Annotated in this window: 57 protein-coding genes, 1 riboswitch and 1 other annotated feature (2 of these 59 running past the window's edge); of the genes, 22 read left to right on the top strand and 35 right to left on the bottom strand. The window is 44.7% G+C overall.

Annotation, left to right across the window (positions count from 1 at the left end; translation table 11 throughout):
• The 6 genes in view from sapA to F0231_RS07430 are tightly spaced (at most 8 nt apart) and all read left to right on the top strand, a layout consistent with a single transcriptional unit that may run on beyond the window.
• Window positions 1–586, top strand: partial view of an ABC transporter substrate-binding protein SapA gene (sapA, locus tag F0231_RS07455; protein WP_171759089.1) — the 3' portion only. It extends 1,034 nt beyond the left edge of the window; 586 of the gene's 1,620 nt are visible here — the last part of the coding sequence; its start codon lies beyond the left edge, outside the window; its stop codon occupies window positions 584–586.
• Window positions 586–1,548 (top strand): ABC transporter permease subunit, encoded by a 963-nt coding sequence (locus tag F0231_RS07450; protein ID WP_171759088.1) that lies wholly within the window; start codon window positions 586–588, stop codon window positions 1,546–1,548. The genes sapA and F0231_RS07450 overlap by 1 nt, the downstream gene beginning before the upstream one ends.
• Entirely contained in the window at window positions 1,535–2,422 is an 888-nt protein-coding gene (gene sapC, locus F0231_RS07445; protein ID WP_171759087.1) for a putrescine export ABC transporter permease SapC, read from the top strand. The genes F0231_RS07450 and sapC overlap by 14 nt, the downstream gene beginning before the upstream one ends.
• Window positions 2,422–3,435 carry an oligopeptide/dipeptide ABC transporter ATP-binding protein gene (locus F0231_RS07440; protein ID WP_171759086.1) on the top strand — a complete coding sequence of 338 codons (1,014 nt, stop codon included), beginning with the start codon at window positions 2,422–2,424 and terminating at the stop codon, window positions 3,433–3,435. Before sapC ends, F0231_RS07440 begins: the two co-directional genes overlap by 1 nt.
• Window positions 3,432–4,217: an ATP-binding cassette domain-containing protein gene (locus F0231_RS07435; RefSeq protein WP_171759085.1), complete on the top strand. Its 786-nt coding sequence runs from the start codon at window positions 3,432–3,434 to the stop codon at window positions 4,215–4,217. Before F0231_RS07440 ends, F0231_RS07435 begins: the two co-directional genes overlap by 4 nt.
• Window positions 4,218–4,225: 8 nt before the next feature.
• On the top strand, window positions 4,226–5,014 hold the full coding sequence (locus F0231_RS07430) for a DUF2927 domain-containing protein (protein WP_171759084.1): 789 nt from the start codon (window positions 4,226–4,228) through the stop codon (window positions 5,012–5,014).
• A gap of 4 nt (window positions 5,015–5,018) precedes the next feature.
• Here the strand turns inward: F0231_RS07430 and F0231_RS07425 are convergent, their stop codons facing one another.
• Both F0231_RS07425 and F0231_RS07420 read right to left on the bottom strand, forming a co-directional pair.
• Complete coding sequence (locus F0231_RS07425) at window positions 5,019–5,396, bottom strand: DUF2750 domain-containing protein (RefSeq protein ID WP_171759083.1); 378 nt, start codon at window positions 5,394–5,396, stop codon at window positions 5,019–5,021.
• Between the two features lie 69 nt (window positions 5,397–5,465).
• Window positions 5,466–6,371 (bottom strand): manganese-dependent inorganic pyrophosphatase, encoded by a 906-nt coding sequence (locus F0231_RS07420; protein ID WP_171759082.1) that lies wholly within the window; start codon window positions 6,369–6,371, stop codon window positions 5,466–5,468.
• A 374-nt stretch (window positions 6,372–6,745) separates the two neighbouring features.
• Between F0231_RS07420 and F0231_RS07415 the strand changes: the two genes are divergently transcribed.
• On the top strand, window positions 6,746–7,951 hold the full coding sequence (locus F0231_RS07415; RefSeq protein ID WP_171759081.1) for a putative manganese transporter: 1,206 nt from the start codon (window positions 6,746–6,748) through the stop codon (window positions 7,949–7,951).
• Between the two features lie 96 nt (window positions 7,952–8,047).
• On the opposite strand, the gene hisIE is transcribed toward F0231_RS07415, so the two are convergent.
• From hisIE to F0231_RS07370, 9 genes are all read right to left on the bottom strand, one after another.
• Window positions 8,048–8,683, bottom strand: a complete 636-nt coding sequence (hisIE, locus tag F0231_RS07410; protein WP_171759080.1) for a bifunctional phosphoribosyl-AMP cyclohydrolase/phosphoribosyl-ATP diphosphatase HisIE — start codon at window positions 8,681–8,683, stop codon at window positions 8,048–8,050.
• On the bottom strand, window positions 8,680–9,453 hold the full coding sequence (gene hisF / locus F0231_RS07405; protein ID WP_171759079.1) for an imidazole glycerol phosphate synthase subunit HisF: 774 nt from the start codon (window positions 9,451–9,453) through the stop codon (window positions 8,680–8,682). Before hisF ends, hisIE begins: the two co-directional genes overlap by 4 nt.
• Window positions 9,435–10,172, bottom strand: coding sequence for a 1-(5-phosphoribosyl)-5-[(5-phosphoribosylamino)methylideneamino]imidazole-4-carboxamide isomerase (hisA, locus tag F0231_RS07400; protein ID WP_171759078.1), 738 nt, complete (start codon window positions 10,170–10,172; stop codon window positions 9,435–9,437). Before hisA ends, hisF begins: the two co-directional genes overlap by 19 nt.
• A gap of 42 nt (window positions 10,173–10,214) precedes the next feature.
• Window positions 10,215–10,829 carry an imidazole glycerol phosphate synthase subunit HisH gene (gene hisH / locus F0231_RS07395; RefSeq protein ID WP_171759077.1) on the bottom strand — a complete coding sequence of 205 codons (615 nt, stop codon included), beginning with the start codon at window positions 10,827–10,829 and terminating at the stop codon, window positions 10,215–10,217.
• An 18-nt stretch (window positions 10,830–10,847) separates the two neighbouring features.
• Window positions 10,848–11,921, bottom strand: a complete 1,074-nt coding sequence (gene hisB, locus F0231_RS07390) for a bifunctional histidinol-phosphatase/imidazoleglycerol-phosphate dehydratase HisB (protein ID WP_171759076.1) — start codon at window positions 11,919–11,921, stop codon at window positions 10,848–10,850.
• Between the two features lie 57 nt (window positions 11,922–11,978).
• Window positions 11,979–13,019: a histidinol-phosphate transaminase gene (hisC, locus tag F0231_RS07385; RefSeq protein WP_171759075.1), complete on the bottom strand. Its 1,041-nt coding sequence runs from the start codon at window positions 13,017–13,019 to the stop codon at window positions 11,979–11,981.
• Between the two features lie 11 nt (window positions 13,020–13,030).
• Window positions 13,031–14,329: a histidinol dehydrogenase gene (gene hisD / locus F0231_RS07380; protein ID WP_171759074.1), complete on the bottom strand. Its 1,299-nt coding sequence runs from the start codon at window positions 14,327–14,329 to the stop codon at window positions 13,031–13,033.
• Window positions 14,330–14,334: 5 nt separating this feature from the next.
• Complete coding sequence (gene hisG, locus F0231_RS07375) at window positions 14,335–15,231, bottom strand: ATP phosphoribosyltransferase (RefSeq protein ID WP_171759073.1); 897 nt, start codon at window positions 15,229–15,231, stop codon at window positions 14,335–14,337.
• Window positions 15,232–15,284: 53 nt separating this feature from the next.
• Window positions 15,285–15,422: a sequence feature (His leader region), on the bottom strand.
• 175 nt (window positions 15,423–15,597) lie between these two features.
• Complete coding sequence (locus tag F0231_RS07370; RefSeq protein ID WP_171759072.1) at window positions 15,598–17,199, bottom strand: Na+/H+ antiporter NhaC family protein; 1,602 nt, start codon at window positions 17,197–17,199, stop codon at window positions 15,598–15,600.
• 113 nt (window positions 17,200–17,312) lie between these two features.
• A riboswitch (Lysine riboswitch) is annotated at window positions 17,313–17,494 on the bottom strand.
• Window positions 17,495–18,065: 571 nt separating this feature from the next.
• Between F0231_RS07370 and F0231_RS07365 the strand changes: the two genes are divergently transcribed.
• Window positions 18,066–18,473 carry an H-NS family nucleoid-associated regulatory protein gene (locus tag F0231_RS07365; protein ID WP_171759071.1) on the top strand — a complete coding sequence of 136 codons (408 nt, stop codon included), beginning with the start codon at window positions 18,066–18,068 and terminating at the stop codon, window positions 18,471–18,473.
• A gap of 100 nt (window positions 18,474–18,573) precedes the next feature.
• On the opposite strand, the gene F0231_RS07360 is transcribed toward F0231_RS07365, so the two are convergent.
• Both F0231_RS07360 and F0231_RS07355 read right to left on the bottom strand, forming a co-directional pair.
• Window positions 18,574–19,878, bottom strand: coding sequence for an inosine/guanosine kinase (locus tag F0231_RS07360; RefSeq protein WP_171759070.1), 1,305 nt, complete (start codon window positions 19,876–19,878; stop codon window positions 18,574–18,576).
• 186 nt (window positions 19,879–20,064) lie between these two features.
• Window positions 20,065–20,334 carry a hypothetical protein gene (locus F0231_RS07355; protein WP_171759069.1) on the bottom strand — a complete coding sequence of 90 codons (270 nt, stop codon included), beginning with the start codon at window positions 20,332–20,334 and terminating at the stop codon, window positions 20,065–20,067.
• A 173-nt stretch (window positions 20,335–20,507) separates the two neighbouring features.
• Here F0231_RS07355 and mnmA point away from each other — a divergent pair, with 173 nt between their 5' ends.
• From mnmA to purB, 3 genes are all read left to right on the top strand, one after another.
• The gene (gene mnmA, locus F0231_RS07350; RefSeq protein WP_171759068.1) at window positions 20,508–21,644 is read left to right on the top strand and encodes a tRNA 2-thiouridine(34) synthase MnmA; all 1,137 of its coding nucleotides are present in this window, start codon (window positions 20,508–20,510) and stop codon (window positions 21,642–21,644) included.
• Window positions 21,645–21,668: 24 nt separating this feature from the next.
• Entirely contained in the window at window positions 21,669–22,289 is a 621-nt protein-coding gene (gene hflD / locus F0231_RS07345) for a high frequency lysogenization protein HflD (RefSeq protein ID WP_171759067.1), read from the top strand.
• A 148-nt stretch (window positions 22,290–22,437) separates the two neighbouring features.
• Window positions 22,438–23,808, top strand: a complete 1,371-nt coding sequence (purB, locus tag F0231_RS07340; RefSeq protein WP_171759066.1) for an adenylosuccinate lyase — start codon at window positions 22,438–22,440, stop codon at window positions 23,806–23,808.
• A gap of 67 nt (window positions 23,809–23,875) precedes the next feature.
• On the opposite strand, the gene F0231_RS07335 is transcribed toward purB, so the two are convergent.
• The 9 genes from F0231_RS07335 to htpX form a co-directional block, all read right to left on the bottom strand.
• Entirely contained in the window at window positions 23,876–24,409 is a 534-nt protein-coding gene (locus F0231_RS07335) for a DUF3833 domain-containing protein (protein WP_171759065.1), read from the bottom strand.
• Window positions 24,406–24,945: a chalcone isomerase family protein gene (locus tag F0231_RS07330; RefSeq protein ID WP_171759064.1), complete on the bottom strand. Its 540-nt coding sequence runs from the start codon at window positions 24,943–24,945 to the stop codon at window positions 24,406–24,408. Before F0231_RS07330 ends, F0231_RS07335 begins: the two co-directional genes overlap by 4 nt.
• Entirely contained in the window at window positions 24,902–25,420 is a 519-nt protein-coding gene (locus F0231_RS07325; protein WP_171759063.1) for a DUF2878 family protein, read from the bottom strand. The genes F0231_RS07330 and F0231_RS07325 overlap by 44 nt, the downstream gene beginning before the upstream one ends.
• Before the next feature lie 12 nt (window positions 25,421–25,432).
• Window positions 25,433–26,683: a cyclopropane-fatty-acyl-phospholipid synthase family protein gene (locus F0231_RS07320; RefSeq protein ID WP_171759062.1), complete on the bottom strand. Its 1,251-nt coding sequence runs from the start codon at window positions 26,681–26,683 to the stop codon at window positions 25,433–25,435.
• Between the two features lie 15 nt (window positions 26,684–26,698).
• Window positions 26,699–27,466 carry a DUF1365 domain-containing protein gene (locus F0231_RS07315; RefSeq protein WP_171759061.1) on the bottom strand — a complete coding sequence of 256 codons (768 nt, stop codon included), beginning with the start codon at window positions 27,464–27,466 and terminating at the stop codon, window positions 26,699–26,701.
• Window positions 27,466–28,746, bottom strand: coding sequence for an NAD(P)/FAD-dependent oxidoreductase (locus F0231_RS07310; protein WP_171759060.1), 1,281 nt, complete (start codon window positions 28,744–28,746; stop codon window positions 27,466–27,468). Before F0231_RS07310 ends, F0231_RS07315 begins: the two co-directional genes overlap by 1 nt.
• 10 nt (window positions 28,747–28,756) lie before the next feature.
• Window positions 28,757–29,485 (bottom strand): SDR family oxidoreductase, encoded by a 729-nt coding sequence (locus F0231_RS07305; protein ID WP_171759059.1) that lies wholly within the window; start codon window positions 29,483–29,485, stop codon window positions 28,757–28,759.
• Window positions 29,482–29,901 (bottom strand): nuclear transport factor 2 family protein, encoded by a 420-nt coding sequence (locus F0231_RS07300; protein ID WP_171759058.1) that lies wholly within the window; start codon window positions 29,899–29,901, stop codon window positions 29,482–29,484. The genes F0231_RS07305 and F0231_RS07300 overlap by 4 nt, the downstream gene beginning before the upstream one ends.
• Window positions 29,902–30,087: 186 nt before the next feature.
• Window positions 30,088–30,951, bottom strand: coding sequence for a protease HtpX (gene htpX, locus F0231_RS07295; protein ID WP_171759057.1), 864 nt, complete (start codon window positions 30,949–30,951; stop codon window positions 30,088–30,090).
• A gap of 303 nt (window positions 30,952–31,254) precedes the next feature.
• On the opposite strand from htpX, the gene F0231_RS07290 reads away from it, so the two are divergent.
• Entirely contained in the window at window positions 31,255–31,422 is a 168-nt protein-coding gene (locus F0231_RS07290; RefSeq protein ID WP_171759056.1) for a hypothetical protein, read from the top strand.
• A gap of 62 nt (window positions 31,423–31,484) precedes the next feature.
• Here F0231_RS07290 and bioD read toward each other — a convergent pair whose 3' ends face one another.
• The 4 genes from bioD to bioB are packed head-to-tail and all read right to left on the bottom strand — an operon-like array spanning window position 31,485 to window position 35,155.
• Window positions 31,485–32,171: a dethiobiotin synthase gene (bioD, locus tag F0231_RS07285; RefSeq protein ID WP_171759055.1), complete on the bottom strand. Its 687-nt coding sequence runs from the start codon at window positions 32,169–32,171 to the stop codon at window positions 31,485–31,487.
• On the bottom strand, window positions 32,168–32,971 hold the full coding sequence (gene bioC, locus F0231_RS07280) for a malonyl-ACP O-methyltransferase BioC (RefSeq protein ID WP_171759054.1): 804 nt from the start codon (window positions 32,969–32,971) through the stop codon (window positions 32,168–32,170). Before bioC ends, bioD begins: the two co-directional genes overlap by 4 nt.
• Window positions 32,971–34,116, bottom strand: coding sequence for an 8-amino-7-oxononanoate synthase (gene bioF, locus F0231_RS07275; RefSeq protein WP_171759053.1), 1,146 nt, complete (start codon window positions 34,114–34,116; stop codon window positions 32,971–32,973). Before bioF ends, bioC begins: the two co-directional genes overlap by 1 nt.
• Window positions 34,103–35,155 (bottom strand): biotin synthase BioB, encoded by a 1,053-nt coding sequence (gene bioB / locus F0231_RS07270; protein WP_171759052.1) that lies wholly within the window; start codon window positions 35,153–35,155, stop codon window positions 34,103–34,105. Before bioB ends, bioF begins: the two co-directional genes overlap by 14 nt.
• Before the next feature lie 132 nt (window positions 35,156–35,287).
• On the opposite strand from bioB, the gene bioA reads away from it, so the two are divergent.
• Window positions 35,288–36,565, top strand: coding sequence for an adenosylmethionine--8-amino-7-oxononanoate transaminase (gene bioA, locus F0231_RS07265; RefSeq protein ID WP_171759051.1), 1,278 nt, complete (start codon window positions 35,288–35,290; stop codon window positions 36,563–36,565).
• A gap of 68 nt (window positions 36,566–36,633) precedes the next feature.
• On the opposite strand, the gene F0231_RS07260 is transcribed toward bioA, so the two are convergent.
• Together F0231_RS07260 and F0231_RS07255 are read right to left on the bottom strand one after the other, a co-directional pair.
• Window positions 36,634–37,281, bottom strand: a complete 648-nt coding sequence (locus tag F0231_RS07260) for a DUF2057 domain-containing protein (RefSeq protein WP_171759050.1) — start codon at window positions 37,279–37,281, stop codon at window positions 36,634–36,636.
• A 75-nt stretch (window positions 37,282–37,356) separates the two neighbouring features.
• Complete coding sequence (locus tag F0231_RS07255; RefSeq protein WP_171759049.1) at window positions 37,357–38,376, bottom strand: porin; 1,020 nt, start codon at window positions 38,374–38,376, stop codon at window positions 37,357–37,359.
• A 519-nt stretch (window positions 38,377–38,895) separates the two neighbouring features.
• Between F0231_RS07255 and dinG the strand changes: the two genes are divergently transcribed.
• The 5 genes from dinG to F0231_RS07230 are packed head-to-tail and all read left to right on the top strand — an operon-like array spanning window position 38,896 to window position 43,625.
• A complete protein-coding gene (gene dinG, locus F0231_RS07250; protein ID WP_171759048.1) occupies window positions 38,896–40,968 on the top strand; it encodes an ATP-dependent DNA helicase DinG in 2,073 nt (690 codons plus the stop codon).
• A 31-nt stretch (window positions 40,969–40,999) separates the two neighbouring features.
• Window positions 41,000–41,779, top strand: a complete 780-nt coding sequence (locus tag F0231_RS07245; protein WP_171759047.1) for a TSUP family transporter — start codon at window positions 41,000–41,002, stop codon at window positions 41,777–41,779.
• 6 nt (window positions 41,780–41,785) lie between these two features.
• A complete protein-coding gene (locus tag F0231_RS07240; RefSeq protein WP_171759046.1) occupies window positions 41,786–42,334 on the top strand; it encodes a primosomal replication protein in 549 nt (182 codons plus the stop codon).
• On the top strand, window positions 42,334–42,504 hold the full coding sequence (gene rsmS / locus F0231_RS07235) for a pleiotropic regulatory protein RsmS (protein ID WP_171759045.1): 171 nt from the start codon (window positions 42,334–42,336) through the stop codon (window positions 42,502–42,504). Before F0231_RS07240 ends, rsmS begins: the two co-directional genes overlap by 1 nt.
• Complete coding sequence (locus F0231_RS07230; protein WP_171759044.1) at window positions 42,492–43,625, top strand: cupin domain-containing protein; 1,134 nt, start codon at window positions 42,492–42,494, stop codon at window positions 43,623–43,625. Before rsmS ends, F0231_RS07230 begins: the two co-directional genes overlap by 13 nt.
• Window positions 43,626–43,705: 80 nt before the next feature.
• On the opposite strand, the gene F0231_RS07225 is transcribed toward F0231_RS07230, so the two are convergent.
• Window positions 43,706–45,823 carry a methyl-accepting chemotaxis protein gene (locus F0231_RS07225; RefSeq protein WP_171759043.1) on the bottom strand — a complete coding sequence of 706 codons (2,118 nt, stop codon included), beginning with the start codon at window positions 45,821–45,823 and terminating at the stop codon, window positions 43,706–43,708.
• A gap of 204 nt (window positions 45,824–46,027) precedes the next feature.
• Here F0231_RS07225 and xthA point away from each other — a divergent pair, with 204 nt between their 5' ends.
• A complete protein-coding gene (gene xthA, locus F0231_RS07220) occupies window positions 46,028–46,834 on the top strand; it encodes an exodeoxyribonuclease III (protein ID WP_171759042.1) in 807 nt (268 codons plus the stop codon).
• 192 nt (window positions 46,835–47,026) lie between these two features.
• On the opposite strand, the gene fabV is transcribed toward xthA, so the two are convergent.
• The 6 genes from fabV to F0231_RS07190 form a co-directional block, all read right to left on the bottom strand.
• A complete protein-coding gene (fabV, locus tag F0231_RS07215; protein WP_171759041.1) occupies window positions 47,027–48,229 on the bottom strand; it encodes an enoyl-ACP reductase FabV in 1,203 nt (400 codons plus the stop codon).
• Between the two features lie 194 nt (window positions 48,230–48,423).
• Window positions 48,424–50,715 carry an acyl-CoA dehydrogenase gene (locus tag F0231_RS07210; protein ID WP_171759040.1) on the bottom strand — a complete coding sequence of 764 codons (2,292 nt, stop codon included), beginning with the start codon at window positions 50,713–50,715 and terminating at the stop codon, window positions 48,424–48,426.
• Between the two features lie 78 nt (window positions 50,716–50,793).
• The gene (locus tag F0231_RS07205; protein ID WP_171759039.1) at window positions 50,794–51,420 is read right to left on the bottom strand and encodes a TetR/AcrR family transcriptional regulator; all 627 of its coding nucleotides are present in this window, start codon (window positions 51,418–51,420) and stop codon (window positions 50,794–50,796) included.
• A 377-nt stretch (window positions 51,421–51,797) separates the two neighbouring features.
• On the bottom strand, window positions 51,798–52,193 hold the full coding sequence (locus F0231_RS07200; RefSeq protein ID WP_171759038.1) for a GtrA family protein: 396 nt from the start codon (window positions 52,191–52,193) through the stop codon (window positions 51,798–51,800).
• Window positions 52,190–53,611 carry a phospholipid carrier-dependent glycosyltransferase gene (locus F0231_RS07195; protein WP_171759037.1) on the bottom strand — a complete coding sequence of 474 codons (1,422 nt, stop codon included), beginning with the start codon at window positions 53,609–53,611 and terminating at the stop codon, window positions 52,190–52,192. Before F0231_RS07195 ends, F0231_RS07200 begins: the two co-directional genes overlap by 4 nt.
• Entirely contained in the window at window positions 53,608–54,612 is a 1,005-nt protein-coding gene (locus tag F0231_RS07190) for a glycosyltransferase family 2 protein (RefSeq protein WP_171759036.1), read from the bottom strand. The genes F0231_RS07195 and F0231_RS07190 overlap by 4 nt, the downstream gene beginning before the upstream one ends.
• Window positions 54,613–54,766: 154 nt before the next feature.
• Between F0231_RS07190 and F0231_RS07185 the strand changes: the two genes are divergently transcribed.
• The 3 genes in view from F0231_RS07185 to F0231_RS07175 are tightly spaced (at most 57 nt apart) and all read left to right on the top strand, a layout consistent with a single transcriptional unit that may run on beyond the window.
• Window positions 54,767–55,441 carry a response regulator transcription factor gene (locus tag F0231_RS07185; protein WP_171759035.1) on the top strand — a complete coding sequence of 225 codons (675 nt, stop codon included), beginning with the start codon at window positions 54,767–54,769 and terminating at the stop codon, window positions 55,439–55,441.
• Complete coding sequence (locus F0231_RS07180; RefSeq protein WP_171759034.1) at window positions 55,441–56,712, top strand: HAMP domain-containing sensor histidine kinase; 1,272 nt, start codon at window positions 55,441–55,443, stop codon at window positions 56,710–56,712. Before F0231_RS07185 ends, F0231_RS07180 begins: the two co-directional genes overlap by 1 nt.
• A 57-nt stretch (window positions 56,713–56,769) precedes the next feature.
• On the top strand, window positions 56,770–57,671 hold the 5' portion of the coding sequence (locus F0231_RS07175) for a 1-aminocyclopropane-1-carboxylate deaminase/D-cysteine desulfhydrase (RefSeq protein ID WP_171759033.1). 1 nt of this gene lie beyond the right edge of the window; only the first 902 of its 903 coding nucleotides appear in the window; it begins with the start codon at window positions 56,770–56,772; only part of the stop codon is in view: it crosses the right edge, with 2 bases visible at window positions 57,670–57,671.

The following is a 57,671-nucleotide window of genomic DNA, read 5'->3' as shown; positions in this document are numbered from 1 at the left end:
TTGGGCGTATCATAAAGACGCTGTTCAGATTCGTTATGACCGTAACTACGCAATTGCCTTATTGCGTGACGCTGGTTACAGCAAGGGTTTGGAATTGACCATGTCAGTACCTTTGGAGCCTCGAGCCTTTAATCCAAGTCCTCGGAAAACCGCCGAGTTGATACAAGCAAACCTTGCAGATGTCGGCATTACACTGAAGTTGGTAACCGACGATCGATTCGTACGTTCCAATTTAAATGACGACACCAATATCGACTTGTACCTAACAGGTTGGATTGCTAACACGGGCGACCCGGACAACTTTTTGCGACCACTACTCTCATGTGGGTCTGAACGTGCGGGGCTTAACGTTTCAAGTTGGTGTAACCCTGACTTCGACTTTTTGCTCGACCTAGCGCTAGAAGTTGATAAACCACGCTATCGCCTTAACTTGTACAAGCAAGCGCAAAACATTCTTAATGAAGAGTTTCCTGTGATTCCACTTAACCATGGCATGCAGTTGCAAGCCCATGACGTCTCTTTAAAAGGGTTCAAAGTCAGTCCATTTAATGCGCAACCATTTGACGCTGTAGAGAGGGTGAACTAATGCTACTTTACACAGTGAGACGCCTGAATCTTTTCATTATTACTCTGCTCATTCTCACCATGGTGGGCTTTAGTATTTTACGCTTAGAACCAAACTCACCTTGGGTAATACAGGAGTTCTGGAGCGGTTGGTTAGACTATTTAGGTGAGCTTATGCAGCTCAATTTTGGCGTTACGAGTGCTGGAATTCCCATTATTGACGAGCTAAGAGTCGTATTCCCAGCAACATTAGAGTTGTGTTTAATTGCCTTTGTGATTTCTCTGTTGATTGGTATTCCACTTGGTACCATCGCAGGCATGAAACAAGGCAAATGGATTGATACCGCGATCTCTTTTACTTCAATGTCAGGGTATTCAGCACCGCTGTTTTGGATTGCACTGTTGATGATTATGATCTTCTCACTGCATTTCGAAATTTTCCCGGTCGCGGGGCGCTACGATTTACTGTATCAAATTGACCACATAACCGGTTTTGCGTTAATCGATGCCTTTTTCGCTGACGGCGCATATCGAGCTCACGCCCTTCAAAGCGTGATTGAGCACCTTATTCTGCCGTGTTTGGTTCTTGCTCTCGCACCGACAACTCAGGTCGTTGGCTTAATGCGTACTTCAGTGGCTGAAGTCATGGGACAAAACTACATTCGAGCAGCGCGTATCAAAGGTTTATCGACTCATGAAATCGTTACCCAACATGTCCTGCGTAACGCGATCCCCCCTATCATTCCGAAGATTGGTGTCCAGCTTTCAAGTATGTTGACCCTTGCGATTATTACTGAGTCCATTTTTAACTGGCCTGGTATTGGTCGCTGGCTGCTTGATGCGCTTTCAAACCAAGACTACGTTGCTATTCAAGCGGGTGTAATCGTAGTTGCGACCTTGGTTCTCACGGCAAATATTCTATCGGATTTGATCGGCGCAATGATCAACCCATTGGTAAGGAAAGAGTGGTATGCTCACCGATAACGTCTACCAAGAAGAACGCATTCCTACTCAACTAGAGCGATTCTGGCGCAGTTATCGCGCGAATAATCTAGCCATGTTCGGACTTTGGTGTTTAGCGCTAATCATTGTGATTACGCTTGTTTCACCATGGCTTACGCCTCATGACCCACAAGCACAAACTGGTGAACTCCTTATTCCACCTTCGTGGAACCCAGCGGGTACCGTTGAGTACTTTTTAGGCACTGATGACCTAGGTCGAGACATTCTTTCGCGTCTTATTGAAGGCTCTCAACTCACCTTTGGCGCAGCAGTGATCATCACAGCGATTGCGGCTATCGTCGGCTGCTTTATTGGTGTTCTAGCCGGTATGACGAAAGGTTTACTTTCAAGTACGCTAAACCACCTACTTGATACGGTCATGTCTATCCCGTCCCTACTGCTTGCGATCATATTTGTCGCCTTTTTAGGCTTCGGTGAGTTCAACATTTTACTCGCGATCTGTCTGGCTCTGATCCCTCGCTTCATTCGCTCGGTCTACATTGCTGTGCACACAGAGGTCGAAAAAGACTACATCATGGCGGCTCGACTCGATGGCGCAAATGACTTTTACCTTCTGTGGAATTCAATATTGCCCAATATTTTGGTCGTTATCGCTTCAGAAGTTACCCTCGCCCTCTCCATTGCTATTCTAGATATTACGGCGTTAGGCTTTTTAGGTTTGGGAGCGCAAGCACCAAGTACAGAATGGGGCGCAATTCTAGGTGACTCCGTTGAGCTTATTTACTTAGCACCTTGGACAGTAACCCTGCCAGGTCTAGCCATTATGTTTACGGTTATTGTCATCAACCTTGTAGGTGAAGGTGTACGTCAAGCTCTGAATGCGGGGATTGAATAATGCCATTACTCGATATTCGACATTTAACGATTGAGATTGAAACTCCGCAAGGGTTAATGAAAGCTGTCGATCGTATGAGCTTGACTCTGAACGAAGGTGAGATTCGTGGTTTAGTAGGCGAATCAGGTTCTGGTAAGAGCTTGGTGGCTAAAGCGATTGTTGGCGTTTGTAAAGAGAACTGGAAAGTCACTGCAGACCGCATGCGACTGGGTAATGTCGATTTACTTCAGCTCACACCAAAAGAGCGTCGACGTGTTATTGCGCGTGATATTGCCATGATCTTTCAGGAGCCTTCAACCTGTTTAGATCCATCGGAAGAAGTCGGTCGTCAGTTGATTGAAGCCATCCCATCTCGCTCATTTGAGGGGAAATGGTGGGAGCGCTTCAAATGGCGGAAAAAGCAAGCTGTCACCCTACTTCACAAAGTCGGTATTAAAGACCACCACCGTGTGATGCACAGTTATCCTTATGAGTTAACTGACGGGGAATGTCAAAAGATCATGATCGCAATGGCGATCGCGGCCAAGCCAAAGTTGTTGATCGCAGATGAACCAACCAACGATCTTGACCCTATCACGCAATCACAGATCTTGCGTTTGCTCAGCCGAATGAACCAACTTCATAACACGTCGATCATGTTGATCGGCCACGATTTGACGACCATTACACAATGGGCAACTCGTATCACCGTTATGTACTGCGGTCAGTCAGTTGAGTCTGCTGATACTAAAAAACTGTTAGATAAACCTAAGCATCCTTACACGGTCGCGCTACTGAAAGCGATGCCTGATTTCAATGACTGGATCCCTCATAAAGAGAAACTTCAGTCATTACCAGGAACGATTCCACCGCTTCAGCACTTACCAATTGGTTGTCGATTGGGCCCTCGTTGCCCTTATGCTCAGCGCCAATGTGTAGAGATTCCGATGACACGTCGTATCAAAAATCACAAGTTCGCTTGTCACTTCCCATTGAATCACACGCCAAAAGAGCGGGAGAAGAAAAAAGCATGAGTGCATTACTTGAAGTCAGCGACCTATCTAAGTCGTTTGTGACGCGTTCAGGCCTTTTCCGTAAAAAGGTTCAGGAGGCGGTGAAACCCGTTAGCTTCAGCTTAGAAGCAGGACAAACGATTGGGTTTATTGGCCAAAATGGGTCAGGAAAGTCGACGTTGGCTAGAATGCTAGCGGGTGTGGTAGAACCGTCATCTGGCGAGATTCGCGTGAATGGCGAGCTTCTGGAACATAAAGACTATTCGACTCGCTGTAAGCTGATTCGAATGATTTTCCAAGATCCAAACACCTCTTTAAATCCAAGGATCCAAATTGGTCGTATTTTGGAAGGTCCACTTAAGCGAAATACCAACATGCCTCCAGAGGCACGAATAAAGCGCGTTAAAGAGACGCTTCTACGAGTTGGGTTGTTACCTGAGCACGCTTATTTCTATCCGCAAATGTTAGCTACGGGTCAAAAACAGCGTGTCTGCCTTGCTAGAGCGTTGATTCTGCAACCTTCAGTTATTGTCGCAGACGAAGCACTAAACGGCTTAGACATGGCTATGCGCTCGCAAATCATCAACCTATTTCTCGAGCTTCAAGAAGAGATGGGCGTCTCCTTTATCTATGTGTCTCAGCATATTGGCGTAGTGAAACACATCACAGATAAAGTCATGGTGATGCACGAGGGGAACGTAGTAGAAGCGGGGGAAACTCATCAGATACTCACTTGCCCTGCTCACCCTATCACACAACGTTTAGTCGAGAGCCACTTCAACAAAGCGACTTGTTTTAAATAGGATTCGTTATGCTAAGGATAGCATCAACAATATTGGCGTTTTCTGTACTGACTTTCTCTTTTGGTGGGTTTGCTTACACCACTCAGCAAACGTGGCTTGATCCCCAATTTGTCTCAACAGCGTTCATCAATGTCGCACTGCGTAACGAGTATTCCGAGGGCAAAAAGCCTCTGATGAAATGGCGTCAGCCCATCAAAATTTGGGTTCAACATCGGGTTGATGATAAAGAACTCCATGACTCATTAACCAATGCTCACCTCAACCATTTGAGCCAGATTACTGGCCACCCAATCGAGCGAGTATCAACTCGAGAACAAGCCAATATCATCTGGGTCTACACTCGTGAATCATTGTGGCGGGAAGACATAGAACGCGAGATGGGAACATCCTCTCTGAAGAATATTAAAGGGGCGATTTGTAAAGCAGGTTTTAGGAAAAATCGTGACAGTTCAATTCACTCTGCCGCTATTATTATTCCGGTCGACCAGGCAAGAGAACAAGGTAAGTTGCTGGCCTGCATTGTCGAAGAGATTACCCAAGTACTCGGCTTACCTAACGATTCTGACAGCGCCTATCCGTCAATTTTTAACGACAATACTCCCGAGGATCTTCTTTCCCCACTTGATGTTGTTTTACTTAAACTGCTTTACGAGCCAGAACTTAAAGTCGGAATGACGGAGTCACAGGTTAAACCTATAGTGAAAAAGCTTTTGGTGCAGTATAAAAAAAACGGCACGCTTAACGGTGCCGTTTCTGTCGCCAAAAGTGGTGAGCTATTTATTCTAGTGGGTTACTAGAGCGTTACTTAGCGCGTTTTTTCAGTTCGAATTCAAACTCGTCAGGATAAAGAACCACACCCTCTTCATTGTCATTTGGGAAAACAACCACTGACAGCTCATCGTCTTCTAAACCGTGTGTCCAACGACTAAACCACTTCGCTGTTGAAATGGATTCTGGTTTACAGTGTTCCCACTCACCTGTTGCCCATTGAGCTGCAAACTCTTCATGAGGCCAAACTGGTACACAATCCTCATCTTCAGTGTTGAGCATCACACAGCCATGTTCATCGGTTAGAATCCACACCTTACGATGGTTAGCAATCTCTTTGATACAGTAGTTAAAACGCTCATCTGGGCGCATTTTATTGACAGTTTCTAGCTGCTCTTTCGAAAGTGACATAGTATCTCTCCAAAAATAAAACGCCCACGGCATGGCCATGGGCGTTTAGAATCTACATTCGCTTAGAAATTAAACTAGCTCAGTTTGTAGCCAAGGCCAGCCTTGCTTCTTACGGCTTAGTGTGTTTTCCATCATTAGCACGCCATCTTTCTCGTGCTTAACTAGCTTCTCAGCCCACTCACCTTTGAACAGTAGACGAGTTTGAGCAGTAGTGATATCTGTTAGCATTACAGCGGCAAATGCTAGACCGTCTTTCTCACAACGAGTTTCTAGGTCTGCTTCTAGCGCTTCAATCATGCCATCAACTTGCTCAAGAGTCGCAAGCTCAACCTGACCAACAACAACATCACGGCCGTTGAATGGGTAACCTTTTAGGTCTTTCTCAACAAGTTCAGCTGCTGATAGGCCTTCGATGTTTGTTTTCGCAATCAGAAGATCTTTAATGAATGCGTCAACGTCTGCTACATCTGCAATTGCTGCTAGCTCTTCAACCGCATCTTTATCTTTCTGAGTACAAGTTGGAGACGCGAAACCTACTGTGTCAGATAGGATAGCTGACATCATTAGCTTAGCGATTTGTGGAGTGATTGCATGACCTTCAATCTTGAACATGTTGAACAGTACTGTGTTAGTACAACCAACAGGCCAGATCCACGCTTCCATTGGGTTCACTGTCATCACATCACCTAGACGGTGGTGGTCAACGATACCTAGGATTTCTGCTTCAGCCACATCATCAGGTGCTTGAGCTAGATCTGAGTAGTCTACTAGCCAGATTTTCTCGCCAGCCACTGAAGTACGTAGTTCAGGAACTTCTGCACCCGCAACTTCAAGAATGTGTTGAGTTTCACGGTTAATATCACCTTGGCGAATTGGCATAGCTTCAACGCCACGAGCTTTTAGTAGCTCAGTTGCTACTAGTGCACTACAGATACTATCGCTATCAGGGTTCTTGTGACCTACAACTAGAATCATCTTTTTTCCTATCTGACTATATTTCTTCCCAACTAGGGACCATTACTCACAAACCCGACATTTTACCTGTTTTTGGCAATTTGTCATCGGCTCGAAAAAGAATATTTACGCATAAGGCATGACAAAAGCCACTTCGTATGCTGGCCTACTTTTAAGTTTAGCACCTAAAGCGCCAAATCAACGAGCTGTAGCGGCATTAAGCACTGACTTATTCATCTTGTTATCCGTACTGTATTTTCATGTCGCTTCTCACAATCTTTGGCTGTTTTGCACGCTCGGTAGGAGACTTTGTGCAGATTCTCCAAATATTTTATTGCAAATAATTCTCATTAACATATAGTTGATAATAATTCGCATTAACACATTGTCGGCTTATGAATTCTCTAAGACTTTCTTTTTCCGTACCAAGTTGGCTATCACTGAATCAATTTCGTCCGGTATATAAACGCCTAATATTGCCAGTGACACTTCTTGCTTTAGTCGCATCGGACGTGACGCGCGACGTTACGGTCAATACGCTTTCCGATGCTTTCTGGGCAGTATCAAGCTATGTCGCTTTTACTTTAGCGATCTACCACTACCTTTCGGTGTTCATCAATCGAGAAAGCAAAATCGTCAATTTGTACAACTCGTCTCGAGATCATCAAGTGTTTTTCGCGGCTTTGCTTGGCGCACTTCCTGGGTGTGGAGGCGCTATTATTGTCACGACTCAATTTGTTAGTGGACGAGTCGGGTTCGGTGCCATCGTTGCCGTTCTTACTTCTACAATGGGCGACGCCGCCTTCTTGCTGTTAGCCAGTCAGCCAGACTTAGGGCTTGCTGTAGTAGCGCTTGGAGTGTTTGTCGGTGCAATGTCAGGCTGGGTCGTCAATGCGATTCATAAAGACGATTTCCTTCGCCCAGAAATGAGCGCTTTGACAGAACGATTCAGTTGCCAAAACGACGATTCGAGTAGTTTTGAAAAGAAAGCGATTAACCTCCAAGGTGCTTTCTGGAAATGGTTACTCGTACCTGCAACCATCATTGCTGCTCTGGGTTCATTTCAAGTCGACATTAACGCCCTGCTTCATCTACCGGATATGAGTATTGAGTGGCTTGGCGCGACGCTTATCATTGTCAGTATGTTGCTGTGGTCTGTTACTAAAGAGATCAAAGATTACGAATCGACAGTTTCTGAAGACAAAAAGCAGATTTCATCTCATCCAATTCAAAAAGCAGCGCAAGATACCAACTTTGTTACCGCTTGGGTTATCCTCGCCTTTATGGCTTTCGAACTGATTACTTTCTTCGGACAGATCGATTTAGCAACGACATTGTCTGGATGGGGTGTTTGGATGCCACTTATGGGCGTTGCTATTGGCTTGCTTCCTGGCTGTGGACCACAAATTTTGGTAACGAGCCTCTATATTTCGGGCGCAGTACCATTGTCAGCCCAGCTAGCTAATGCCATTTCTAATGATGGTGACGCACTATTCCCTGCGATTGCGCTTGCACCAAAAGCGGCACTTGTCGCTACCATCTATTCAGCTATTCCCGCGTTTATTGTGGGCTACGGCTACTACTTCCTATTTGAATTATAACGCTAACAACCTTGGCTAAGTCACATACAATAAGATTGGTATGACACAAAAAAGCGCCCTCGTTTGAGGGCGCTTATTTATGCTAAGTGAAACGTATTATTTGTGACGCTCTTTCAGTTTATTCACCACATCATTCATCGACAAACCTTGGTCCTGAAGAAGTACCATTAGGTGATAAATGAGGTCTGCTGATTCACATACTAGCTCCGCCTTATCACCCGACGTCGCCGCAAGCGCGACTTCAACGCCTTCTTCGCCCACTTTCTGCGAAATACGCTTGGTGCCACGTGAATATAGATGTGCAGTGTAAGAAGATTCTGGATCGGCGTCCTTGCGGGCAGCCAGTAGTTGCTCAAGTTGATGAAGCCACACCATTTGGCTCTCTTCCTGTGGGTCAACATCCCAACATGTCGTGTTACCTAGGTGACAAGTTGGGCCAATAGGATTTACTTTCACTAACAACGTATCGTTATCACAGTCCAACTGCATATTCACGAGTCGAAGCACGTTGCCTGAGGTTTCACCCTTAGTCCAAAGACGCTCTTTAGTGCGTGAGAAGAAGGTCACCTGTTCCGTGTCAGCCGTTTTCTTCAGCGCATCTTGGTTCATGTAACCCATCATTAGCACTTGGCTTGATTGGAAGTCTTGAACAATTGCAGGAACAAGGCCATCGACCTTCTCCCAGTTTATTTTTTCAATCAGAGTGTTTACTTCTGCGGTGGCAAAACTCATACACGCACCTCTACACCTTGTTGTTTTAGATATTGTTTCAGTTCACCGATGTTGATGACTTGCTTGTGGAACACCGAAGCAGCAAGTGCACCATCTACGTTTGTTTGCTTGTAAGCGTCAGCAAAGTGTTCCATAGCTCCCGCACCGCCTGAAGCAATCAATGGCACGTTACACACTTCTCGAACCATATTGAGCTGCTCTAGGTCGTAACCGTTACGCACACCATCTTGATTCATCATGTTAAGTACGATTTCACCAGCACCGCGCTTTTGCACTTCTTGCACCCAATCTTTGGTTTCCCATTGAGTAGCTTTAGTACGCGCTTCATCACCAGTGAACTGGTAAACCTGATATTTGCCTGTTTCTTTGTCGTAGTATGAATCGATACCGACAACAATGCACTGAACGCCAAATTTATCTGCAAGCTCAGTGATCAGCTCTGGATTGGCCAGTGCTGGAGAGTTGATGGATACCTTATCAGCACCGAACTCTAGAATTCGCGCTGCATCTTCTGCTGACTTGATGCCACCAGCGACACAAAAAGGAATGTCGATAACTTCTGCTACGCGCTGTACCCAGCTTTTATCAACCACACGACCATCACTTGAAGCCGTAATATCGTAGAAAACCAGCTCATCTGCGCCTTCTTCAGCATAACGCTGTGCTAAAGGGACGATGTCACCGATGATTTCATGGTTACGGAACTGGACACCTTTCACCACCTGACCATCGCGTACGTCCAAGCAAGGGATTATTCGCTTTGCCAACATTCAAATGCCTCCTCTGCTGTGAACTTACCATCAAGTAGCGCACGACCAACAATCACACCTGACACGCCAGTACCTTTCAGTGCTTCAATATCCCCTAGAGAGCCAATACCACCGGAAGACTGGAATTGAACCTGAGGATATTGCTTACATAGGTCAACGTACAACTCTACATTTGATCCTTCTAACGTACCATCGCGTGAAATGTCGGTACAAAGCACGTGCTTTAGACCAACGGTTAGGTAATCATCAATCAAGGCTTCGATGGTTACGCCTGAATCTTCTTGCCAGCCAGAAATCGCGACTTTACGCGTACCGCTTTCATCGATATTGATGTCCAGTGCTAAAACGATTTTTTCTGCACCGTATTTTTCCATCCAACCTTTAACAAGCTCTGGTTGTTTTACAGCGGTGGAACCTACAACCACGCGTTGTGCGCCTGCTTCTAGTAGATCGACAACGTCTTGCTCAGATCGAACACCGCCACCAATCTGAATGTTTGCTGGTGTACTAGCCAGAAGCTTGGCAATCAGATCTAACTGACGTGCCGTCGTGTCTTTTGCACCTGTTAAGTCGACAAGGTGCAGCCAACCAGCGCCTGCTTGGTGATACAGATTAAACTGCTCAGCTGGATCAACTTTGTACTCGGTTACTTGTCCGTAGTCACCTTGATAAAGGCGAACTACCTGACCTTCAATTAAATCTAGTGCTGGAATAATCACTTCGTTATGTCCTTATCCTTAGGATCTATTTGCCCTAGCGAACTACAGTTCTAGGAAATTCTGAATCAGTTTTGAGCCTGCTTTTGAAGAGCGCTCTGGGTGGAATTGCACGCCATAGTAGTTGCCACTTTGCACAGCTGCTGTGAATGGCTTGCCGTACTCACATTCTGCGATGGTGTAACCGCCTACTGGCATACCAAAGCTATGTACAAAGTAGAAATACTCACCTTCTTCAATCTCTTTAAACAGTGGGTGTTCAGGCTTAGCTTTCACCGTATTCCAACCCATGTGTGGAAGCGGAAGTTCACCGGTTTCTAGCAGTTTCACTTCGCCCTCACAAAGGCCTAGACATTCAACAAGCTCATCGGCTTTTTGGCCTTTCTCTTGAGATACTTTGCCCAGTAATTGCATACCAAGACAGATACCAAGCAGCGGTTTTTCAACCTTCTTCACCAGCTCAATCAAATCTCGTTCAGCAAGGTTCTTCATCGCCTCGCTTGCAGTTCCAACCCCTGGCAGGAATAGCTTATCTGCGCTAAGAACAACTTCAGGCTCTTTAGAGATAGTGACTGGGTAACCAAGACGTTCAATCGCGAACTTTACCGATGAAACGTTGGCACACCCTGTATCAATAATGACGACTTTTTGATCTTTCATTATCTAATCCTTTCGCTGTTACAGCGTTCCTTTGCTACTTGGCAGTTCATTACCTTCAACCTTGATTGCTTGACGCATAGTACGGCCAAAGGCTTTAAATAGGCTTTCGATGATGTGGTGGTCGTTGTTACCCGCTGAAGATAGGTGCAGCGTGCAAGCTAGTGTGTCTGTCAATGAGCGGAAGAAGTGAACCACCATCTCAGTCGACAGGTCACCCACTTGTTCACGGCTGAACTCAGCATCAAACTTCAGATAAGGGCGGCCAGAAAGGTCTAATGCACACTGTGCTAGACACTCATCCATAGGCAGGCTGAAACCAAATCGACCAATTCCACGTTTGTCGCCTAATGCTTCTTTCAGAGCAGAACCAAGAGCAAGGGCTGTATCTTCGATGGTGTGGTGATCGTCAATATGTAGGTCGCCTTCAACGTTACATACGATCTGGAAGCCACCGTGCGTTGCGATTTGATCAAGCATGTGGTCAAAGAAACCGAGGCCAGTAGAAATTTGGTTCCCGCCTTGCTCATCAAGATTCACGCGAACTTTGATGTCGGTCTCTTTGGTAGTGCGAACCACTTCTGAAACTCGAGCTTTCACCGTTAGATCTTTAAGGATCTGCTTCCACCCCATGGTTTCAGGGTTGTATTGAATGCCTTGAATTGCCATGTTCTCTGCCAGTTGAAGATCGGTGATACGGTCACCAATCACGACAGAATTTTGGAAGTCTACTTTACCAGCTTGAAGGTACTCTTTCACCATGCCTAACTTTGGTTTACGGCATGAACAGTTGTCTTCTTCAAAGTGCGGGCAGATTAGAACATCGTCAAACTTAACGCCTTGCGATTCGAAGATCTCCATCATCATATTGTGTGGAGCATCAAACTCATCTTGAGGGTAGCTATCTGTGCCAAGACCATCTTGGTTAGTCACCATAACCAAACGGTAACCCGAGTCTTGCAGTGACAGCAAGCTTGGAATAACAAATGGTTCTAACTTGAGTTTATCTAAACGGTCTACTTGAAAATCAACCGGCGGCTCAACAATCAGAGTGCCATCACGGTCAATAAATAGGATTTTTTGTTGCTTGCTCACTCGAACTTCCTTATTTCAAAATAGGTAGCTCCTGCAAAGGGCAAGAGCTAAAAATGGTTAGTTGTAGTAATTTCTAATAAAGCCAAGTGTTTTTTCACACTCATCTCGGCTACCAATACTAATGCGAACACAGTTTTCGATAGGCGAATTACGAAGAATAATTCCGTTGTCCCACGCGGCTTTAAACAGTGCGTCACCGTCAGGGAATTTGACCAGTAGGTAATTGCCCCACCCCTCAAAAATCTCAAGGCCTGGGATCATAGTTAAACCTACCTGTAAATAGGCACGGTTAGCGTTAAGATCGAGAACCTGATATTTCGCACGAGCCAAGCCTGCTTCAGATAACGCCTGAGTAGCAATATCCGCGACAGGAATAGGCACTGGATACGGTGCAATCACTTTAAGCAGCACATTGATTAGCTCTTCATTGCCCAGCGTGAACCCGCAACGAAGACCAGCTAACGCAAAAGCTTTTGAAAGCGTGCGTAAGATTGCTAAGTTTGAGTACTGTTCAAGAAGATCTTTCGTCGATGCTTCTGGACAGAAATCGATATACGCTTCATCCATTACGACGATTGCGCGGTCTTTGGTCATCTCTAGCAGTGAGATGATGTCCTCACGATTAACTAGATTACCTGTTGGATTGTTTGGGCTACATACAAAAATAACTTTAACTGTATCTAAGTTCGCTTCAATCCCATCAAGGTCAAGCTGCCAATCGGCTGTTAGAGGAACCGTTTTACGCTCAACTCCAATTGTTTCAGCACTGATTGAATACATGCCGTATGTTGGTGGACAGTAAAGGATTGAATCTTCCCCTGGCTCACAAAAGGCACGGATCAGAAGCTCAATTCCTTCATCAGCACCACGTGATGTCAGGGTCTGCTCTGGCTTCACTCCAGCATAGGCAGCATAAGCTTCGATAAGCTCTTTTGGCTGACATTCGCTATAACGATTTAAACGAGAAAAATCCGTTTTATATTCGTTGTCGAATGGCGATTCGTTAGCATTGAGCCAAACATCCCCACTACCGCCAATACGTCGAGCAGAAAGGTAAGGCGTCAATTGTTGGACTTGTTTACGTGCTAGCTTTTCCATCTCAACTTTCCTTATGCGTTTTTCGCTGCAAGCTTTTCTACTCGAATCGTTACCGCGCGCTTGTGTGCATCTAGACCTTCCGCTTCAGCCATCGTCACTACAGTTGGTGCTAGGGTTTGTAAACCTTCTGCACTCAGCTCTTGAACTGTCATACGCTTAGAAAAATCCGCTAAGCCGAGGCTTGAGTATGTACGCGTATAGCCGTAGGTAGGCAGAACGTGGTTAGTCCCTGACGCGTAATCACCCGCTGACTCTGGTGACCAATCACCCAAGAAGATAGAACCAGCGTTGTCTAACAGAGGTAGAAGCTCACGTGGGTTCTTAGTCTGCACGATCAAGTGTTCTGGACCGTAATAGTTTGAGATTGATACCGCTTGAGTTAGCGATTCTGAAATAATGATCAAACTAGATGCTAAGGCCTTTTCTGCAATGTCAGCACGAGAAAGTTTTTTAAGCTGCTTTTGGACTGCATCCGTCACTTGGTCGGCAATCACTGGTGATGGTGTCACAAGAACAACTTGAGAATCAGGGCCGTGTTCCGCTTGGCTCAACAGATCCGCCGCAATGAAATCTGCATCTGCTGTGTCGTCAGCCAGTACTAGCACTTCCGAAGGGCCAGCTGGCATATCAATAGCGGCACCACGGAAATCATTGCTTACTTGACGCTTTGCTTCTGTCACGTATGCATTGCCTGGACCAAAGATTTTATCGACTTTAGATACCGTTTCAGTACCGTAGGCCATCGCTGCAACCGCTTGGCCGCCACCTACGTTATAAACTTCATCAATGCCACAAAGCTTTGCTACATATAAGATTTCGTCAGCAATAGGTGGTGGAGAACAAAGAACGACTTTGTGGCAACCCGCGATTTTGGCAGGCACACCCAGCATAAGGACCGTTGAAGGTAACGGCGCGCTTCCTCCTGGAATGTACAAACCTACTTTCTGAATCGGACGAGTTACTTGCTCACATACCACACCTGGTTGAGTTTCAACTTTAATAGGTTGTGGTTTTTGCGCTTTGTGAAACTTAGCAATGTTCGAGTATGCTTGTTCGAGTGCCTGCTTCATCTGCTCAGACAGACGCGAACACGCTTCGTCAACTTCTTGCTCAGATACACGGATAGACTCTGGAGTCACTCCATCAAATTTTGCTGTCAGCTCACGTAATGCTGCATCTCCTTCAGTACGCACTTTAGCAATAACTTCAGAAACTGCCGCGGTAATATTCGCGCCTTCAGTAATAGCAGGACGCTCTAAGATTGAATCTTGTTGCGTTTCACTTAATGATTGCCAAACGACCGTTCTCATCCTAGTTACCCCATCATTTTTTCGATTGGAAGAACAAGAATAGAACTTGCACCTAGCTCTTTTAGTTGCTCCATGGTTTCCCAGAACAAGTTCTCAGTACTTACTAGGTGAACCGCCACTTTGTCTTTGTCTGTAGACAGAGGAAGTACTGTTGGATCTTCTGCGCCAGGTAGAAGAGACTTGATTTGCTCTAGCTTGTCTGTTGGTGCGTGCAGCATGATGTATTTAGACTCTTTCGCTTGCTGAACACCTTGCATTCGAGTCAACAGCTTTTCAATCAGCGCAGTCTTATCTGCATCAAATTCGCCCGTTCGTTGGATTAACGTTGCTTTAGATTTGAAGATGATTTCTGCTTCTTTTAAGCCGTTGGCTTCAAGCGTTGCACCCGTTGAGACTAGGTCAGCGATTGCATCCGCAAGACCTGCGCGCGGCGCTACTTCAACTGAGCCAGTCAGCATACATGTTGAGAACGGTACACCTTGCTCATCCATATACGCTTTTAGCAGTTGTGGGTAAGTTGTCGCGATACGTTTGCCAGCTAAGTCTTGTGGGCCGTTGTACTCTTCGTCTTTATCAATCGCGATCGAAAGTCGGCAACCACCGAAGTCCAAACGACGCAGTTGAACAAAATCAGAAGGCTCACCCAAGGCTTTGCGGTCTAAACGTACTTCTTCTAATTCATTTTCACCGATAAAACCAAGGTCAACCACACCATCCATAATTAGACCTGGGATGTCATCATCACGAACAAGAAGAAGATCAATCGGCATGTTTTCGGCGTGTACGACAAGACGCTCGCCCATGATGTTAAATTTAGCGCCACATTTTTTAAGTAGAGTTTGGCACTCTTTGCTTAGGCGGCCTTTCTTTTGGATTGCGATTCTTAGGCGTTGTGTTTGCATTGCGGTATCCCTGTGCAAGATTTTGTAATTTGTAAATTTGTTTAGGCTATAAAATTGAAAAACCCTCGGAAGAGTTTGTTCTCCCGAGGGTTCTTAATCTTGTAGTTTGCGATTATAGCCTCCGGGAGTTTCCTGTCCCCCGGGTATGCGTACATCTCCCGAAAGACTAGACTGGGTGATGGTGATGATGAATGTTCATGACTAAATTACGCATACTTATAAGCTCTCAATGTTTCGCTTTGTTGATATCCACACTAACCAAGGCGACAACATTTTTCAACCATTTATTTAAACTTTTTTCATTTTGTAATATACAAATAAAAAAGGGAGCAAACGCTCCCTTTTTAGTCATTATCAATCAACACATTACGCGCTTTGACAGCTCGCCATCTTTGACTTAGATAGGATAGATAGCAATACACAAACCGCGACAAACGCAACAGATGAAACTGCAAACGATAGACCAACTGAAGCTGTCATACCTAGCGTGATAAAACCAATACATGAAACAGCAGCAACAGACAGCGCGTAAGGCAACTGAGTCGCGACGTGGTCAATGTGATTACAACGGGCACCCGTAGACGATAGGATTGTCGTATCTGAAATTGGAGAACAGTGGTCACCAAATACAGAGCCTGCAAGTACCGCACTTAACATTGGTAGCATCAGCGCAAGATCAGTTGCACCAGCCATGTCACCTGCAATCGGTAACATGATGCCGAATGTACCCCAAGATGTACCCGTAGAGAACGCCATTAAACCAGAAAGTAGGAACAGAATAACAGGTAGCCAATGTGGGTTGATGTTACCTTGAGCCAGTGTCGATAGGTACTTACCCGTGTTCATGTCACCGATAACTGAACCGATTGTCCATGCAAATACAAGGATTAGGATTGCGCCGAACATAGATTTAGCACCAATCCAAAGAGTACGTGAGATCTCGCTAAATGCGATGCCTTGCTTAACCACTGTGAACAACGCAACAACTAGACCAACGATACCGCCATAAATAAGCGACATGCCTACATTTGTATTTTCAAACGCACCAAGTAGATTGAACTCAACGCCATCAGACGCAAGTGCTTGACCACCGGTGTAAAGCATTGACGCTACTGTTGCTACAATCAAAGAAACGATTGGAAGTACTAGGTCAGAAACCTTACCGCTTGCGCTCTCTTCTATATCTAGCTCTTCGTTCAGCTCGTGTGCTTCTTCTGAATCTTCAGCCTGCTCTTTTGCAAAACCGTGGCCACGAGACGCCGCAATTTCATGCTCACGCATCTTACCGATATCTAGGCCAAACCACGCTACAGCGAACACCATTAGCAGCGCAAATACCGCGTAGAAGTTCATTGGGATCAAACGTACGTATGCACCTAGCGCAGAATACTCAGTGATACCGTGAGAAACTAGAATACCACCAATGATCGTCATGATGTATGCGCCCCAGCTTGATGCCGGCATGATCACACACATTGGCGCTGCAGTAGAGTCAAGAATATACGCTAGCTTCGCACGAGATACATAGAAACGGTCAGTAACAGGACGAGAGATCGCACCAACAGCTAGACTATTGAAGTAATCGTCAACAAAAATGAAAACGCCTAAGAAAGCCGCGAGAAGTTTAGAACCACGTTTACTCTTAACACGTGTTTGCGCCCACTCAGCAAATGCACGTGTACCACCTGAAAGTGTTAACAGCGCGGTCATCATACCAAGTAGTAGCAAGAAGCCGACAATACTCATATTCCAGGTATTGATACCGCCATCTTCAATAAAGACGCTAGAAACGGTTGAACCAACATAGCTAAGAGCACCACCTACTGAGTAATCATTCAGTAGAATAGCGCCAAGAACTATACCAACACCAAGCGAAACAAGAACGCGACGTGTAAGGATAGCAAGACTCAAAGCCACGATTGGCGGCAAAAGAGATAAAGGAGATGATGCAAAATCAATTAAATTCATGATCTTCAAAAACCAGTAATAAATGGTTAGAGATCTACTGCAGACTAAAAGCCAGAAATCATTTCTAGACAAATAGATAAGTTAAGCGACGGGAAAGCGAATGCTTATCCCAGCCCTACAGTAGCGCTCCATAGTTTTACAAATTATAGACTATGGCAGTGTTACCCCTTTCGAGTGTAACCCCAGCGAGCACCTTTGATATGGATACCCACTTCGGCGAAATAACCTTTCCTGTTTGTTCATTGGCATCACCCCAACAAACATTACTTATTTATTTCGCTCCTCTACCGCGAGTGATGAAGTTTTAAACTATTGAAAAGTCATTTTAACAACAATTTAACCAACACTTCGCATTAGGTGGCGCCCATTGTACTTATCTAAAGCACCATTTCAACATATCATTCCAATTTTATGGTTACTTTTATAGGCAACAAGCTCTGCCTAAGCTTCCACGGAAGATGAATATTCATCTTGATACGAAGTTCGTCTACTACTTTTCATGATAGAAGTTGAATCGATAATCTGTATTTACGTACCTATAAATGGGTATCGTTTGGAGCGTTAATTCAAATAATGCTTTGATAAGGTAAACTAGCATTCCGTTTAGGATTCATAATGCAAGACATATAAATTTCAGTAAACTTGATAAAGCACACTTTCAATTCCATATGAAACCAAATTGAAATATTCAACGTACAATATTTGATTCACCAAAACCTAACGCCAGACTTTTAATTCGATATAAGCAATTTGTTTAATTAATTGAACTAATAAATTAATTAAATTTACACTGTAGTGATTGTATTATTTTTTTTAGGCGTTTATGATTCTTATATCGGCAACTTATATTATGAAGAGATGAATAAATGTCGGAATTAACAAAGACACTTTTAAACATTCGTAGCCTACGTGCATTTTCGCGTGAGCTAACTTTAGAGCAGCTAGAAGAAGCTCTAGATAAATTAACTACTGTTGTTACTGAACGTAAAGAAGCAGAAGAAGCTGAACGTGAAGCACAGGCTGAACAACAAGCTAAACTTGCCGAAATTGCTAAGCAAATTGAATCTCTTGGCCTAGATAAAGAAGCGGTACTAAACGCATTATCAGGTGAGACTGCAAGCAAACCAAAATCTAAGCGCGCACCACGCCCTGCAAAATATAAGTTTGTAGATGCGTCAGGCGAAGAAAAAACTTGGACAGGTCAAGGCCGTACTCCTTCAGCAATCCAAGACCAGTTAGATGCAGGCAAATCACTAGAAGATTTTCTAATCTAATTCGTTATTAGAATTGTTATTTAAAAAAGCGCCTATTTGGCGCTTTTTTTATTCGTCTCGCAAAGAAAAAGCCTCATGATAATGAGGCTTAATATTAAGATTAACGTTCCCAGTACGCTTCTTCTAAGCTGTCTTCTCGCTCAGGTAAACCACGAGATAAACGAGGAGAGTGCTGAACTAGCACTTCGTAGCTAGCGCGGTTTGAATACTTACATACTTGAGAAAATGATGAATACGTCAAGTAAGAGTGCGCGTGTTTGCTTGAGTTTGGCACATTCTCTTTATGGTATTTATTTGCCGCCATATCATGAAGAAGTGCAGATAACGCCGCATCACCCGCTCCATTGGTGTTTTTAATTTTCTCTGGGCCACCCATATATGGTGCAATGTGGGAATAGATCTTAATCGGGTTCTCACATAAATCTTTTGATGCAGGGCGGCTAAATTCGTAGCGGTTAAATTCTGCAATACTACCCGGTAAGAGCGGCAGTGACGTTTCACGTTTTGCTGCTTCTTCAGTGTAACCAGCCATAAACAGGCCCACAGGTCCCGCGGTGCACAAAACTAAGTCCACCCAATCTAACGCTTTATCTGAAGCAGCAAGAGGATCGGCTTCACCCGTTAATGCTTCCGCTTCGTCTTCATTCATTGCGACAACTGAAACATGGTCACGCAAAAAGTCTTGCCAGAATTTAGGGTCATCTTGAATAACAAATTTAGTCCCTAACGTCAGAACAACCGGTACTTCATATTTCTTTGCATACTCAATAGCCTTCATTGTCGCTTCTGGCATTGGGTCGCCTTCTTTACAACGAACTAAATAAGCCGTCAAAACAAGTGCTGATGCATTTTTGAAGATCTTTTCTGGGATGCTTTCAGGTTTGAGCTGATTCATTTGGCCTTCACTGATTGCAAACGTACGTTCACCATCTTCAGTGATTAACGCAAAACAGCGACCAATCGCGCCTTCAACACCCTGCAGATGGTTAAGATCCATGCGGCTTGAAGTGTTACAAAGGTAACGGTAACCGTAACTACCAATCTTAATATCTTGGCTCATTACACCCAGCAGTGTTGAACGGTCATCCGCTAATACAGAATAGTTGTGTAGAGTGTTACCGATCGTTCCACCTGCATACTCATTGGTGATCAGCTCACAGTCCTTTAACTCGTTATATAAAGCTTCTGCAGTTACGTCATCAATAACTAAAGAGTGTCCCTTACTCAGATTGTATTTTTCGATCAGTTCACTGCTCACTTTTGCTTCAATATCAACTAAGGTTTGATCGATACCAATAATATGCGTGCGTGACATCTTCTTGCTTTCTTGAGCTTGGCTCACTAGAGGATCACGAGCATGAACAGGAAAGTAATGCTTAGATTTACGTTGACCAGGAAATTTCATAGATATTTTTCTGCCGTAAAGGGTTCTGAATAAGGGATGAAAGGAAGCGGGATTCTACATCGCGCGGGTTAGCTCGGCAACAATCGGAATTATAGCAAACGTTTGCAGGAAGGAATTAAATCTGAATGTAATATATAAGAGGGAAAAAAGGCGAGAGTAGAAGTAATACTCTCTCGCCAAAATAGATTACTCGCCTTCCATGAAACCTAAGTCAGGCAAGGAGTCTAAATTTTCAGAGTAACGTTTTAGATCAAACTCATTGCCGTTTTTCATCACGTCAAATATTTCGATTGCAACGGCACATGCCATCATCGCTACTGCATCTTCACGAGGCGTCCCCATCATCATTAAACGCATCAGTGTTTCTTTGGCTTTGATCGGGTTTCCATCTTCTAACTGATTCTCTATAACCTCAATTAGCTGCTCTTCACCCATCATCTGATTTTCATCAGTCATATTTATTTCTCGCCTTAACTTGAATTCCGCCCACTATGCCATATATAGGCAATCTATACTCGTAAATTCGCAGATATAGTGAAAATAGGAAGTGTGATTTCAGTCTCGGATCTGTCCCACTGCTGTGCTTTCTGCTAAAATCTGCCTCCAGTTAAATTAAGTGGTGTTTAGTAATGTCTGACAACTGTATTGATAACAGTCAAAAGAAAGTCATCGTTGGCATGTCCGGCGGTGTTGATTCATCTGTTTCTGCATATCTTCTTCAACAGCAGGGCTACCAAGTAGAAGGCCTGTTTATGAAGAACTGGGAAGAAGATGATAACGAAGAGTACTGTACAGCAGCTGAAGATCTTGCCGATGCGCAAGCCGTCTGTGACAAGTTAGGCATTCACTTACATACCATCAACTTTGCAGCTGAATATTGGGACAACGTGTTCGAATACTTCTTGGCTGAATACAAAGCAGGTCGTACACCAAACCCAGATATTCTTTGTAATAAAGAGATCAAATTTAAAGCATTCCTAGAATTTGCGGATGAAGTGCTTGATGCAGACTACATTGCAATGGGTCACTATGTTCGCCGCACCTTCCCTACGCAAGCGGAGTTGGATGCAGGTAAGAAGCCTGAAATGCTTCGTGGCCTTGATGGCAACAAAGACCAGAGCTACTTCCTATACACACTGAGCAGTGATCAAGTTGCACGCAGCTTGTTCCCTGTAGGTGAGCTTGAAAAGCCAGAAGTACGCCGCATTGCAGAAGAACAAGACCTTATCACTGCGAAAAAGAAAGATTCAACTGGCATCTGTTTTATCGGCGAGCGTAAATTCACAGATTTCCTAGGTCGTTACCTACCAGCTCAACCGGGTAATATTGAAACGCCTGAAGGCAAAGTAATTGGTAAGCACAATGGCTTGATGTACCACACGCTTGGTCAACGTAAAGGTCTACATATCGGTGGCACAAAAGGCGGCGGCGGTAACGAAGAACCATGGTTCGTTGGCGATAAAGACCTAAAACGTAACGTACTGATTGCGGTGCAGGGTAAAGATCACCCAATCCTAAAATCGCAAGGCTTGATTGCCTCACAGTTGCACTGGGTAGATCGTGCTGCGATTCAAGAACCGTTACAATGCACTGTAAAAACACGCTACCGTCAAACAGATATCCCATGTACTATCATCCCTATCGATGATGAGAACATCAAAGTTATTTTTGACGAGCCTCAAGTTGCTGTAACACCGGGACAATCTGCTGTTTTCTATAAAGATGAAGTCTGCCTTGGTGGTGGTATCATCGAAGAACGCATTTAATCGTAACATCAGGAGTACTATTACGTGGCTAACACACTTTATGACCGAACTATCGCATTTGCTGGAATCTGCCAAGCTGTCGCCTTGGTTCAACAAGTCGCAAAAAACGGTCACTGTGACTCGGACGCGTTTGAAACCTCTCTGAAAGCAATCTTAAACACCACCCCATCCAACACGGTTGGTGTTTATGGCCGTGAAAGCGATCTAAAGCTTGGTCTAGAGTGCTTTGTTAAAGGTCTAGATAGCAGCCCTGCTGGCGGCGAAATCACCCGATACATCATTAGCTTAATGGCTCTGGAGCGTAAACTTCAGACTCGCAATGATGCAATGTCACAGCTTGGTGATCGCATCTCAATGCTTGAACGTCAGCTTGACCATTTTGATCTACTTGATGAGCAGATGATGAGCAATCTTGCTAGCGTCTATTTAGACGTTATCAGCCCTGTCGGTCCTCGCATCCAAGTGACAGGTACTCCATCAGTGCTGCAACAAACTTCGAACCAACACAAAGTTCGTGCCCTTCTGCTTTCAGGTATCCGCAGTGCCGTTCTTTGGCGTCAAGTTGGTGGTAAACGCCGCCACCTTATTTTTGGCCGTAAGAAGATGTTAGAACAAGCACAGATTTTATTGGCTAGAATGTCATAATTTACTTACAGCTCGCGCCTTGTCGCGAGCTGTTTCTTTATACCTACACAACCATCACGCAAACGTTTGCGCAATATGCGTGACAAACGCGTAAGATACTGGTATAAAGCTCACAAAATTTCGAAACTCAATTTTTCAGGAGAACATCATGGAACTGTCAGCATTGACTGCTGTTTCACCAGTAGACGGTCGTTACGGAAGCAAAACTATCGCACTTCGCAGCATCTTTAGTGAATTTGGATTACTAAAGTACCGCTCTATCGTTGAAATTCGTTGGTTACAAAAGCTTGCAGCTACAGATGCAATCACAGAAGTACCTGCATTCAGCGCAGAAGCAAACAAGTTCCTAGATGAGTTAGCAGCAAACTTCTCAGAAGAAGACGCAGCGCGTATCAAAGAGATTGAACGCACAACTAACCATGACGTTAAGGCTGTTGAATACTTCCTTAAAGAGAAAGTAGCTGGTGTTCCTGAGCTTCACGCTGTAAACGAGTTCATCCACTTCGCATGTACTTCAGAAGATATCAACAACACGTCTCACGCTCTAATGCTTAAAGAAGCTCGTGACGACGTGATTCTTCCTGAAATCAAAAACATCATCGACGCTATCAAAGCACTTGCTGTTGAATACCGCGACATTCCTCTTCTGTCACGCACACACGGTCAGCCAGCTTCTCCTTCTACTATGGGTAAAGAGATGGCAAACGTTGCGTACCGTATGGAACGTCAATACAAGCAAATCGCTAACGTTGAGATTCTAGGTAAGATCAACGGCGCAGTAGGTAACTACAACGCTCACCTTTCTGCTTACCCAGAAGTAGACTGGCACCAGTTCTCTGAAGAGTTCATCACTGAGTCTCTAGGCGTAACTTGGAACCCATACACAACTCAGATCGAGCCGCACGATTACATCGCTGAACTGTTCGATGCCGTTGCTCGTTTCAACACGATTCTAATCGACTTTGACCGAGACGTTTGGGGTTACATCGCTCTAGGCCACTTCAAGCAGAAGACAATTGCTGGTGAAATCGGTTCATCAACAATGCCTCACAAAGTAAACCCAATCGACTTTGAAAACTCTGAAGGTAACCTAGGTCTTGCAAACGCAGTATTTGGCCACCTTGCACAGAAGCTGCCTATCTCTCGCTGGCAGCGTGACCTAACGGACTCGACTGTTCTACGTAACTTAGGTGTTGGTGTTGGTTACGCAATCATCGCGTACACGTCTACTCTGAAAGGCATTAGCAAACTAGAAGTTAACCGTGATGCTCTTCTAGCAGAACTAGACCAAAACTGGGAAGTTCTAGCAGAACCTGTACAGACTGTAATGCGTCGCTACGGCATCGAGAAGCCATACGAGAAGCTAAAAGAGCTAACTCGTGGTAAGCGTGTGGATGGCGAAGCAATGCGTAACTTCATCGATGGACTTGAGCTTCCAGAGCACGAGAAAGCACGTCTTAAAGAGATGACTCCAGCAAACTACATCGGTCAAGCTATCGAGCTAACTGATAAGCTGTAATTGCTTTAAAGTACGAAAATTAAAAAGGGTTGATGTGTAAGCATCAACCCTTTTTGTTTTCTTCCCTTCAGACTTTCTGAAAGAATAAAGTGATTTGCCCTACCTCGACACCAAATTTCTTTATCTTAGTCAGGTTAAAAACATGTTTATCATCTTGGCGATATAACCAATCATCAAACGCAACAACCACTGTTGAATCATCCAGCTGTAGCTCAAAATCATATTGCCATTGCAGGGCGTTGCCGACTTCCCTACCCGTGGCTTCGCCAATAATATCGTCCGCCTTTCCTGAGTAGCTGCCATCTTCCTTACGTTCAATTATCCAAATGCGCTGCGACACCTCTCCGTCATCGAATACGAAATCTTCAACAAGCGTCAACGTATCACCCTCTACACTGCCTTCGATTTTAACTTCGAAACGACGGGTCTGTTTTTCAGTGTAGTCCTGAACCATTCCCCAAGCGACTGTTGAACCTTGGAAATACTCGAACAGGGCAAATTCTGGCCCAGAAGTCTTATAGTCATCTAAGTCACTACTGCAGCCAATCAAGGCGAGTGAAAGAACGATAGCGAAAAGCGCAATAAAAAAGGATTTGATCATCGATTATTTCCTATTAAACCTTGTCTAAGTTTTGGGTAATCAGTGTTTGGCGACAGCCAGATAGAAAGGAAAGCATCATTGAACGCTTCATCCTCGATCACGCCTATCAACTTAGAGCTAGACGCTTGGTCTGCGTGAAAGAACTGCCCTTGCTGCCCATTGGTCACATAGGTGATATTGTGCCCTTCCTCGATGTCAGGGAAGATAGTGGATAGAGTATCAGCCCACAGAACGGTGTCAGTTCCATTAAAACCAAGCTTTTGCCACTGATCTACCGTTGCATCGAGTAACTGCTTTTGCGAAATATCACGTTGATAGGTGATAGATAACGCCAAAGGGTGAGGCGTGACGTCTTGTTCTACAGAGTAAGAGCCACTAGGAGAAAGAAGCTCTGACTGATAAATATCGAAAAAGAGCATAGACAGCTGCGCTTCTCCGACCGTTGCCCAACCACGCCATTCGTTACTGCTTGGCTGAGTCGCATTTGCTGCGCTACTTATCCAAACCAAGCATGCGATTACCATTAGTTTGTTCATGTCCATATACCCTGATAATAATGGCTATCATGAGCGCCCATTCTATAGCCAAGATAAGACTAGTGAGTGAGATAGGAAGCCCAAGTTCCACTGCGCCCAGTTTACTGCCAGCGATGTAACTGAGTACACCACCAGCACTCCCAACTATAGATACGGCAATTAATGGATAACGAATCAAAATTGGTGTTAAAAAATATGCGTACCACGCAAAAGCGACCCATAGCGCGAGTAACCATAGAGGGAAACCCGCTTCAGTGAACTCAAAAACACCTGTATAGGTATTGATAAAGTCAACGCACACACCTATGCCAATAACAACAAGAACTTTGCCCCATGGCAAATCAGTCATAGCGACAGAAATCACTAACGTTAACACTGCGAAAGCCAGAGTAACGTATTGCAATGAGTAACTTCCAAGCACAGCCATAAACCATATGACCTGGAACCACGTTGATATTAGTAACAAGCGCTTCACTGTCTACATCTCTTATTGAGGTCGCTGAAATGTCATGTGAACAGTGCTGATTGACTTCGCTTTAAAGCCACCCTCACAGTAACAGAAGTAGTAGTTCCACATTCTAATGAAACGCTCATCAAAACCTAATTCCTGCACGCTAGATAATTGGCTGTTGAAACGCTCATACCAACAGCGGAGTGTTTTCGCATAATCTTGCCCGATATCGAACAAATCACGCAGAATGAGGTCACTATGTTGTGTCGTAGTCTGAGTTAAAGCAGTGATCGAAGGTAAAAAACCACCTGGGAATATATATTTCTGGATAAAATCGACGTTGTTGCTGTAGTAGTCATAACGCTGATCAGCGATAGTTATTGCTTGGATGGCCATCAGACCGCCCGGCTTAAGCAATGACTGACACTTCTGTACGTACGAGGTAAGAAACTGCTTGCCCACCGCTTCAATCATCTCTATCGAAACTAACTTATCGTAACTACCCTCAAGTAAACGATAGTCCTGTTTAAGTAGCGTAACCTTTTCAGACAAGCCTTTCGCCTCAATTTGCTGCTTAGCATATTGGTACTGCTGCTCAGATATCGTTGTGGTTGTCACTTGGCAACCATAGGTTTCCGCCATGTAAATCGCCATTGCACCCCAGCCAGTTCCTATCTCGATCACGTGGTCTGAAGCGGTCAATTGCAGCTGCTGACAAAGTCTATCCATTTTATTGATTTGCGCCTGCTCTAACGTGTCAGTCGACGTGTTGAATACAGCCGACGAATAAAGCATGCGCTCATCAAGGAAAGTGTCGTAGAGCTCATTACTAAGGTCATAATGCGCTTCGATATTTTTGGCAGAGTTGGTCACGGTATTTCGGTTTAGCCAATGACCTACCTGGTATGCCAACTTAGAGAGCAATGACGAACGACTCTCTATTGAATCCAGAGCCCCTAAGTTCAGCGCCATCAATTCCATTAACGCTGACAAATCAGGACTATCCCACCAGCCATCCATATACGCCTCACCAGCGGCAATACTGCCACCTTTTAACAGGCGGGCATAAAAGGCTGGATTCTTAACCTCAATCAGCGCATTGGGTTTACCGCTGTTCTTTTGCCCGAATGTTTCTCTAACCTGATGAGATTCTTCTCCATCAAAAGACTCTACGATAGTTAAAGAGCCAACTTGAAGCTTGTATAAGCATGAAAAAGCAATATTACGCGCTGTTTTCTGAACCGAGGTAAGCGGCTTGGGCAACGGAAGTGTGCTTGAGTTGATCATTGCTTTATTTCCTTATTATTTTTCTACGTTTACGCTCGGGTGACTTTCATCGTCGTTCCCATCTTTGTATTTTGGGTGAGAGTAGAAAGGCGCTCCCTTAACCCACAGCTTGAACGCATGCCAATAGATACCTGTAGTGACTTTTACTGCCATGACTGGCGTCGAGATCAGATGCTTAACTAATACTTTAGAATTAAATGGCTGCTTTGCCATTTTTAAGGTTGCATCAAACTCCTTGTTATCTCGATGACACTCAAGATGAATCGATAATTGCTTGTTAAGAGGCTTAATGCGCCAGACATACTGTTGTTCTATCGGGTTAAACGGCGAGACATGAAATTGCTTGGCATGATTCCAAGTCGTTTCGTCTTCAGCATCCAGAGCGTAGTAATGTCTTTCATTCCAAGGCGTATTACTTACCTCAGCAAGAAGATATCGCCACTTACCCTCTTCATCATATAGATAATAGAAGTTAACCGGGCTGAAATAGATTCCTAGATAACGAAGATGAACCACCGCTTCAACACGGCCTGAAACACGGACACCCGTCAGCTGATAGACTTTATCTTGGACCGCATGTTTTAAGTCCCCTTCGCCAAGGTAATCTTCACGTTTAAATCTTGCCCAGTGGAACCATCGCTTACCGAATCCGCGCACGTTCTTCTCTAAATCATCCAACTCATCAAGATCCAAACATGGCATAAACAATGGATAGTTCAGTGCGTGTTCCACCGGCGTAAAGCGGCGATGCCTTACCTCTCCGACGAGTAAATGGCTACTCATTAAGCCGCTCCCTGATGGGAAAGATTATGAGACAAAGTATCAATGCCGCGCACTACATCAAGAGCACTGCGTACACCATCTTCATGGAAGCCGTTATACCAATAAGCACCGCAGAACCATGTATTGGCGACACCGTTAACCTCGCTTCGACGCGACTGTGCAGCCATTGATTGACGGGTAAACACAGGATGATGATAAAGGAAACGCTTGAGGACTTTATCTGGGTCAATTTGGTCACTGCTGTTGAGAGAGACACAAAGCGTCTTAGGCGCATCGATGTGCTGCAAAATGTTCATATTGTAGGTCAGCGTTGGTGCGCGAGATTGCTCACTCTCACTACCATCTAACCAATAGTTCCATGATGCCCAGGCGGCTTTACGCTTAGGAAGAAGGCTTTCATCGGTATGCAAAACAACTTCATTACCTTGATAGGCAAGATCCCCTAAAACACTATTTTCAACAACAGACGCGTCATCCAGTAGTTCTTTTGCTTGGTCACTATGGCAGGCGAAAACAACCTGGTCATAGCGTTCCGTCTTACCGTTAGACACAATCGTCACACCCGCTTTGTCACGAGTCACCGACTGCACAGGGCTGTTCAAACGAATACGGTCTTTGAACCCTTTGGTTAGCGGCGTGATGTATTCTCTTGAACCACCTTTTATCACGTACCACTGAGGACGATTTGTCACATCTAATAGGCCATGATTAAGGAAAAATCGTGCGAAAAAATTTAAGGGAAATGCACGCATGTCCGCTAACGTTGAAGACCAAATTGCCGCCCCCATCGGGAGAATATAATTGTCGCTGAAATAATCACTGAAGCCGTGTTGGTTTAGGAAGTCACCGAGCGTCACATCAGCATGGCTAGGCGCATTGGCTACCTCTTTGACCATTCGATTGAAGCGTAAGATTTCAAAAATAAATGAGTAGAACTTAGGGTTGAGCCAGTTTCGGCGCTGGGCAAAGAGTGTTGAAACAGTATGCCCATTATATTCAAGGCCATTGCTGTCATTACGAACGCTAAAGCTCATTTGACTGGGTCTGCCTTCAACGCCAATCTCTTCCATCAAAGCCATGAAGTTTGGGTAAGTTCTGTCGTTGTAGACGATGAACCCTGTATCGACGGAGAAGTTCTTACCATCTATATCAACATCTACCGTTGCAGTATGGCCACCAATATAGTCGTTTGCCTCATACAAAGTGATGCCATGCTGCTTATGTAAATAGTAGCCGCACGTTAAGCCAGATATTCCAGTCCCTATGATTGCTATTTTCATTGTTATGTCCTTATCCTTGAGCGACGAGTTTGGAAGTAATAGCGTTTTGCCAACGGTATGGCAGTAAGCCAATCAAACGTAAAATCGTGGTGAATTTTCGAGGGAAATAGATATGTGTTTTTCGAGCTTCAAGACCCTTTCGGATCTCTTGAGATGCACGTTCCACTGAAATCAGCATCGGCATCTCAAAAGTGTTTTTGTCAGTAAGAGGCGTTTTGACGAACCCGGGGTAAATCACTGATACATCGATATTCTTGGGTTTCAGATCGACTTGTAAGGTTCGTGCCATGTAGCTCACTGCAGCCTTTGATGCGCCGTAAGCTTCCGCTCTAGGCAATGCGACCTCGCTAGCAATAGAGCCTACGATGCCAACTTGGTGACCTGCAGAAAAATGTTGTTGGCTCGCTTCAATCGCGTTTGCTAAACCAATCACATTGATATTGAAGACGCGGTGAATCAGCGCTGCGTCAAGCTGACCATCGTCTATGTATTCACAGTCGCCAGCGTTAAAAATCCAAGTGGTTGGCATTGCAGGGAGAGACGTTAATGCCGCATGTGTCTGCTCTTTATCTGTTAAGTCAAAAGCAAGCGCCGATATGTTTGCATTGAACTGCGTGAGCTCGCTTAACGCTCTCTCGTTTCTCCCACACGCAATGACGGTGTACCCATCAAGCGCGTAATCTTTCGCAAGTTGGTATCCTATGCCCGACGTCGCACCTGTAATCAGTACCGTATTCATTGCCCTAGCCTCTGTTTGATCGTTTTTACTACAGAGCCCAATAGAGGAAGGTTTTCATACAACATTTCTCCAAGATCAAAATAATCTCTGTGATAGATCACTCGCCCTTGAGAGAACTTGAGGTGACTAACACCGTTGACGTAAATCACCGCCCCTTTGGATAATTTCGGATGCTCCAAGGCCATCTGCCACGTCAAAAACCCACTATCACCAGTTTGCTGATGATCTTGAATCGTAAACTCGCAGCGTTTTACGTTGGCGTAAAGGGACTCGAAGTAGCTTTTGAGAGCATCCCACCCCTCTAACCGATGTGCTGCATCCTCAAACACCACTTCTTGGTGGTAAATATCAGACAGCAAGTACAAGCTAGACTTGTTGAGTTGCTGATATACCGCCCCTACCGTTTGTACATCCATTCACTTCCCCTCGTAGTTGTACATCAGTTAATTTTGTACAATTAATATAACCTTAGATGAATATAGAAAGTTGTACAAATATTTTTTTGTATAACTTTTTGAGAAGTTGTACGTGAGGAGATTTAGAATAGATCAAAAAAAGGCTTGGTAATAAACCAAGCCTTTTCAATAGATTAGATGAATGAATTACGAATTACGAAGAGCGTTGATTCGCTTATCTAGTGGTGGGTGACTCATCAGTAGTTCAGTCATCGACTGCTTACCGTTAATACCAAAGGCCATCATTGAGCCCTCTAGCTGAGACTCTTGCCCCATCTTTAAACGCTCAAGTGCTGCGATCATCTTATGTTTGCCAACAAGCTGCGCTGCGCCTGCATCAGCATGAAACTCACGGTGACGGCTGTACCACATAGTAATAAAGCTTGCTAGGAAACCGAAGACCAGCTCAAGCACCATGCTCACACCAAAGTAAACCATCATGTTGCTGCCGCCTTCTTCTTCATTGTCATTTGAAGCAACAATATTGGCGATAAAGCGCGATAAGAAGATCACGAACGTATTCACCACACCTTGCATCAATGTCATGGTCACCATGTCACCGTTGGCAATATGGCTAACTTCATGTGCAAGCACCGCTTCAGCTTCATCACGCGTCATATTATGTAGCAGGCCTGTTGATACAGCGACCAGCGAGTCATTGCGTTTCGCACCTGTAGCAAATGCGTTGATATCCGCCGAGTCATAAATAGCGACCGTTGGCATACCAATACCCACTTGCTCTGATTGACGACGAACTGTTTCTAGTAGCCAATGCTCTGTTTCATTACGTGGGCTTTCAATCACCATACCGCCAACAGAACGCAGTGCCATACCTTTCGACATCATCAAAGAGATAAAAGAACCACCAAAACCAAACACTGCCGCCATCACCAATAGACCAGAAAGGCTACCAGGCTGCATTCCCGTCACTGCATAAACAATGTTAAGGACAACACTCAATACCAGAACAACAGCTAAGTTGGTGATAAGGAATAACATTACTCGCTTCATTACTTTTCTCCAAAAACGGAAGCATTTTATTATTACTGACGTTTATCAACTCGCCAGCTTCTATCTAAGCATATAGATATAGTCTATTCCTTTTAATTACAAGGTTAAGCAGCAAATTGAAACATTTAGTTTCTACTTATCAACATAGGCGGCAATAGGGTTACAGATATCATCAGAATGAATGCTATCGAGCCTTTCCATAAACTCCATTCTGACTCCTTAGACTTTGGTCGTATTGCTCTCATCCTTTTTCATGATAGATTTAGGTCAGATTAAAAATCCATGTAGCAAAGGAACGGAATCATGGTTGAAACTAACGACTATCAAATGGCTATTGATTTGTTGTGCTGCCACCTAGGCCTGTCAGAAGAAGAGGCGAAAAAGCAGCTAGGGATTTCTGCAGAGGACAAAACTCAGAAACGAATCATTGAGACTCAGTCTGCTCTAATGGGACTGAATCAAGACAAGTAGACGACGGATACTAAAAGGGCTGCCAAATTGGCAGCCCTTTTCGTTTGAATCAAATAGACTTTCTAGTCACGATTTAACAGTGGTGACACATCAATATACTTGGCAAGACCTTGACGCTTCACTGCAGGAACATAAGGAATCTCACCAATTTTAGGTGCGTCCACTTTTTGCTCAAGCATCTCAATAATCTCTGCGTAGTGTTCTGTGCCTGGATTGACTCGGTTTGCGACCCAGCCAATCACTTCAAGACCATCGGCTTTAATCGCATCAAGCGTAAGCATTGCATGGCTCAGACAGCCCAACTTAATACCTACTACTAACACAACTGGCAGTTTCTCTTGCTGAACCCAAGTAGAAAGACAGTCGTTCTCTGAAACAGGTACACGCCAACCACCTGCACCTTCTACCAAGACAATGTCTGAGTTTTGTTTGTGTTGCGCCAGTTTGTCACTCAATACCGAATACTCAATCGCGACATTTTCGCGTCGAGCTGCGATATGTGGTGATGCAGGCAACTCAAGTGCGTATGGGTTAACATCATCATATTCAACGTCAACCGTTGCTGCAGCCTGCAGAAAAAGAGCGTCAGAGTTGCGAAAGCCGTTCTCTGTTTTGTCACTGCCCGCTGCAACTGGTTTGTAACCTATCGTATTTAGCCCTTTTTCAGCTAACGCGTTTAAAATTGCTTTTGAAGCAACTGTTTTTCCAACATCGGTATCCGTACCCGCAATAAAAAATGCATCAATCATTGATTAATAACCCCTAAACAGACCTGATATGTTGCAGGTAGAAGACCCTGATGATTTCGATAAGTTTGATATTCTCGCTCGACTTGAACTAACGCCTTTCGCCCTGTAAGCCCATGTGCACGCCCATTTACATGAGTTGCTCCAATGCCTTTAAGATCGCGCATTAAAGCAAACGCAGAATCATACCAAACCGTAATGGCCGCTAAGTCTAGATGATGGTTATGGCATTCAGATTGCGCTAACGCAATTTTTACCTGATTGGTCGAGATAAACTCATTGACGTGTTGATATGAATCAATTTTGGCCCACGCCTGCTTAAGTTCACAGAGAGATCCATCGAGCAACGTAGACAAATAGCCAATCCCTGTCGGCTTCAAAACACGTTTTATCTCTCGCAGAGGCACTGACAAATCATCACACCACTGCAATGCCAAACTCGAAAACACGAAATCAAAGCTATTGGAGCTAAATGGAAGCTGTTCGGCATCACCTTGTTGGAACGTCACCTTTTCATCGCCACAACGCTCCTTTGCCGTTTCTAGCATCTGCTCTGATAAGTCAAAACAGACCACATGAGCACCGCGCTCTAACAACAATTTGGAGAAATACCCTGTGCCACAACCAATATCGAGTACGGTTTTTCCCGTCAAATCAGGCGGCATCTTCGCAAGTAGACGCTCACCGACATCTCGCTGAAATGCGGCGTGCTGATCATAGGTACGAGCGGCACGACCAAACGCTTCTGCAATAGCGGATTTGTGCGGCCAAACATTGATATCATCTATTACTGCTTGTTCCATCAATTTAACCTTTTCATCGACTGTTTTAACGTTTCAGACAACCTATCTATATGGTGCTTCTCATGTTGTGCGGTTAGCGTGATGCGAAGCCTCGCACTGCCAGTGGGAACCGTTGGCGGTCGAATCGCAGTCACCCATAGTGCCGATTGTTTTAATGATTCCGCAACAGTCAGCGCATTTTCAGACGAACCGATAATGAACGGCTTAATCGGAGTCGATGTTGATTGATAACCTTCTACGTTGGATAACACAGAGTGATAATGGGCACTGAGCTCTTCAAGTTTATCCCGACGCCATTGTTGCGTTTGAATCATCGATGCTGCATGGTTAAGCGCCACCGCTTGAGAAGGCGGAATTGCTGTTGAATAGACATGATGACGTGCGAATTGCGTTAAATAGTCGCCCAGTTCATCAGAGCACATGATGGCAGCACCAGACAACCCAAACGCTTTACCGAAGGTTACGATTAAAACTTCAGGTTTGATATCGGCGGCACTGCAACTACCTGCTCCACGTTGGCCAAGTACACCAATACCGTGTGCATCATCTACCGCTAACCAAGCTCTACCCTGAGTGAGACGATGGATTTCAGCAAGTGGAGCGCGATCGCCATCCATACTGAATACCCCTTCAGTCACAACCAAAGCGTTCGATGTTAATAATCGCTCAAGATGAGTCGTATCATTGTGTTTAAAGCGTTTCATCGTCGCTGGGGATAACATGCCCGCCTCCATCAATGAAGCGTGATTCAGTTTGTCTTGCAGCAATAAATCGCCCTTTTTCAACAAAGAGAAAAGCAACGCTTGGTTAGCCGAAAAACCAGAACTGAACAGAATCGCCCTATCAAAGCCGAGCCATTGACAAAGGTTGTCTTCAAGCGCTTTGTGAGCAGAGCTAAAGCCAGTGACTAACGGAGATGCACCACTGCCATTGCCATACTTAGTCAGCCCATCTTGCCAAGCCTTTGTTAATTCACTATCACTGGCTAGAGCCAGATAGTCATTACTAGAAAAGTTAACAAAATCTTGAGCGTTGTGGCTTAGGTAAGGGGTGTTTCCGCCATCAATCGTGCGAAGACTTCGCCCAAGCCCTTGCTGGTTTCTTTCAACAAGCGCTTGAGAGATACGAGTATTAAACGCTGGCATCGTAGAAAAGATCGTCTTTTGTCGGTCGCGCCGCTACTCGCTCTACGACACGATCTAGGAGATCATTCTCTTCGATTTCGTCAGGCTTTTGAGAAACTTGTTGACTGTTAATACCCAACTTGTCGAAAAGCTGCATATCTTTGTCTTCTGATGGGTTTGGCGTAGTCAGGAGCTTACAACCATAAAAGACTGAGTTAGCCCCCGCCATAAAGCAGAGCGCTTGCATTTGTTCATTCATATTTTCACGACCCGCCGACAAACGAACAGCAGACATTGGCATCATAATACGAGCAATCGCGATAAGACGGATAAAGTCAAAAGGTTCTACATCTTCCACTTCTTCAAGCGGCGTTCCTTTTACTTTTACCAACATATTGATTGGCACACTTTCAGGGTGAGTCGGTAGGTTTGCGAGCTCGACCAATAGACCTGCTCGATCGCTTGCGCTTTCACCCATGCCGATGATGCCACCAGAACAGATCTTCATTCCTGCATCACGAACGTGAGACAAGGTATCTAGACGGTCTTGGTAGGTACGTGTAGTAATGATGCTGCCGTAAAATTCAGGAGAGGTATCAAGGTTGTGGTTGTAGTAATCAAGGCCCGCATCAGAGAGCGACTGCGCTTGTTCTGAAGTCAACATACCCAGCGTCATACAGGTTTCTAACCCCATACCCTTCACACCTTTAATCATGTCAGTCAGATGAGGCATGTCGCGCTCTTTCGGGTTTTTCCACGCTGCACCCATACAGAATCGCGTTGAACCTGCGTTTTTCGCTTTTTGTGCGGCATCTAAAACGCGCTCGACTTCCATTAAACGTTCTTTCTCAATATCCGTCGTGTAGCGGGCACTTTGAGGACAGTACTTACAATCTTCTGGACAGGCGCCCGTCTTTATCGATAAAAGCGTACTTACTTGAACATGGTTATGTTGCTGATACTGACGGTGAACCACTTGCGCATCGAATAGGAGATCCATAAACGGTTTGTCCATTAACTCTCGAACTTCGGCAACAGTCCAGTTGTGACGTACTTCCACGTGCTTTCCTTTAATTATTGTTGGTTTGATTACTTGGCTAGTCTACTGACACAATGTAGACTGTCAACACAATGAAAAATCAAAAGTTTACATTTGATTAAAATTTAATCTACAAATTTTCTGGAATTGCACATGGATCTCGCTTTTGATCGCCGTCATATCTGGCATCCTTACACTTCAACACTCACACCTCTGACCTGCTACCCTGTGACATCTGCCCAAGGTGTATTGCTAGAACTCGAGGACGATAAGCAGCTTGTCGACGGGATGTCTTCATGGTGGTCTGCGATTCATGGCTACAATCACCCCTATTTGAACCAAGCGGCTCATAGCCAAATAGACAAAGTCTCTCATGTGATGTTTGGAGGGATTACCCACGAACCCGCGATAGCTTTGTGTAAGAAATTGCTTTCGTTCGCACCAGATAACTTACAGCATGTGTTTTTAGCCGATTCAGGTTCGGTATCGGTTGAAGTAAGCTTGAAGATGGCATTGCAGTATTGGCATGCCAAAGGTGAACAACGACCAAAGTTTTTAACGCTGAGAGATGGCTACCATGGTGACACATTCGCAGCGATGTCTGTTACCGACCCTGACAACTCGATGCACTCTTTATATAAAGGCTTTCTTCCTGAACATATCTTCGCTCAGTCGCCAAAGACGGGTTACTGGCAAGAGTGGGATGATTCCGACTTAGATGACTTTAAGCACAAGCTCGCTACGCATCACAAAGAGATCGCTGCTGTGATCTTAGAGCCAATTGTCCAAGGCGCGGGCGGAATGAGAATCTATCATCCAAGCTTTTTGAAAGGGGTAAGAGATCTGTGCGATCAATTTGGCGTGCTGTTGATCTTAGATGAGATCGCGACAGGCTTTGGCCGTACAGGGAAGATGTTTGCGTGTGAACATGCACAAATCCAACCAGACATTCTTTGCGTTGGTAAAGCGCTAACAGGCGGCTACATGACGCTGTCTGCCACCCTTGCCTCTAGCGAAATCGCTCATACCGTTTGTGGAGGCGAAGCAGGTTGCTTTATGCATGGCCCAACCTTTATGGGCAACCCGCTGGCATGCGCTGTTGCAACAGCCAGTATGGACCTTCTCGCGACTAATCAATGGCAACAGCAAACGAATCAAATAGAGCAACTTTTTGCTGAACTGCTACCTAAACTGACACAATATGATCTTGTAGAAGATGTGCGTTGGCTTGGGGCAATTGGCGTTGTAGAAACTACGCGCCCAGTCAATATGGAGAAGATCCAAGCTCATTTTGTGGATCAAGGTGTTTGGATCAGGCCGTTCGGCAAACTGATCTATATGATGCCGCCATTCATTAGTGAACCAGAGCATATTAAAAAGCTCGTCAATGCGATTGAAACCGCATTAATCAGTCCAGACTGTTTTCAGTAACTTTTTACGCTCTAAAAACTAAAAAGGCTTCCAATTTAGGAAGCCTTTCTATTTTTGCCTTTAGATAATTACTCTTGATCAATCATCCAACGGCGGAATTCTTTACGCTCTTCTTTAGAAGATTTTAGGTACCAAGCTTTTAGTTGGTCAAGGTTGGTTGTTTCAAGCTGAACCACTTTCTTTTCGCCAGTCTCGGCAACTTCAACTACGGTTGCTTTCGCGTCTTGTGCCGTTGCCGCAAGCGCTGCGCCAGAACCAACCACTAGGCCACGTTTTTCGTTATGTTCGCGAACCAATTTAGGCATGTCATAGTATGGAAAAATACCATCGCCACGGTCTAGAGCTTCTTGTGAGTAAGAGATATTTTTGCCAGATTCAGTTTCAACTTTCCATTCAGGAGCAGTTTTGAAATGTGTATTTGCTTGACTATAGCTATATAGCTTAGGCGCACTGATCGTTAGATCTGCATCAGGTGCATCAATACTAATAACATAAGGAGAAGAATCAAATACTCGCTCTTTTCCGCTATCTTTGAGCTTTTTCGTGTATTTAACAACCAGCTGTACTGGGCCAGTCTGAATGTCTGACACTTCACGCTTATCTTCAACTTTTACGCCATCGATAAATAGAACTTCAACGCCAGCTTGTGGCTCGATAGAAGCGGCGGATGCGCTGCCAGTAACCAACATTGCTAATAGAGTTAAGTGTCGTTTCATAATGATTCCCTGAAATATAATAATTAAAAAAGCCACCCTAATGGGTGGCTTCTATGATAGCTAATTCAACTAAGATTAGAAGAATGCTTTAACACCAACTGCGTAACCAGTTTCGTCTTTAGTGTAAACACCAGCAACGTCTGTTTCAGTGTAGCCGTTACCTGCACCAACTTCAGCGTATAGAGTTGTGTTAGGAGCGATAGCGTAACCAGCGTTTACGTACCAAGCATCGTGATCTTTCTCAGAGATGTTGTTACCGTTTGTGTCGTTACCGTATAGCTCTTGGTTGCTGCTAGATACAGAGTAACCCGCTGCAAACGTAGTTTTTTCCATTGTGTAAGTAGCTGCGAATGCAATAGTGTCAGTGTCAGACTTTTCGCCTACTAGTGGCTTACCGATCATGTCGTAGTATGCTACTGCTAGAGCAACGTTTTCGATGCCGTTGTATTTAGCTTGTACAGACCAAGTAGTTTGCTCTACTTTATCAGCACCGTCTAGAACATCACCTTGACCGTAGAAACCTACGAAGTCGAAATCAGCTACGCGGTAACCTAGAGCACCGTCAAAGTAAGTTGAGCTAGGAGCTAGAGACTCGTTACCGTTTACGTCTTGAACGATAGCTAGAGTACCGTAGAAGTTACCTTTATCAACGTCGTAACGGATGATTTCATCAGCACAGTAAACTTCAGAATCTTCGAAGAAAGTAGTTAGACCGAATTGGTAATCCGAACCAATACCAGCGTCATCTAGAGCTGAACAAGTACGACCAACTTTAACAGAACCGAAAGAATCAGAGTAAACAGCTACGTATGCATCGCCAGCGTTGCCGCCATCGTTATCAACACCAACATCGTTGATCTGCCAGAAACCACCAACTTGGATGCTGTCGCTTACTGCGTAACGAACGTCTAGAGCAACGTCTGCATCTTGAATTTGCTGTTCAGCTTTAGTGTCTTTCTCAAGACCTTTAACGTAAACAACTTCGATGTCACCACCAAGGTTAACTGAAACACCGTCTTGGTTGTAAATTTCGAAACCAGCTGTTGCTGAAGCTGATGCTGCTAGAACTGAAAGAGCTACTAGAGTCTTTTTCATAATAATCCACTGCCTTTTCTATAGAATGGGAAATCCTTGCCCGGTTCCCTTTATGTTTTTTGATGATGACTCCTACCTCTTAATCGGGCTGGATGTCATCGCCACTAAATTTCGGGGTCTAGATTGCAAAAGATTATTCGGCCTGTCAAATATTCTAAAAAACATTAATAAAAAAACATAAAAACATTACAAAACAAAGGTTTACACATTTATCAGAATAAAATACGAGCTATCTCAAACCTAAAACATTGTGGTAATACCAGTAAATCTAAAAACCAACATTTGGAATTTAACTCCATGCAGCCAATAAACAAAAACAAATTACAGAGTTTTTATCTGCAAAACACAATGATTTAGCGTGATATATTTTTTACATTTAGAATTAATTCTAAGTATTTGAAGGTTCAGTTTTTTTTTGTGAACAAGATCCACATTTAGCTATAAAGGATTCTATTTCGTGAACTGAGTAGTGTTTAGCAAAGTGTGCTATGATGCGGCACCCGCAACATAGGTCACAATATGATTACCAGTAAAATCCAGCAATCTATCCGTTCTAGTTATCAAAACCTTCAGTCACAGCTAGAAAACTTTGTACCTCGTCGAGCTCAGAACTATCTTGTTGCGGAAATCGCCAAAACACTTTGTGGTGAATATCACAAATCGACCCGCATAATTGTCGCGGAAGCTGGGACTGGTATCGGTAAATCTCTCTCTTATTTAATGGCGACAATTCCTGTTGCAGTTCTCAATAATAGGAAAGTGGTCATTTCCACCGCTACAGTGGCACTGCAAGAACAACTGGTTAATAAAGACCTTCCTTTATATAGACGCATTACTGATCGAGAGTTCTCATTTATCTTGGCGAAAGGGCGTCAACGTTACTGCTGTGCCGAAAAGTTAGCTTCAGCATGCGGAGCTGATGGTGGCCAACTAGCGATGTTCGATAGCAAACCAAAAAAGAAAGATGTCGAGCTACTCGAGCGCATGTATAAAGCGCTAGCACAAAATAAGTGGGATGGTGACCGAGACTCTTGGCCAAAACCAATCAAAGATGAGATTTGGCAACTGATCGTGAGTGATAAGCATAGCTGTAACAACGGAATGCCCGCTCACCGTGATTGCCCGTTTCAAAAAGCACGTTCAGAGCTAGATAAAGCAGACGTCATTATCGCTAACCATAGTTTGGTGATGGCCGATGCTGACCTAGGTGGTGGTGTAATCCTACCTGAACCAGAAAACACCATTTATGTCTTTGATGAAGCGCACCACCTTCCCCATGTGGCCCGTGATCACTCTTCTGCTGCTGCAAGTTTAAAAGGCGCAGCAAGTTGGCTCGAACGCCTAAATCAGTCAGTGACCAAATTCGCCAATATGGCAGAAGAGAAGCGTGTCGCCCGTTTTAGAAACGAGCTACAAGACTCTGTACAGCAATTGATTCCATCATTAAGCCAGCTATCAACACGTTTTGACGCCAATCATTTTGAAGAGAAAATTTACCGCTTTGAAAACGGCGAGCTTCCAAACTGGCTTGAGGAAGAGTCGAAAGAGCTTAAGAAATTGACTCAGAAAGGAGCTCAGGCCGTTGCTAAAATTGCTGACCTTATCTCTGAGCGGGTAAAAGATGGCGAGTTGGCCAACCGATTGGCCGAACCTGCCCTGGCTGAACTCGGCTTCTATATCCAGAGAATGGATAATTTGGCACAAGTTTGGAACTTAATGGCAGAACCATTACGCGAAAAAGGCGCCCCACTCGCTCGCTGGTTAGAGATAAGCCCAGATCGTGAAGGCGATTTCATTGTTAATGTTTCACCTCTTGAGGTCGGCTGGCAGCTGGATCAACAGTTGTGGAGCCGCTGTGTTGGGGCCGTACTGACCTCTGCTACTATGCGGGCGCTCAACTCGTTCAATTTCTTCTGTCGCCAAGCAGGGATCAGTGAAAAACCAGATGATGGGGTTCGCTTCCTGTCTCTTGCATCTCCGTTTGATTATCAGAAGCAAGCCGAGTTGGTCGTACCTAAAATGAAGTACGAACCTCAGGCACCTCAGTTTACGGAATATCTTATCGATATATTGCCTAACCTAATTGAAGACAAAAAGGCCAATTTGGTTTTATTCTCTTCCTATTGGCAGATGAACCAAGTTGCTGAAGCGCTTTCAACAAGTTTCGTTAAAAAAGGCTGGGCATTGCAGGTTCAAGGGCAAGAATCACGCACAGAGATTCTAAATAAACATAAAACCTTGGTTCAATGTCAGAAAACGAGCATTTTATTTGGAACGGGGAGTTTCTCTGAAGGTCTCGATCTTCCGGGTGAATTACTTGAAAACTTGATTATTACCAAGATTCCGTTCGCGGTCCCTACTTCACCCGTTGAGCAAGCGCATGCCGAATATATTGAGAATCGTGGCGGTAACCCGTTTATGCAGATCACCGTACCCGAGGCAAGTAAAAAGCTGATTCAGTCAGTCGGTCGATTGCTGCGCAAAGAGAGGGATTCTGGTAAAGTCATCATCCTTGATCGCCGTGTAGTGACCAAGCGATACGGCAGTGCCCTGCTCGACTCTCTGCCACCCTTTAAACGTGTAATAGAATAAAAATCCTCCTATAAAATAGAAGAATAATTATATGGAATTCTTAGAGCCAACCATGCTGTTGGTGTTGGCACTGGTTGCCTTTCTTGCTGGATTCATTGATGCAGTCGCAGGCGGCGGCGGAATGTTAACGGTACCTACATTATTGTCGTTGGGTTTGCCTCCGCATATTGCGCTTGGCACCAATAAACTCGCTGCGACCTTTGCATCATCGACTGCTGCATTTACCTATTATCGCAAAAAACTCTTTAAACCTCAGTGTTGGGGAAGAGCGTTTATTGCCACCTTAGTTGGAGCAATATTAGGTACGCTAGTCGTCGACTTGATCAGTACCCAATGGTTAGAAAAAATTCTCCCGCTGATCATTTTAGGCGCGGCGATTTACACCATCTGGCACAAGACGCCAAGTAATGTAAACAATGAAACTCCAAACCCCTGCCCAAAGCTGAAAAAGAAACAAGTTGCGCAAGGACTTACTCTTGGGTTTTATGATGGCGTCGCGGGCCCTGGTACAGGTGCATTCTGGACAGTAAGTTCAATGGCACTGTATCGCTTAAACATCTTGCTTGCTTCAGGCCTTGCCAAGGCGATGAACTTCACCAGTAACTTTACCTCTTTAGTGACCTTTGCCATTTTGGGCCATATCGATTGGGTATTGGGCTTAACGATGGGAGTTTGCCTTATGGCAGGTGCATTTGTAGGTGCGCACTCTGCAATCAAATTTGGTGCTAAATTTATTCGCCCAGTGTTTGTCACAGTGGTAAGTATTCTCGCCGTTAAGCTTGCCTATGAAGCTTGGTTTGTTAATTTGTAGACCGCTATGAGTAAGATTAAGCAGCTAAACTCCACGCTCGATGCACTTTCTATAAAAGCGAGCTCTCTTGATGAAGAAAGAGGCAAACATCATCTCCCACTGTTTGATGAACAACTGTTTCAATGCAAAGCGACCTTGCTTGTACCTTGCGTCGAAGAGACCCAACAAACGCTGACTAGCCTTATTCGTGAAGAAGAAACGGGCAAATTGACGCCCACACGAGCTGAATACTTAACCGAGCGTTTAATAAGCCAAATTGAAGCGATACAGCGCGAGCTAGCAACGACCAAAATTCGTCGGCACGAGCCAAAGCACAATAGTTATTACCAAAAACCTATTAATGAGCTTTACCAGAACCTAGCACAACACCAAGAGTGGGAACGCCGATTGAAAGAGATGGTGAGTGAAAAAGAGCATCAGCTTAAACATGCCCCTGCCTTTCAAAAGCCCACGCTGAAAAATGCGTTAGCAGCAACAGAGCAAAGGCTATCACGCTGCCAAGAATCTAAACTCAGAATTGAAAAACAAATTACTTACCGAGAGAGAAATCAATAATGCCCTCTTCGAACTCAGGCCTTGACCAAGCCCCTGATGAAATCAAACTAGCCGTCGACCTAATTTACCTTTTAGAAAATAATGAAGTTGACCCAAAAACGGCGTTAGCGGCTCTTAAGATTGTCCAATCTGATCTTGAACGAAAACTGGAGCAACAATGTACCAACTAACGTTCGATATGAAGGCGTTTTTAGCCGATTATTGGCATAAAAAGCCAACAATTATCAAAGGTGGTTTTGCAGAGTTTATTGACCCTATTTCTCCTGATGAGCTTGCAGGGCTTGCAATGGAAGAGGAAGTGGATTCTCGCTTTATTACCAACAAAGACAACAAATGGTCAGCCACTCACGGTCCGCTGCCTGAGAGCCATTTTGATTCTCTAGAGGACTCTCACTGGCAATTGGTTGTACAAGCTTGTAACCATTGGCATCTGGGTTCTGCTGAGCTTATTGAACCTTTTAAGCAGTTACCTCAATGGTTGTTTGATGATTTGATGGTGTGTTTTTCTGCCCCTGAAGGTGGCGTTGGCCCACATATCGATCAATATGATGTATTCATCATTCAAGGCAGTGGTAAACGTCGCTGGCGCGTTGGCGATATCGATAAAGGTCAGTACAAAGAGTCAATTCAAGCGGGCGCTTTACGACAAATAGAAGGCTTTGACCCGATTATTGATGACGTGCTCGAACCCGGGGATATTCTTTATATTCCGCCGGGCTTCCCACACGAGGGAAATACCCTTGAGCCAAGTATGAGCTACTCGATCGGTTTTCGTTCACCAAAAGAGCAGGAGCTGCTGAGTAACTTTGCTGACTATGTACTTGCTCATGATATGGGTGATGTTCACCTTCATAACCCTGAGCAAAGTACTCAATCAAACAGTGGCGAGTTACTTAATCAAGATATCGATAAGCTAACCGATATGCTTAAAGCTGCGTTAAATTCACAGCAAGATGTTCGCTCGTTTATGGGCGCAATGTTAAGCCAATCGCGCCACCAGCTTGATCTCGTTGAGCCTGAAGAGTCGTACACCATTGACGAAGTAAGTGAATACTTACAATCAGGTGGTAAACTCACCAAAGTCTCTGGTCTGCGTGCTTTATACAACCAAGGTGAAGAGGCAACGTTATTTGTTAATGGTGAGACCTTTACCAACGACTCTACAGCTCTTATCAAGTTACTCGCTAACCAAGACACGTTCACACTGGTCGACGTTGGCGTTGTACTCGACAAAACTACTCTTAAGCTTTTAACCGAGCTAGTGAATAAGGGCTATTGGTATTTAGACTAATACCAATTACAAAAAATCCTCAAAACAAAAAACGGGCTCCCTAAATTCGAGCCCGTTTCATTTAAGATTCTGGAAAGCACTTACACTTTAAACTGCGTAACCAACGCTTGTTGCTTCGAGGAAAGATCCCCAATTTGACCACTCACTTGCTCGGACTCCTCAGCCTGAGACAAGATCTGCGCGCTAAGATCTCGAATGTTACTCACATTTTGATTCACCTCAGCAGAAACCGATTGCTGCTCTTCTGCGGCTTTGACAATTTGTGAGTTCATGTCATTAATTGAGGCAATAGCTTCAAATATCTGGCTAAGCTCCGACGCAGCATTTTGCACTTGTTGCGCCGAGTCATTCGCTAAATCATTACCATCTTGAATCGCTTTAACAACATCACGTGTGCCGCTTTGCACGTTTTCGATCACTTGGCGAATTTCACCGACCGACTCTTGGGTTCGGCTCGCGAGATTACGAACTTCATCAGCAACCACTGCAAAACCGCGGCCTTGCTCTCCTGCCCTTGCAGCTTCAATCGCTGCATTTAACGCAAGTAAGTTAGTCTGCTCAGAAATACCCTCAATCACCGAGAGTATCTCAGTAATGTTGGCGTTGTTTGTCGCTAGCTCCTCAACGACAGGTACTGCCGCCGTCATTCTATCCACAAGACGAATCATTTCGGACTGCGACTGCTCAATCACGTTTTGACCAGAAGCGGCAACAGCATTAGCTCTCTCTGCAGCTTGGACTGCCACTTCAGCGTTTTGCACGACTAAGCTCGCGGTTTGTGTCATCTCTTCTGAAGCGGTTGCAACCAGATCCACTTCTCTAAACTGGGCGTCACTGCTGGTACGAGTCTGCTGTGCTGCAACTTTGGCTTGTTGAGTGGTGGTGCCAATTTGCAAGGTGGTATCGACTACATCACTAATGATCGACTGTAATTTGTCTAAGAACTTATTAAACCCGACCGCAAGCTGGCCAATCTCATCTTTCGACTTCACATCGAGACGTTGAGTTAGGTCTCCTTCCCCAGAGGCGATATCTTCTAGGCGACTGACCACTTCACGAATTGGCTTAACCAGGCGAGATGCTGAGAACGCAATCGTTGCTAGGCCAAGCAGCACCAGCGTGATGCCTGCAATCAGTTCAGTTCTGACACTCGACTCGACTTGTTGACTAATGATGGCATCAAGCTCTTCTGCATCAGATAACACACTTGAACGAGGCATATCAAACAATACGCCCCAAGTTTGGTTCGCAACTACGATTGGTGCGAATACGTTCAACCAAGCTTGGTCTTTACTCCATTGAGTCGTTACCTCTTGACCAAACAGTAGGTCGGTCAGTTGATCATTCGACAGAATATCACTAGTAAAAGGTTGGCCAACTTGGCTAGAAGAATCGTCACTTGCGATCAAAGATCCGTCTAGACTGATCAAGTTAATCTCACCACTTCCGGCAAACAGTTCTTTATCAGAGTTCGCGACAATTTCCGTAAGAGAATCTAGCCTTAGGTCGATGCCAAAAAAACCTACCGTCGTGTCATCTATTTTAAGAGGGACTGAAATAGAACTGGTTAAGAATGCTCCGCCATCTTGCTGAATGACACGAGGCGTGGTGACACACGTATCTTCAGACGCAAGTGGGCAATAAAAACGTTCACTGTTGGAAGCGTCAGCAAGTGTCGCTTCCGAGATCACATTAGAGACAACGTTCTCACCATTTTGAGCGGTCATCCAATAAGGTGCAAAGCGCCCCTTGTCGTTTGAACCAACGTATTCCGCATCAATATAGTTGCTGTCTTCACCATCGAGCATTTCAGGACGAAAGACCAAATAAGCACCTTGAATCGTGTCAAAGTCCACAACTGCTCTACGAACCATTTCATCAAGTGCGATACGCAACTCTTCACTGTCACCAAAGTTTTCTTCACTCAGTCCTTTTTGGAACATCGCGCTTGATGCCAACATCTCTGCACGGTACAAAGCTTCATTAAGAAATTCCGTCACTTCGGTGGCGTTCAGCAAAGCACATGTTTCTACGATTTGCTCTGATTTATCAATGACAGATGCAGAGCTTTGTTGCTTGATTTGATGCTGGTTTGAGATGGCGTTATAGACTGAAAAACCAATTAGCGATACTGAGGTGATAAGCAGGCACAAACCTGCAAGAAGCGTGATTTTCCACTGCACAGATAACGTTCGCATGTTACTTCCTTTTAGCAAACTCGGTGATTACAGGACTTTCGATATAAATGTAACTATCAATTACACCACAATTTATATATATATCAAACGAAAGTTTAAATAATTGTTAACAACAACCAGGCGTGATTTCCTTTTCGCCGCAAACGGGGTTTGATGCTAATATTGCGCTAATAAAAATAAAGCAGTCATAGCTAAGGAACAGAAATGAAAGTAATTTCTTTCAACATAAATGGTCTTCGTGCCCGACTTCATCAACTGCAAGCTGTCATCGACAAACATCAACCAGATGTGATTGGTCTTCAAGAGATCAAAGTTCACGATGAAGCCTTCCCATTAGAAGATGTTGAAGCAATGGGCTACAAGGTTTACTTCCACGGTCAAAAAGCGCACTACGGTGTTGCTATGTTATGTAAAAAAGAACCTATCTCTGTTCAAAAAGGGTTCCCGACCGACAACGAAGATCACCAAAAGCGTATGATCATGGTGACGCTAGAAGATGATAACGGCGAGAAAGTGACTGTGCTTAACGGCTACTTTCCACAAGGCGATAACATTAACCATGAGACTAAGTTCCCATATAAGCGCCAGTTCTATACAGATTTGATGACATACCTGAATGATCATCACTCAAATGATGAACAGTTAATTGTGATGGGTGACATTAACATCAGCCCTATTGATGCCGATATTGGTATCGGTGAACCTAACCGCAAGCGTTGGCTGAAAACAGGTAAATGTTCATTCCAACCAGAAGAACGCCAATGGCTAAAAACGCTTCTAGACTGGGGTTTTGTTGATACGTTCCGTCAAATCCACCCTGACGTGAATGACCGTTTCTCGTGGTTTGATTACCGCTCTAAAGGCTTCCCCGACAACCGTGGCCTGCGCATTGATGTGGTATTGGCAACACCAAAACTCGCTGAAAAGTGTATTGAGTCAGACGTAGACTACGAACTGCGCGGCATCGAGAAGCCATCTGATCACGCGCCTATTTGGTCGACGTTTAAGTAACGAGATTATTATCGTCATCCTCAAGAGTAAGGTACGTACGCAGTTCAAAATCTGGCTTCTCGATCGCTGTTTGAGATTCCGGATAACTCGTTCCTCATTTCCGGAATGACGTTTGTTTCAAACGACAACACAAACAAAAAATCCGGAGCAATGGCTCCGGATTTTTATTTATCTTTCAGTAACTGAATCTATTTAGATTGCTACGAAATCTGCTTTCAAGTCTGGGTTAACGTCAGCTTCGTAATCAACGCCTTCAACACCGAAACCGAATAGCTTCAAGAACTCTTCTTTGTACTCAACGTAGTCAGTTAGCTCTTTTAGGTTCTCTGATGTGATTTGTGGCCATAGCTCACGACAGTGCTGCTGAATGTCATCACGCAGTTCCCAGTCATCTAGACGTAGACGATTCTTGTCATCCACTTCTGGTACTGAGCCGTCTTCTTTGTATAGACGTTGGCTGAACATGCGGAAGATCTGTTCCATACAACCTTCGTGTACGCCTTGCTCACGCATCTTCTTAAATACCATTGCAATGTACAGTGGCATTACTGGAATTGCAGAACTTGCTTGAGTCACTACTGATTTCAGAACAGCAACGTTTGCAGTGCCGCCAGTCGCAGACAGTTTCTCGTTTAGAGCTGTAGCCGCACGGTCTAGGTCCATTTTCGCTTTACCTAGCGCACCATCCCAGTAGATTGGCCAAGTTAGCTCAGTACCGATGTAGCTGTATGCCACTGTCTTACAACCTTCAGCAAGAACGCCAGCTTCAGAAAGTGCGTTGATCCACAGTTCCCAATCTTCGCCGCCCATTACAGTAACAGTGTCTTTGATCTCTTCTTCTGTTGCAGGCTCTACGCTTGCTTCGATGATCAAGTCTTTGTTAGTGTCAACTGCCGTTGAAGTGTAAGTTTCACCAATAGGTTTTAGAGATGAACGGATAAGCTCACCTGTTTCTGGCATCTTACGAACTGGTGATGCTAGCGAGTAAACCACCATATCGATTTGACCTAGGTCTTCTTTGATTAGGTCAATTGTCTTTTGCTTCGCTTCATTAGAGAACGCATCGCCGTTTAGGCTTTTCGCGTATAGACCCTCTTCACGAGCTAGCTTTTCAAACGCAACAGAGTTGTAGAAACCCGCTGTGCCTGGCTTTTTCTCTGTGCCTTCTTTTTCGAAGAAAACACCGATAGTTGAAGCGCCGCCACCAAATGCCGCAGCGATACGAGAAGATAGACCGTAGCCACTTGACGCACCAACAACAAGTACGCGCTTAGGTGCGTCTTTGATTGGGCCTTGTGCTTTTGTGTAAGCAATTTGTTCTTTTACGTTAGCTTCACAACCCACTGGGTGCGTTGTAGTACAGATAAATCCACGAATTCTAGGTTTGATGATCATATTCAACTTCCTTTAAATAACCCCGCTAGAATAAAAGTTTCGTCATGAGATCGCATCTAATTTCTGTAAAAATGTCGCTAAAATGCAAGTGGTTGGAGCACTTTGAAACTAGTTTGTTCGATTAGATACAACAAAGGCACCTGAAACAGGTGCCTTGAGTAGATTTTAATCAACAATTTAAGCAATGTAGACGTTTATGCCACACTATCCAACTTTGCTGGTGCTTTAGATGACTCTCCGTGAGTGCGAACTTCACTGAAATCATGGCTAAAGTGGTCAACTTGGATGGCTTTGTAACGTAATTTATCCGCCGCCACGATTTTATCCACTTCTTCTTGCGTCAGTATATCCGCTTCAAGTGCTTGCGCTAATCTGTCGGCTAATAAGCCTTTGCGAGCCACTTTACCCTCTTTCGCAGCACGCATCATTTTGCGCTCTAGGCTCTTAATGTCGTACATAGCCAAGAATGCATTTTCCATTAGGCCAACACTGTCATTCTCGTCTTTACCAACAAAGCACAAGTGCGTTAGGCGGTCACGATGTGCACCCGGTGTCATCAAGCTTTCTGCAAGTTTCACACTTAGGTCATCACTTGGCTTGGTAAAGTGGTTACCTAGCGGGAAGATGATAACTTTAAGTAAACGACCCACGGCTTTCTGTGGATAGTTGGTGAAGGCTTCTTGTAGTGCTTGCGACGCATTGTATAAACAGTGCTGAACCGCGTAGTGAACGTAGTCTAAATCTTGTTGCTGACGACCTTCATCTTCATATTTCTTGAGTGCCGCTGAGCCCATGTATAAATAAGCTAGCACATCACCTAAGCGAGCAGAGATCATCTCTTTACGTTTCAAGTCACCACCCAGTGTCGCCATCGCAATATCTGCGCTCACAGCAAGAGCACGACTCAAGCGAGTCATATCTTTGTAGTAGCCCTGAGTTGGGCCAGACATGTCGGCTTTAATGAATCGAGAACCTGTTAACGCTGCACCAAATGCGCCAAAGGTGTTACCCATTGCATGTTTAATGTGTTTAAACAGTAGGTCATCAAACTCTTTTGCCCCTTGTTTCTCATCTGGGTTTGCCGCCGCTTCCATCTCTGTCAAGACGTAAGGGTGACAACGTGTTGCACCTTGACCAAAAATCATTAGGTTACGAGTCAGGATGTTCGCCCCTTCTACGGTAATCGCAACTGGAATACCTAAATAAGGCGCAGCAAGGTAGTTCATTGGGCCATCTTGAATTGCACGCCCAGAGTGGATGTCCATCGAATCGTTTAAGATAGTACGCGCCATCTCGGTCATGTGGTACTTGGCAATTGCGGTAACAATGCCCGGCTTTTCTTTCAAATCGAGCGAAGTTGTTGTCAGTGTTCGTGACGCTTCAAGCAGATACGTCAAACCCCCAATACGACCGAGCGCCTCTGCGACACCTTCAAACTTACCAATCGACATACCAAACTGCTTACGAACGTAGGAGTAAGCACCGGTTGTACGTGACGTTAAGTGACCAATAGCTGTACCTAATGCAGGCAGTGAAATACCACGACCAGCTGATAGACACTCCACCAGCATACGCCAACCTTTACCAGCGTAATCTTGACCACCAATTAGCCACTCCATCGGGATAAATACGTCTTTACCACGTGTAGGGCCGTTCATAAATGCAAGACCAAGCGGATCATGACGCTCGCCAATCTCTACACCTTTGTGGTCAGCAGGGATAAGCGCACAGGTAATACCCAGCTCTTTCTTATCGCCCATCAAACCGTCTGGATCGTACATCTTAAACGCAAGACCAAGTACAGTAGCAACAGGAGCAAGAGTGATATAGCGCTTGTTCCAATTTAGGCGAATACCCAGCACTTCTTTGCCTTCGTGTTCGCCGTAACAAACGATACCTTCGTCTGGAATACCGCCTGCATCTGAACCCGCTTCTGGGCCAGTTAGGGCGAAACATGGAATATCGGTACCATCAGCAAGACGAGGCAACCAGTAGTCTTTCTGCTCTTGGGTACCGTAGTGGGACAACAGCTCACCCGGCCCTAACGAGTTAGGTACCATTACTGAAACGGCCGTGCTGATACTACGAGTCGCAATACGAGTTACGATAGTCGAGTTAGCCAGTGACGAGAATTCACGACCACCATACTCTTTTGAAATGATCAGCGAGAAAAAGCGTTCTTTACGTAGGAACTCCCATACCTCTGGCGGTAGGTCTCGATCCTCTTTAATGATGTTGTGATCATCAAGCATCTCAAGCAGCGTTTCTAGCTCGTTGTCCATAAAAGACTGCTCTTCCGCAGAAAGTGTTGGCTTAGGGTATTGGTGTAATTTGGTAAAGTCTGGCTTACCCGAGAACAGCTCGCCATCCCACCAAACGCTGCCCGCTTCCATTGCCTCTTTCTCAGTGCTTGATAGCGGTGGCAATACTTTCTTAAACAGTTTGAAAGCTGGGTCACTTACCCATTTTCTTCTTAGAGAGCCCATAATCAGATCCTTTTGTTCGCTATTTGGTGGTCCAATATTTTTGTTTTTGTAGGTACAGTTTGTTTTATATTTAAAGCATTATTCAGCCGCGACGCCCGCCGCTAAATAAGGAATGAGTTGGTCAACAACGGCTTTTGCATCCATCGCTTTTCCATAGTCGTTTTCTGCAATCTCCAGCAGCGCTTGGCTTGATGCCATGGTGAAAACACAGGTTCCCAATACAAAGTGCAAGCGCCAGAACAGCTCCTCTTGCGTTAGTTTGGGATTGGCTTTCATGACTGACTGAGTGAACAGAGCCAATGTTTCAGAGTAACGTGTTGTGATAAACCAGCGTAAATGCCCTTGCACATCGGTATAGCCTCTGCCAATCAACAACATAAATCGGCTAGTTCCATTCGGTCTTACTTCATTTAAGTTACGCAATGGCGATCGCAATGATTCAAAAACGTCTGCCATTTGATAACTCTCATTAAGGTTCAAGTTGATCAGCGCGTCTTGAACCGCTGGCATGAATGCCTCTAGGTAACGATTGAGTACCGCTCGAACCAAAGTTTTTTTGTCACCGAAGTGGTAGTTTACCGACGCCAAGTTCACACCCGCCTTGCTGGTAATCGTGCGAAGTGAGGTGTCTTTGAAGCCATGTTCAGCAAACAAAGCTTCTGCTACATCGAGGATTTTTTCTTTGGTAGAGTTTCTTACAGACATTTTAATCACTCGTATTAAACAACTGTTTGAAAATATATACGCGAAACCAAAAAGCAACAAGTTGTTAACATCACACTTTTAAAGATTGGTCTGACCAGATGAGTTAAGACGCTGAAATGAAGAAAATTTAATTTTTTTCAAATTAAAGGGAACTGTTTGGAAAACGGTGAGTCTTACTAAGTGTAGTTAGCAGAGCATTCAGGGTTTGGACAACCCACTAAGTTTAACAGGCCGTCAAACTTGTTTTCTTACTGAAGCTACTAATTTACGCTGCTTTTTCTAAATTAACTCCTATGTTTATTTGTATCCGCCCAGAGCCTAATTGCTCTGGGCTTTTTTTATCTCTAGTTCAGTGATGTGGTGCTAAGCAATATTAACTACTGAGCACTGGCGCTCTTGAACACCCAAGCCGCACTGATTAAATAATTGCTTACCATTCCTGCCAATATCCCCGCCACTAACGCTAGCATTGGTATAACCCCCTGTTCACCAAGCAACCATAATGTTCCTTTAAACATGGCAAAGTTTGGCAAGGCAGAAACACTCGCCCCTAACATAAACTTCAACCACTGCTTGAATCGGTTCGGCTCTTGATTTGAAAAAGTGAGTCGCCTATTTCCTAGCCATGTCACCGTCGCCGCGCAAATAAACGCGATAAGGCGTGCTGGAGTCAACGCTAACTCAACCAAATAGAAGGCCACAGAAAACACAAAAGCATCGGCAATAAAGCCGATGCTCCCTACTAGGGCAAATCGTAAAAGTTTGCTGTTCATGACTCGATATCACATAGATACAAAGAGCGACGACTTTTCGAGGTGAATTCGATGATGCAGTTAAGTTCTCTCTCTTTCACTAGCTTATCGACTTCTTGCTTCTGACCAATAAGTTGCACTTTTTTCAGATCATCTAACATAGACTCATCGGTCAAACGTTTCGCTTTGCCGTAGCTATAAAATTGCCCAGAGAACGGTCGGTGCCCGATATAGAACGTTTCGACTTGATGATCGACCATCCTAAAGATCACTTTGTCACTCTTTTTGTCTCCAGTCCCCAGTTGAATATACGTGACCGCTCCTATCAGCAAGACGGGAACAATGCTCGCCACTACCTTAAACCACTTAGGATCCTGCTTTACATCTGAAATCAGAATGGCAATCAACAGGCCTATCGCGGGTACACCTGGCAATACATACGCAGGGAGTATATTGCCTGCAAAAGTGAACAAGATAAGCGGTGATAACATCCAAAACATCAGGAAACTGACTATACCGTTATCACATTGAATCGTACTACCTAATGATTTACGTTTTAGCCATAAGAGCACAGGAAGAACAATCGACCAAGGCGCGGCAGAATAGGTCCAAAATAGCCAGATAGTACCACGCGGTTCATCATGGCCACTGCCGTAAAGATCGCCTTCCCAACCACTCACCACAAAGCGCTCAAAGTGTTCACCAATAATAAAGTATTGGATAAAGCCCGGCGTAGCTTGCTCTGCTATCACATACCAAGGGAGCGCGATAGCAAGCATTAGAAGTAACCCTGTCACTATCGGGAAACGCTGCCAAAGAATCTTAAACGCGCCCACAAAACCGTGTTGGATGACTAGCCAAGGGAATACCGCTAAGCCCATCAGTACAATCACCAATGGCCCTTTTGCTAACAAGCCAATCGCAAGCCCAAAGAAACCCAGATACCCCCATTTTTTGCTGTCAACTCCTTGTTCAAAGTTGAGCCAACACAAATAGAAGCCCAACATCGCTATCGTCATGCCTAACGTAAGCGCCATGTCTGTCATGACTGCACCAGCTGCAATAGAGAAAACGCCACACGTTGCCAACACCAACGCCGTCACTAAGCCACTATGACCTAAGCGACGTGCAAACATCGCCATTAGAATAACTATCGCAACACCTGCAAGCCAGTGAGGCGCACGAACCGCAAATTCATTAATTCCAAACAGTTCAATCCCAAAGGCACTCATCCACGTAAAAAGTGGCGGCTTACCCCAGAAAGGCACTCCGTAATCAAACTGCGGCGTGATCCAATTCCCTGTTTCTATCATCAATCGCGCCATTTCACCGTATCTTGCTTCGGTGGTATCCATCAACGGATAGGCACCAAGACTCAACAGTCGAATAAATAAGGCTGCACCTAAGATGGCCCAAAGGTGAACTCGGTTGACATTCACGCGCGTTTCTCCAATGTTGCTAATTGTTTATTCGGTTGTTTTTGATTCACTGACTGCACTAAGTAAAGTGGTCGCTGTTTTGTTTCGATAAAGATTCGTCCGATATACTCACCAAGCACTCCGATGCTCAAAAGTTGAATGCCACCGAGAGCCAGTTGGACCACCATCATCGATGGATAACCCGAGACCGGATCACCAAACAAAATCGTTTTGCCTACAATCATCATCCCGTAGATAAACGCACTCGCTGCAATCAATCCACCTAACACGGTCGCAATACGCAGTGGTCGTATCGAAAACGAGGTGATGCCATCAACAGCAAGACCAAACAGTTTGAAGTAGTTCCACTTAGTTTCACCGCAAAAGCGAGCGTCACGTTGGAAAGTAATCGTGGTTTGCTTAAAACCCGGCCACGCGAAAATTCCCTTCATATAACGATTTCGTTCAGGTAAACGATTGATATGATCCACGACCTCACGTGCAAGCAAGCGAAAGTCTCCGACATTCTCGGGGATGTCTGACTTCACCATCGAATTCAGCAGTCGATAAAACATGGCTGCCGATTTGCGTTTAAACCAAGTTTCACCCAATCGTTCGCCACGCTGCATGTTGACCACGTCAAAACCTTCTCGCCATTTTGCGACCATGTCGGGAATAAGCTCTGGCGGATCTTGCAGATCCGCATCAATCAAAATCACGGCAAGACCATTACTGTGCTCAAGCCCAGCACTCATAGCGGACTCTTTACCAAAGTTTCGGCTTAATCCGACACTTTGAATCGAAGATGACAATGAAGTGAAGCTATTCACAAGGTTAAAGCTGTCGTCTGTGCTACCATCGTCTATGTAGATGATTTCACTGGTTTCTGGCATTTGGTCTAGTACAGCCGTCAAGCGTGCGTGAAGTTCCGGCAAGACCTCTTGCTCGTTGTAATACGGAACAATCACACTGAGCGTAACCGCTGGATTAATGTTGTTTGGAACTGAGGTTACGACACCCATATAGCCCCCTTCTCTTAGCAAAATTCGTTTTCACAGCCATGGTTTGACCGCCTATGAAATGGAATTTATCAATAGTCTCGTGAAAAGGTTGTTGTTCACGCTTTTTTCACGCTGGAGTTGGGATCATTAAGCGGTCGCCAATTGAGAGTATGTTATGAATAAAGTATTGCTGGTTGAAGATAACCGTGAAGTCGCGGGAATCCTCTTTGATTACTTCGAATGTGAAGGCATGGAGCTAGACTACGCCGACAACGGTGAGCTAGGACTTCAACTCGCTCTTGAAGGATCGTTTGACCTCATTTTGCTCGATTTGATGCTGCCTCGAATGGACGGTTTGACAGTATGTAATAAACTGCGCGAAGCTGGCGTGAATACTCCGGTACTGATGTTGACGGCGCTCGATAACCGTGAAGACATGCTCAAAGGATTTAAACATGGTGCAGATGACTATCTAACCAAACCATTCGATCTCGAGATCCTAGAGGTGCGAATCCAAGCCCTTATCAAACGTTATCGCGGTAAAGTTGCTAGCACGATTATCGAATTTTCCAGCTTAAAGATCGATCAAAAAACTCGCCAAGCCTATCGAGAAGATAAACCACTGGCTTTGAACCCGACCACTTACACCATACTCGAACTGCTGTGTCAAAAAGCGCCAGAAGTGGTGACAAGGCAAGAGATCTCTGAAAAATTATGGCAAGAGAGTGAACCAAATAATGATGTACTTCGCAGCCATATCTACCAGCTAAGGAATCAGCTCGATAAACCCTTTGCTGCACCGATGCTAACGACAATTCCGAAAATTGGTTTCCGCCTCGAGGACATCTAATGCTCAGCCGTTTTTTCACCAACACAAAGAGCTTGACGAGTCACCTTGCGATCTTTTTCGCAAGCGTTTCAATCGTTGTCGGGTTTGTCAGCTTTTGCATTTTCTATCTCGCTCTACAATGGTCTGAAGATAGAGTTGGTGAAAGGCGTATCCTCATCGACCGCGATGCCGCTGTGGAACGTTTTATCAATGGTGAAAATGGCGCTATTCAAATTGATGAGCTGACCGTTGCCTACAATGATATGAGCTTAGTGCCTAAGCAGTATCAAGAATTCCTCAGTGTTTACCCAACGTTCCTAGGTGAAGCAGGTGAAAGCTTCAACCCTCTGTCTCACATGATATTCAAAGGACAGTACACTCTGCACGGAGAGACCAAGGATATCATCCTGCTAACATTGATTGACCGTATCGAGTTTGGTGCTGATGAATTGCTCTACTCTGGCGCGATAGTGATTATGTTTGTGGCGACGTTAATGTTCTTGTTTGGCACCATTCTTTATCGTCTTTCAGTAAGGCTGATTGAACCGCTTAATGACATTACCGAGCAGCTCAACCAAGAATCAATTGACGTCGAGTTAGCCTTCTCTATCAAGCCTCAATCAGCAAAAGAGTTTCAGTTGCTCACTGACCAATTAAACCAATATCGAACCGAGCTGAATCAAACCTTAAAAAGAGAGCAAGCCTTTGCCCGCTATGCCAGTCATGAGCTGAGAACCCCACTTACCGTTGTCAAAGGTGCGAGTAAATTGCTTATGCGCTCGGAATACAACGAGTTCCAAGGCAGGCAGATTAAACGAATTGAAGATGCATCAGCAGAAATGATTACCATGGTCGACGCACTGCTCTCGATTGTTCGTTATGAGCGTAATGTCGAAGATACGCCCTTTAGACACGTTACTAGGCAAGAATTTGAATCTGTCATTGCTGCAAACTCTGTTCAGGCGGCAGACAAAAACCTTGATATCGAGTTTACCATTATCGACGAACCTTTAACTCGAGCGACGGAGCCGGTAATGAATATAGTGGTTGGCAACCTAATCCGAAATGCGATTGCCGCTACAGAGGCCGGAAAAATATCCGTCGATGTCACATCCAAACAGTTGACTATCATCGACGACGGGCCTGGGCTAAAAGATACCCCTAATTCTGAAGGCCACGGGTTAGGGCTATTGATTGTCGATGATCTATGCCAACGCTATGAGTGGCTTTTTAAACTCGAAAACCACCCAACAAGAGGCTGCATCGCCATGATAAAGTTTGATCCAACTTGATGCAGCTGTTTAGTAATCAGGTAAACTAATTGGCCTGATTCCAAGATCCAGAAATCGATGAAGCTTGCCAATACTCCTGTTACACAACACCTTTTTGATGATATTCCGTTCTTTTTAAAGCGGGATGATCAACTGCATAGTCACTTTAGCGGCAATAAAGCGCGCAAGTTTATGGCGCTCTTAGAGCAAGATCTGCCCTCAATTACCACGCTTATCTGTTATGGCAGCACGCAATCTAACTCGCTCTATTCACTCTCAGCTCTATGCGCAATCAAAGGCTGGAGCCTAGAATTTTATGTTGACCGAGTGCCTGATTGGCTCGCCTCTCGACCGATAGGTAACTACCGCGGGGCATTAGAACTAGGCGCCAAAATCATCCCTGTCGGCGAACATGGATTACACCCTCGTGACTATATCGAGCAAGTGAGGCAACCCGATTCGCACTGTATAGTACTGCCTGAAGGTGGGCGTTCCAACATGGCTAAAGAGGGCGTTAAACAACTTGCCAATGAAATCTTATCTTGGAGTCGATTTGAAGCGGGTCGTGAGTTTGTCGTCGCGCTACCTGCGGGCACTGGCACAACCTCTCTCTATCTGCATAAATTTTTAAAGCCTCATGGCATCGAAGTATTGACCTGCGCCTGTGTCGGAGGCAAAGAGTACCTTATTGAGCAGTTTAAAGAGTTAGGTGAAGAGGATTTCCCTCAGATTTTGGAACTTGAATCTAAACATCATTTCGGAAAGCTTTATCAAAGCGATTACCAGATATGGCAACAACTGCTTGAGCAAACGGGTATTGAATTCGATCTCCTTTACGACCCGATGATGTGGCAGTGTTTGCAGTCTTGGTACACACTCAATCAAGACAAGAGCATTATCTATGTTCATCAGGGTGGTATCTTGGGTAACGAGAGCATGCTGCCACGTTATGAACGCAAATATGGCGACTTTATGAGGTA

The sequence above is a fragment of the Vibrio sp. RE86 genome (genome assembly GCF_013114545.1).
In the GTDB taxonomy this organism is placed as follows: Bacteria; Pseudomonadota; Gammaproteobacteria; order Enterobacterales; family Vibrionaceae; genus Vibrio.
This window is presented reverse-complemented; position numbering and strand designations above follow the sequence as displayed.

Excerpts from the sequence above, each read along its gene's own strand:
- F0231_RS07450 (WP_171759088.1), top strand. The coding sequence starts at position 586 with ATGCTACTTTACACAGTGAGACGCCTGAATCTTTTCATTATTACTCTG.
- sapC (WP_171759087.1), top strand. The coding sequence starts at position 1,535 with ATGCTCACCGATAACGTCTACCAAGAAGAACGCATTCCTACTCAACTA.
- F0231_RS07440 (WP_171759086.1), top strand. The coding sequence starts at position 2,422 with ATGCCATTACTCGATATTCGACATTTAACGATTGAGATTGAAACTCCG.
- F0231_RS07435 (WP_171759085.1), top strand. The coding sequence starts at position 3,432 with ATGAGTGCATTACTTGAAGTCAGCGACCTATCTAAGTCGTTTGTGACG.
- F0231_RS07430 (WP_171759084.1), top strand. The coding sequence starts at position 4,226 with ATGCTAAGGATAGCATCAACAATATTGGCGTTTTCTGTACTGACTTTC.
- F0231_RS07425 (WP_171759083.1), bottom strand. The coding sequence starts at position 5,396 with ATGTCACTTTCGAAAGAGCAGCTAGAAACTGTCAATAAAATGCGCCCA.
- F0231_RS07420 (WP_171759082.1), bottom strand. The coding sequence starts at position 6,371 with ATGATTCTAGTTGTAGGTCACAAGAACCCTGATAGCGATAGTATCTGT.
- F0231_RS07415 (WP_171759081.1), top strand. The coding sequence starts at position 6,746 with ATGAATTCTCTAAGACTTTCTTTTTCCGTACCAAGTTGGCTATCACTG.
- hisIE (WP_171759080.1), bottom strand. The coding sequence starts at position 8,683 with ATGAGTTTTGCCACCGCAGAAGTAAACACTCTGATTGAAAAAATAAAC.
- hisF (WP_171759079.1), bottom strand. The coding sequence starts at position 9,453 with ATGTTGGCAAAGCGAATAATCCCTTGCTTGGACGTACGCGATGGTCAG.
- hisH (WP_171759077.1), bottom strand. The coding sequence starts at position 10,829 with ATGAAAGATCAAAAAGTCGTCATTATTGATACAGGGTGTGCCAACGTT.
- hisC (WP_171759075.1), bottom strand. The coding sequence starts at position 13,019 with ATGGAAAAGCTAGCACGTAAACAAGTCCAACAATTGACGCCTTACCTT.
- hisD (WP_171759074.1), bottom strand. The coding sequence starts at position 14,329 with ATGAGAACGGTCGTTTGGCAATCATTAAGTGAAACGCAACAAGATTCA.
- hisG (WP_171759073.1), bottom strand. The coding sequence starts at position 15,231 with ATGCAAACACAACGCCTAAGAATCGCAATCCAAAAGAAAGGCCGCCTA.
- F0231_RS07370 (WP_171759072.1), bottom strand. The coding sequence starts at position 17,199 with ATGAATTTAATTGATTTTGCATCATCTCCTTTATCTCTTTTGCCGCCA.
- F0231_RS07365 (WP_171759071.1), top strand. The coding sequence starts at position 18,066 with ATGTCGGAATTAACAAAGACACTTTTAAACATTCGTAGCCTACGTGCA.
- F0231_RS07360 (WP_171759070.1), bottom strand. The coding sequence starts at position 19,878 with ATGAAATTTCCTGGTCAACGTAAATCTAAGCATTACTTTCCTGTTCAT.
- F0231_RS07355 (WP_171759069.1), bottom strand. The coding sequence starts at position 20,334 with ATGACTGATGAAAATCAGATGATGGGTGAAGAGCAGCTAATTGAGGTT.
- mnmA (WP_171759068.1), top strand. The coding sequence starts at position 20,508 with ATGTCTGACAACTGTATTGATAACAGTCAAAAGAAAGTCATCGTTGGC.
- purB (WP_171759066.1), top strand. The coding sequence starts at position 22,438 with ATGGAACTGTCAGCATTGACTGCTGTTTCACCAGTAGACGGTCGTTAC.
- F0231_RS07335 (WP_171759065.1), bottom strand. The coding sequence starts at position 24,409 with ATGATCAAATCCTTTTTTATTGCGCTTTTCGCTATCGTTCTTTCACTC.
- F0231_RS07330 (WP_171759064.1), bottom strand. The coding sequence starts at position 24,945 with ATGAACAAACTAATGGTAATCGCATGCTTGGTTTGGATAAGTAGCGCA.
- F0231_RS07320 (WP_171759062.1), bottom strand. The coding sequence starts at position 26,683 with ATGATCAACTCAAGCACACTTCCGTTGCCCAAGCCGCTTACCTCGGTT.
- F0231_RS07315 (WP_171759061.1), bottom strand. The coding sequence starts at position 27,466 with ATGAGTAGCCATTTACTCGTCGGAGAGGTAAGGCATCGCCGCTTTACG.
- F0231_RS07310 (WP_171759060.1), bottom strand. The coding sequence starts at position 28,746 with ATGAAAATAGCAATCATAGGGACTGGAATATCTGGCTTAACGTGCGGC.
- F0231_RS07305 (WP_171759059.1), bottom strand. The coding sequence starts at position 29,485 with ATGAATACGGTACTGATTACAGGTGCGACGTCGGGCATAGGATACCAA.
- F0231_RS07300 (WP_171759058.1), bottom strand. The coding sequence starts at position 29,901 with ATGGATGTACAAACGGTAGGGGCGGTATATCAGCAACTCAACAAGTCT.
- htpX (WP_171759057.1), bottom strand. The coding sequence starts at position 30,951 with ATGAAGCGAGTAATGTTATTCCTTATCACCAACTTAGCTGTTGTTCTG.
- F0231_RS07290 (WP_171759056.1), top strand. The coding sequence starts at position 31,255 with ATGGTTGAAACTAACGACTATCAAATGGCTATTGATTTGTTGTGCTGC.
- bioD (WP_171759055.1), bottom strand. The coding sequence starts at position 32,171 with ATGATTGATGCATTTTTTATTGCGGGTACGGATACCGATGTTGGAAAA.
- bioC (WP_171759054.1), bottom strand. The coding sequence starts at position 32,971 with ATGGAACAAGCAGTAATAGATGATATCAATGTTTGGCCGCACAAATCC.
- bioF (WP_171759053.1), bottom strand. The coding sequence starts at position 34,116 with ATGCCAGCGTTTAATACTCGTATCTCTCAAGCGCTTGTTGAAAGAAAC.
- bioA (WP_171759051.1), top strand. The coding sequence starts at position 35,288 with ATGGATCTCGCTTTTGATCGCCGTCATATCTGGCATCCTTACACTTCA.
- F0231_RS07260 (WP_171759050.1), bottom strand. The coding sequence starts at position 37,281 with ATGAAACGACACTTAACTCTATTAGCAATGTTGGTTACTGGCAGCGCA.
- F0231_RS07255 (WP_171759049.1), bottom strand. The coding sequence starts at position 38,376 with ATGAAAAAGACTCTAGTAGCTCTTTCAGTTCTAGCAGCATCAGCTTCA.
- dinG (WP_171759048.1), top strand. The coding sequence starts at position 38,896 with ATGATTACCAGTAAAATCCAGCAATCTATCCGTTCTAGTTATCAAAAC.
- F0231_RS07245 (WP_171759047.1), top strand. The coding sequence starts at position 41,000 with ATGGAATTCTTAGAGCCAACCATGCTGTTGGTGTTGGCACTGGTTGCC.
- F0231_RS07240 (WP_171759046.1), top strand. The coding sequence starts at position 41,786 with ATGAGTAAGATTAAGCAGCTAAACTCCACGCTCGATGCACTTTCTATA.
- rsmS (WP_171759045.1), top strand. The coding sequence starts at position 42,334 with ATGCCCTCTTCGAACTCAGGCCTTGACCAAGCCCCTGATGAAATCAAA.
- F0231_RS07230 (WP_171759044.1), top strand. The coding sequence starts at position 42,492 with ATGTACCAACTAACGTTCGATATGAAGGCGTTTTTAGCCGATTATTGG.
- F0231_RS07225 (WP_171759043.1), bottom strand. The coding sequence starts at position 45,823 with ATGCGAACGTTATCTGTGCAGTGGAAAATCACGCTTCTTGCAGGTTTG.
- xthA (WP_171759042.1), top strand. The coding sequence starts at position 46,028 with ATGAAAGTAATTTCTTTCAACATAAATGGTCTTCGTGCCCGACTTCAT.
- fabV (WP_171759041.1), bottom strand. The coding sequence starts at position 48,229 with ATGATCATCAAACCTAGAATTCGTGGATTTATCTGTACTACAACGCAC.
- F0231_RS07210 (WP_171759040.1), bottom strand. The coding sequence starts at position 50,715 with ATGGGCTCTCTAAGAAGAAAATGGGTAAGTGACCCAGCTTTCAAACTG.
- F0231_RS07205 (WP_171759039.1), bottom strand. The coding sequence starts at position 51,420 with ATGTCTGTAAGAAACTCTACCAAAGAAAAAATCCTCGATGTAGCAGAA.
- F0231_RS07200 (WP_171759038.1), bottom strand. The coding sequence starts at position 52,193 with ATGAACAGCAAACTTTTACGATTTGCCCTAGTAGGGAGCATCGGCTTT.
- F0231_RS07190 (WP_171759036.1), bottom strand. The coding sequence starts at position 54,612 with ATGGGTGTCGTAACCTCAGTTCCAAACAACATTAATCCAGCGGTTACG.
- F0231_RS07185 (WP_171759035.1), top strand. The coding sequence starts at position 54,767 with ATGAATAAAGTATTGCTGGTTGAAGATAACCGTGAAGTCGCGGGAATC.
- F0231_RS07180 (WP_171759034.1), top strand. The coding sequence starts at position 55,441 with ATGCTCAGCCGTTTTTTCACCAACACAAAGAGCTTGACGAGTCACCTT.